Consider the following 54687-nt stretch of genomic DNA (forward strand, 5'->3'; position numbering starts at 1 on the left):
TTTCAACTTTAGCTGAATCCAATCTTTATAGATCATGGAAAGCTGATGTAATTGGTATGACTAATATGCCAGAAGCCAAATTAGCTAGAGAAGCAGAAATTAGGTATGCATCTGTTTCAATGGTAACCGATTATGATTGTTGGCATCCAGATCATGAAAATGTAGATGTGCAACAAGTAATAAAAGTTCTTTTAGGAAATGCGGCTAAAGCAAAAAATATGATTAAAAATTTGATAGAAAATTTTGAAAATCATATTGATCCTAAAGATCCAACAAACAATTGCTTGGATGTTGCTATTATTACTGCACCAGAAAAAAGAACAAAAAAAACTATAGATAAACTTAAAACAGTTGCGGGTAGAGTTCTAAATAAATGAGAATAGAAGGAAAAGATTATCGCACTATTTGGTTTGAGGATAATGTTGTAAAAATTATTGATCAAACAAAACTACCACATCAATTTATCATAAAGGATCTAAAGACAGTTAAAGATGCAATTAATGCTATAAAAATAATGGAAGTAAGAGGGGCACCCTTGATAGGTGCTACAGCAGCTTATGGATTAGTTTTGGCAATTATTGAAAATAATGATCAATCATTTTTGAAAAAATCTGCAGATGAATTAATAAGTTCAAGACCAACAGCAATAAATTTAAAATGGGCTGTTGATAGAATGATGAATAAATTATCGGGTTTAAATAGTGATAAAATTTTAGAAATAGCTCTTAATGAAGCAAAAGATATATGTGAAGAAGATATAAAATTTTGTGAAAACATAGGATTAAATGGTCTTAAAATAATAGAGGAAATATATAATAAAAAAAAAGATACAGTTAATATATTAACTCATTGTAATGCAGGTTGGCTTGCAACAATAAATTGGGGCACTGCAACATCTCCAATATATCATGCGCATAAAAAAGGTATCCCAGTTCATGTGTGGGCAGATGAAACTAGACCAAGAAATCAAGGAGCAAATCTTACTTCTTATGAATTAAATGAGGAAGGAATTAAGAATACAATCATTGCAGATAACACAGGTGGAATTTTGATGCAAAGAGGAGAGGTTGATATGTGTATTGTTGGAACAGACAGAACTCTTGCCAATGGAGATGTTTGTAATAAAGTTGGAACTTATCTAAAAGCATTAGCAGCTTACGATAACAAAATTCCTTTTTATGTTGCACTACCAAGCTCAACAATTGACTGGAACATAAAAGATCATAAAGATATTCCAATTGAAGAGAGAAATTCAGAGGAATTATCTCATGTGGAAGGTTTAGATGAAAAAGGAAATGTAAAGAAAATACAAATTTATCCAAAAAAAAGTAAAGCTATGAATTTGGCTTTTGATGTAACTCCAGCAAAATATGTTACAGGATTAATTACTGAAAAAGGCATATGTGAAGCATCAGAAAGAGGACTAAAAGAATTATTTAAATGAAGAATTTAGACCAAAGAAATCAAATTATTGAGCATTCTCTAAAATTGAACTCTACAAATCTTTCACCGCTACGATCAGGAAATATATCTTTAAGAGCAGAACAAGATAATATTCAAGGTTATTTAATTACTCCATCAGGAAAAAAATATGAAACATTAAAGCCAGAAGATATTGTCTTTATGGGTTTAAATGAAGAAGCAGAAAATAACGATTCATTAAACAAACCCTCCTCCGAATGGAGATTTCATAGAGATATTTATGTAAATAAAAAAGATGCCCAAGCAATTGTTCATGCACATTCTCCACACGCAACAGCTGTATCTTCACACGGAAAATCCATACCTCCATTTCATTACATGATTGCTCTTGCGGGAGGAGAAGATATTAAATGTGCTGAATACGCTACTTTTGGGACAAAAGAACTTTCACAAAATGTAATTAAAGCTTTGGAAAATAGAAGTGCCTGTTTGATGTCTAATCACGGACAGGTTGCTTTTGGAAAAAATCTAGACCAAGCATTTGAACTAGCACAAGAGATAGAAAATATTTGTCATCAATACACTATTGCACTAAAGTTAGGTGAGCCAAAGATTCTTTCATTAGAAGAAATGAAAAAAGTTTTGGAAAAAGCTAGAGATTATAAAAAAGGGTAATATGATAAAAGTAGGGGAGCACATTACTTTAGATATTATTGGTACGGATAAAGAATATGATCCATCAGTTTATGAAAGAGTTATCAATGAGATTGCTAAAGTGGCTAAAGTTACAATCTTAAATATATCAAAATACAAGTTTGAACCGCAGGGCTTTACAATTCTTGCATTATTAGCTGAAAGTCATATCAGTTTTCATACATTTCCTGAAAAAGGAATTATAAGTTTTGATTTCTTTACTTGTGGAAAAATCAGTCCCTCAGTAGCGATTGATATTGTTAAAAAAGAATTTAAGCACAAAAGAATTGTAAAAAAAGAATTTAACAGAGATACAAGATCTCTCTATCACGATATTTACAGCTCCCCAGGTTTACAAAAATCATATGTTGTAAATGAAGTTTTGGAAGATTTTAAATCAAAGGTAGGTCAACATATTGAGATTTTTGAGTTAGAGCAATTCGGAAAATCATTGTTTATTGATGGTGAAATTCAAGTAGCTGAGTCTGATGAACATTTGTACAGCTCAACATTTGTGGGTGCCGGGTTAAAATTAAATAAAAACAATGAAAGAGCTGCAATCATTGGTGGTGGTGATGGAGGAGTTGCTAGAGAATGCATATCTAAAAAATTTAATTTTATCGATTGGTATGAACTTGATCCTGAGGTAGTTGAAGTTTGTAATAAACATTTAGGGGACATTGGAAAAAAAGCTACAGAAAAAAATTCAGTTAAATGTGTTTGGGGAGATGCCTTTCATAGTATTAAATCAGTAAAAGACGATACATACGATCATATTTTTGTAGATTTAAATGATGATCAGTTTTGTATAGATTTGGCTGCAAAAAATATGGACTCTTTAGTAAGAATATTAAAACCAAAGGGTGTGATCACAGCACAAGTTGGCAGCCAAGATAAAAAACCTCTTCAAGTTGAAAATTGGATGAATGTTTTTCATCATCATTTTGGAAATACCAAATTATCTAGGGTTTATGTACCCAGTTTTGATTGTTCTTGGAATTTCTCGTCTTCAATAAATCATTAGTTTTTTCTTTTTAAAGTCTCTGATTTGTGAAATAATATTTTTTTATTAAAGGAGAGAATGATGAATATATTTAAAAAAACTATTTTTTCAGTTTTATTTTCATTATTGATTATTGGAAATGTTAATGCTGATAAAATTAAAATTGGAACAGAAGGTGCTTATCCTCCATGGAATTCTAAAGATGCATCAGGTAAATTAATTGGATTTGAAGTCGAATTAGCTTACACACTTTGCAGATATATTGGACAACAATGTGAGATAGTTGAACAAGATTGGGATGGAATGATACCAGCTTTAATTATGAGAAAATTTGATGCAATTATGGCAGGTATGTCTATTACTGCTGAAAGACAGAAAGCTATTAGCTTTTCTCAAGGTTATGCAGATGAGGTTGCATCGTTAGCAGTTATGAAAGGTTCTGACCTTGAAGGTATGGATACTCCAGAGGGGATCAATCTTACTTTAGGTGGTTCAAGTGTTAAAAAAACTTTAAAAACTCTAACGGGTGCACTTGCTGGTAAAACTGTTTGTACACAAACGGCAACTATTCACCAAAACTTTTTAGAATCTGGTGATGTTGGAAAAATAAATCTAAGAACTTACAAAACTCAAGATGAAGTCAACTTAGATTTAGCATCAGGAAGATGTGATGTTGCATTAGCAGCTGCAGTTGCTTTTACAGATTATGCTGAAAAATCTGGTAAGCCAGTTGTTCTTGTAGGTCCAACTTTTTCAGGTGGAGCATTTGGTAATGGTGTTGGAGTTGGAATTAGAAAAGACGACACTGAATTATTAAAAGCATTTAACAAAGCAATCGAGAAAGCTAGAAAAAACGGAGACATTAGTAGAATAGCTACAAAATGGTTCGGTTTTGATGCCTCTATGTAATTAATTTTAGATTTGGCGACTATAATGTATAGTCGCCAATCTATATGGAACTTCTAGCATTTGGAGATACTGGATGGGGTGACGAGTTATTTCGTGCCACTCTAATGACTATAGCTGTTTCAATTACAGCAATGATTATAGGTTTTCTTTTTGCGTTAATCTTTACTCCATTAAAATTATCTAAAAATAAGTTTTTAAATTTCATAGCTAATTCTTACACAACTATAATAAGAGGTGTTCCAGAATTATTAGTAATTTATCTTTTCTTTTTTGGTGGAACTGGTGCAGTTATGTTTGTTGCATCAATATTTGGTTATAATGAGTATATTGAAATAAATGCATTTATCACAGGTGCATTTGCAATTGGAATAATTTCTGGTGCTTATTCAACTGAAGTTTTTAGGGGAGCAATTCAATCAATTGATAAAGGCCAGTTCGAAGCTGCCAATGTATTAGGTTTAAATAAATTTGGAAAATTTTTTAAAATTATTTTACCTCAAACATTAAGATTAGCTATTCCAAATCTAAGTAATGTTTGGCAGATAACTCTAAAAGACACTTCTCTAATTTCAGTTACAGGTTTAGTTGAAATCATGAGACAATCTTATATTGCTGCTGGATCAACGAGAGATCCATTATTCTTTTATTCATTTGCAGCAGTTTTGTATTTATTACTTACTTTTGTGAGTATGAAATTAATTAACAGATTAGAAGTTAAATATAGCAGGGGGTACTAATGGATCTTGAATTAATGATTAGTAGTCTCCCAAAGTTATTAAATGCTGCTGTAATAACTTTAAAACTTCTTTCAGTTTCTTTAATAATTGGATTATTCATTGGCTTATTTTTTGCAATTCTAAGATTAAATAAAAATATATTTATCAATAGATTTGCTTATGGATATTCTTATGTTTTTAGAGGTACACCACTTTTAGTACAGATATTCATTATTTATTTTGGATTAGGTCAGATTGAATATTTAAGATCTACTGTTTTATGGGTAATTTTAAAAGAACCATATTGGTGCGCAATAATTGCTTTTGCTCTAAACACGGGTGCTTACACTTCAGAGATATTAAGATCAGCATTTCAAACAATTAAACTTGGAATAATAGAGGCAGGTAAAAGTTTGGGTATCTCAAATAAAGTAATCTTTTATAAAATTCAAATTCCTATCGCTATAAGACAATCTTTACCAGCTTATGGAAATGAAATCATCCTAATGATGAAAGGAACTTCTTTAGCAAGTACTGTCACTATAATGGATCTTACAGGTGTTGCAAAATATATAATTTCAACAACTTTTAAACCAATTGAGGTATTTATTGTTGCTGGTAGTATTTATTTATTTATGACCTTTATAATTCATAATGTGATTAAGTTTTTAGAAAAGAAGTACAGCTTTAATTAAAGCACAACTAAATCAATTTTTTGTTTACCGAGTCTTTCGTTACCTTGTTCAGTGACTAAATAAGTTTCACCTAAGTTCATTGCTAATTGATTTTCTGAGTCCATTAATATCATATGCATAAAAAAAACATTTCCAGTCTCAATCACGTATGGATTCCCTGTGTACAACATTGGCCAATCCATCCAATTAGGAGCGAAAGTAGTACCTAAAGAATATCCGCATGCATTCATTCTTGCTTTATTAAAACCAAGATCATCAAAAGTTTTTGCGTGAATATCAAAAACCTCTCCAATTTTATTTCCAGGTTTTAATTTATTTTCGCAATTCTTTAACGCTTCAACACACGCCTCATGCATTTTATGATGTTTAGGATCTGCTTTACCTATAGGAATTGTTCTAAACATTGCTGAATGGTAATGTCTATAAGTACCAGCCCATTCTATAGTTAATTGATCTTGATCATTTAAAGTTTGTTTTTCTGATTGATAACGGCAAAGAAGAGCATTTTTTCCTGAACCAATAATAAATTCATTTGCAGGATAATCTCCACCTCCTTCAAATATAACTTTATTCATTTCGGCTAAAATCTTAGATTCATTTACACCCGCTTTGGCATATTTCCAAATTTCATCCAAAGCTTGATCAGCTAGTTCTGCAGCTTTTTTTACATAAACAATTTCCTCTTTGGATTTAATTACTCTTAACTTTGTTATTAAGTCCGATTTATCTTCAACAGAACAATAATTTTCTAAAGACTTATTAAGCTTCAATGTATTTTTTCCGGTCAATCCATAAGCATCATACTCAACTCCTAATTTTTTTCCTTTGAGATTTAGCTCATCCAAAATAACTTTAAGATCATCGGTTGGGTTTGATCCATCTTTATCAACCCAAATTCTTATATCTTCAATATTGGATGTATTTTGTGCCTGTCTTAAATCTGGAGCTCTAGTCAGTAATATTGTGTTTCCTTTTTTATCTAAAATTAATGTTTGAAAGAAAACATATCCAAATGTGTCATAACCAGTTAGCCAATACATAGATTCTTGTCTAAACATTAATAAAGCATCTATGTTTTGATCTTTCATGGAATCTAAAACTTTGGATTTTCTAACTTTAAATTCTTCTTTTGAAAAATGAAGTCCCATTAATGATTTAATAACTAGTGTATTCTTTTATTTCTTTAATAGTTGATCCAGTGTGATTGTTAATCTCTAATTTAATTTTTGCCCGATCATCATTTAGAAAATGAACATCTCTTGAAAGCTTAATAAATTTTTCTCCAAAATTCTTATCTTTCTCACATTGTCTTTTATCATCCTCGATAACCCAAAGTTTTAAGTTAATTACTTTAAGAGATTGGTAAAGGTTATTCAGCTTTTCATCAGATTTGATATTTTCATCTAACTGATTTTTAAGAATAGAGTGTTCGTTATTAATGAATTTTAATTTTTCAGCATCTTTAATCTTTTCCTTTTTAATCTCTAAAATTGAAATTTTATCTAAAAGTTCTCCAACTGAAACTTCTACTATAATTTTATTCATAAAATTTAATACTATGTTATCTTGTTATAAATATGTCTAATATACTAATTATCAAACACGGATCTTTAGGAGATATATCTCAAGCTAGTGGTGCTATTCAAGACATATCTGAAAATCATAAAAATGATCAAATTCATCTTCTTACTACAAAACCATTTATTGATTTATTCAAAAAAAATCCATTAATTCATAATGTTATTTTAGACAAAAGACTATCTAGGTTAAATTTAATATATTTATATTTTTTAATGCGTGAAATAAAAAAACATAACTTTTCTAAAGTTTTTGACTTGCAAAATTCATCTAGAACTAATTTTTATAAGAATATTCTTTTTCCAAAAGCAGGTAAGGAAATATGGTCGAGCTCAACAACGACTTTACCAGTAGGAAAAAATAAAAGTGAATTTGACAAAAATTCTGTTCTCGAAAGATTTGAATTTCAACTGAAAGAATCAGGATTAAGCACATTGAATACACTAAGGCCAGATTTTAATTGGGCAGTTACAGACATAAGTGAAATTAAAAACTTTTATAAAATAACAAAATATATTTTATTATTTCCTTTCTGTTCACCTCATTTAACGATTAAAAGATGGCCTTATTACAACAAGCTTATTGATTTAATATCGAATAAGTATGGTGAAGAATATAAAGTTATTACAGCTCCTGGACCAACTGAAATCAGTGAAGCAAAAAATATTAATGCATTAGCTTTACTGGATAATGGAAGAGCGCTAGATATTTCTCAACTTACTGCCTTGATAAAAGATAGTTCATTTGTTGTTGCAAATGATACTGGCCCTGCGCACATAGCTGCTCATGTAGGAGCCAAAGGTCTTACATTATTTGGCAAACATACAACAGCGTACAAAGTAAGTATTGAAAGAGAAAATTTTAAACCAATTGAAGTTTCAGATCTAAAAAACTTAAGTGCTGAAAGAGTTTTTGAAAGATTATCTAATTCTTTAACCTAGTTTTTTCAATTATTCTTAAAATCACTGGCACAACAAAGAGTATAAATAACAATCTTATAATATGATGAAAAGCAACAAAATCTGGCTCAAGGTCAAAAGCAATCGCTATTACTGCCACCTCATAAATACCTCCAGGGCAAAAGGATAGGATCAGTGACAAAATATTATTATCCACAAAAAATGTTGCAACGTATGCTGCAATCAGACCTAATAAAACTAAAAGTATTGTTGCAACTAATCCATGAAAAGAGTTATTTGCCACTTCTTTAAATGTTTTATTTGCAAATCTACATCCAACAGAAGCTCCCAAAATTAATAAACAAAAATTTATTGATGCATCAGGTAATTTGTATGACGCGATGTCAGAAATTTGCAAAACTCCACTTGCAACTAGTGTTCCAGATAAGAGTGCAGCTGGAACTTTAAATTTATCAAAAAAAAATATGAACACTAACGAAACAATAATTAATATAATTAATTCCCAATGGTTTTGAGACATGTAATCAAATTTTTCTAATTCTAAAGCTTCAGCTGGGTAAAGACTAACTATTATAAAAGGGAATAAAGTTATTATAATTATTAATCGAATTAAATGAGCTGTAGCTACTTGAGATAAATCTGATTTTTCATACTCTGCTAAAATCATTAAAGGTCCTAATGCACCTGGAGCTGCAGAAAATATAGATGTTTTTTCTTTGTAATCAGAAAATTTTTGTAAATATTTAGAAACAATTAGAATACTAATTACAATATAAAGAAACATTATAATTGTGGTCCAAATCCAATTTACCATCTGATTAAGTAAATTTTGATCAATATAGTTTCCAATATGTAATCCTAAAATAATTAAGATTGAGCTTAGGGCCAATTTCGGCATTATTACTTGAAAGCCTTTTAGGGCAATCAAGGAGGTTGCTATCATCGGACCAATCATCCAGGCAAGTGGGACCTTAAAAAAGTCAGCGACAATCGCACTAGGAATAGAGATCACAATAACTAATAAAAATTTTTTTGATAATAATTGCCTAAAACTTTCTAGATTAAAGGGAATCACGTTCTGCATGTACTCTATCTTTGGTTGTTGACTAGATTACTAAAAGTATGTTTAATCTATGTAATTAACTATAACAATGAGAGGAAATAATGAAACTAATTAAATCTTTTTTTTCAGTTTTATTCTCTGCCGCTCTTTTATTATCAACAACAACAGTCAACTCAATTGCAATTGAAAAGTTACACTTTGTAATTGGTGGTGGTGCTGGTGGTGGTTGGGATGGAACTGCTAGAGGTACTGGAGAAGCTTTGACAAAAGCTGGATTTTTAAAAAGCGCATCATTTGAAAATATGTCAGGTGGTGGTGGTGGAAAAGCTCTTGCTTACATGATTAATACTAAGCCAGAAAATACAATCTTAGTTCAATCAACACCACTAGTTTTGAGATCAATTACAAGACACAAAGGTTATGTCAGTGGAAGTGGAACTTTATCTTATAAAGATGTTGTGCCAATTGCTGGAGTAATTGGTGATTATGGTGCAATTGCAGTTGCAAAAGACTCACCTTTCAAAAACTTTAAAGATGTTGTTGATGCATATAAAGCAAACCCTAGTTCAATAAAAATGGCTGGTGGTTCTGTTAGAGGAAGTATGGACCATTTAATTGGTGCTTTAGCATTTCAAGCTGCTGGTGCAGATCCAAATGCTGTAGCTTATATTCCTTATGATGCAGGTGGAAAAGCATTAGCTGGACTTTTATCTGGAGAAACTCAAATTATATCTACAGGTTTGGGTGAATTAATGGGAGCAAGAGATCAAGTAAGAATCATTGGTATAACTGCGCCTGATAGAGTTGGTGATGCACCTGATGCACCTACACTTAAAGAGCAAGGATATGATGTACAATTCGTAAATTGGAGAGGATTTTTTGGTCCTCCAGGCATGAGTAGCAAAGATAAAAAAGCTATTGCTAAAATGTTAGGCGATGTACAAAAAACACCTGAATGGGAAGCAGTAAGAGCAAGAAATGCTTGGGTAAATATTTATAACCCAGACAAAAAGTTTGTTAAGTTTTTAAAAACTCAAACAAAAGAAATGACAGCTCTTATGAAGAAACTAGGAGTTATTTAATCCTCTGGATTAATTAATTTAAAGAGCAGTGAATATAAATACGACAAAAATTATATCACTGCTCTTTTTTATTTTCTCAGCATTCTATTTATATACAGCTTATCAAATACAAGTTTTTGCGTTCGATGAAAATGCACCATTTAATGCAAGAACTTTTCCAATTTATTTAGGATATGCTGGTTTATTTTTTTCTGGTTTAAAATTAATCTTACCAGATCCAGATACCATAAAAGTTGAACATAGAACATTAGAGTACAAAAAAACGGCATTACTAATTGTTATTGCAATTATCTATGGGGCAACAATTTTAAAAGTGGGTTACTTTTTAACTACATCTTTATTTTTATTTGTTTCTTATTACTTTTTAGGTGAGAGAAGATGGGTTTTGATGTTTTTACTTTCTTTTCCATTTGTTGCTGGATTTATGTATTTGCTTCACGGAGTTCTTGAAATTTATTTAAGGGATCCCTTTTTAAAATATATTGGAGTGATGGGATGACAGAAGGAATATTAATTGGTTTAACTACAGCATTATCATTTCAAAACATTTTTATGGTGATGATTGGTTGTTTCTTTGGAACAATTATTGGAATGTTACCTGGTTTAGGTCCCATGACAGCAATTGCTTTAATGATACCAATTACTTATGGTTTTGATCCTGCAACGGGCCTGATTTTAATGGCTGGAGTTTATTATGGGGCAGTATTTGGTGGTTCTACTTCCTCCATTTTGTTAAATGCACCAGGAGTTCCAGGAACTGTCGCAACTTCATTTGATGGATATCCAATGGCACAACAAGGAAAAGCCGGTAAAGCATTAGCTATAGCCGCCTGGAGTTCATTTGCAGGTGGAACACTATCAGCAATTTATTTATTGTTTATGGCTCCAAGTTTATCAAAAGTAAGTTTATCATTTAGATCGCCAGATTATTTCGCATTAATGATTTTAGGGTTGACGGCAATAGCGGCTTTTTCATCTAAAGGACAATTCTTAAAAGCGATGATGATGGTTGTACTTGGCTTGATGCTAGCATCTGTTGGTCAAGACTCCTTGTCTGATATTACGAGATTTACTTTTGATAATATGAATTTAACAGATGGAATAAGCTTTGTTTTAGTAGTTATGTCAACTTTTGCTATGAGTGAAGCTTTAACAATTATATTAAAGCGAAATGATCCAACAGCAGCAGCAAAACAAGTTTCATTAACAGAACTTGGATCAATAAGAATTAATAAAGAAGAACGAGGTAAAATGTATCGAACTATTCCAAGATCCTCAGTTATTGGTTTCTTGATTGGAGTATTACCTGGTGCGGGTGCTACTATTGCATCATTCTTAGCTTATGGAATGGAAAGAAATTTAGTTAAAGATGAAGAAAAAGAAAAATTTGGAAAAGGAAGTGTGAATGGATTGTCTGCACCTGAAACAGCAAATAATGCTGCATGCTCTGGTTCTTTTGTACCAATGTTAACTTTAGGTATACCGGGTAGTGGAACTACAGCGGTCATGCTTGGTGCACTTTTGGGCTTTGGTATACAGCCAGGTCCAAGACTTTATATGACTAATCCTGAAATTTTTTGGTCAGTGATAATGTCGATGTATATTGGAATGGTAATATTATTAATATTAAATTTACCATTAATTCCCTATATCGCTAGAATTCTTGCGGTACCAAAAAATTATTTGATTCCATTAATCTTATTTTTTTCTATTACAGGAATTTATGTGATGTCATTTAATAATTTCGACATTTATTTAATGATTGGTATAGCTGTTGTTGCAACATTTTTACGACTTTATGATTTTCCCATGCCACCTTTAATACTAGCGTTCGTTCTTGGGGGCTTGATGGAGGAAAATCTAAGAAGATCATTACTTTTAAGTAATGGATCTTGGGAGTTTCTATGGGACAGAACTCTTACAGTCTGTATATTGGTTACAACGATTTTAATTGTTCTTTGGCATATTTATAAAACTTTTACGAAAAAGAAATCTTAAACTAAAACTTTTTTATACTCATCAATAGTATTGGACCAATCGAATTTAGATGATAAGTCTCTTGCATTTTTACCAAAATGTAAATATTTTTTATTTTCAATCATAGAATTTAGTGATGAATAAATTTCGTCTAGATTATTTCCATCACATATTAATCCAGTTTTATCATGCTGAATTGCATCTGCTGCACCACCATCAGCTCCACCTAAAGAGGGAACTCCGTATTGTGCAGCCTCTATATAAGCTATACCAAAACCTTCAACTGAGCTTTTATATTTTACTGATGGCATAACAAATATATTTGATTTTGCCACCAAAGCATTTTTAAGGTCATCAGTTATCTCTTTAAAAAACATAACTTGCCCACTTAAATCGAGTTCATTTACCAAATCTTTTAAATTTTGTTCTTCTTCTCCAAAGCCAATGCAAATGTAAACAATATTTGGATAAATTTGTTTTAAGTTTCTAAGAGCCATCAACACTTTTTCATGATTTTTTCTTTTATCAAATCTTGAAACTGTAATTAAACGTGGTGATTTTGTTTTAAGTAAGCTTTCAACTTTAGTTAACGATGTCTTATTTAATTCTTGGGCAGGGCTAATTCCTGGATTTATCACAACAACTTTTTCTTGTTCTACACCATTTTGAATGGCTAAATTTTTTGTATATTCAGAATTTGCTATTACTTTTTCAACACTATTTAAAACTTTGTTTGCTCTTTTATTTAAAGAGCTTCCTTTAGCGTGATTGATTTCTTTTCCGTGAATTAAACAATATTTTTTTTTATCAGTTACTATTAATTCTAAACTTTTCCAATGATCAGCTATAATACCTTGAACTTTACTTTCTTTTAAATATTCATTAATTAGCTGTGCTTTTCTTATTTTTCTTAGGAATTTAATTCCACCAACTCTTTCTATTGAAAAATTTACTTTTTTATCAAATTCTTTATGATTTTCGTAGTGATCAGCAAAAACTTTGATCATAAAGTTTTTGGACATTTCTTTTGCCAAACCCCACATTAAACTTTGCATCCCACCCACCTCAGGGGGAAAAGATCTCGTAACAATTAAATACATTAACTATTTTTCCACTTAATACTACAGCCAGCACTCGGAGTTTGATTTTCAGGTCCTTTACCCGTTTCAGCAATTTGTTTCATTGCATTAAATAAATCACTATCACCATCCCTTACAGGAACTAAATTTTTTAATTCTCTTAATCTGCCTCGATATTGAAGCTCTAAATTTTTGTTGTACCCAAAAAAATCTGGAGTACATACCGCATCATAAGTTCTTGCTATCTCTTGTGTTTCATCAACTAAATATGGAAAACTGAATTGATTTTTTTTTGCAAATTCAATCATATTTTCAAACGAGTCTTCTGGATAATTCTCAGCATCATTGGCACAGATTGCTACAGCGTTAATTCCTAAATCTTTCAATTTTTTGGTATCTTCAGCTATATCTTTTGTAACTGCTTTAACATAGGGACAATGGTTGCAAATAAACATGATTAAGGTTCCATTTTCACCTTTAATATCTTCTAAAGATAAAATTTTATTATCAGTTGATTTAAGCTTAAAGTCGTGAGCCTTTTGACCGAAATCACATATTGGAGTTTGTATTGGCATAATGTATTAATATATAAATTATGTTTTACGATTTAAAAGATAAAAAACCAAAAAACTCTGGCGAAAATTGGGTAGCACCTAATGCGGTTGTGATTGGGGATGTAACTTTAGAAAAAAATACAAGTGTTTGGTTTAATGCAACTTTAAGAGGAGATATTGAAAATATTCATATAGGGGAGGGATCAAATGTTCAAGATGGATGTGTTTTGCATACTGATCCAGGATATCCCATTAAAGTTGGTAAGGATGTAACTATAGGTCATATGGTTATGCTTCATGGATGTACGATAGGGGATAATAGTTTGATTGGAATTGGTGCAGTGATTCTTAATAACGCTAAGATTGGAAAAAATTGCATCATAGGTGCAAAAGCTTTAATTACTGAAAATAAAGAGATACCAGACAACTCTTTAGTAGTAGGTTCACCTGGTAAGGTTGTAAGAGAAGTTACTGAAGAAGAAAAGAAAGCAGTGTTTGAAAACACTAAGCACTATCAAGATAATTGGAAAAAATATTCTAAATCAATTTTTTAAGGAACCATCCAAGCTTTTTTATTAGTTTCCAAATCAAATTTTGCTCTTCGATGTCCTTTTGCTGCAAGATATAACCATTCAATAGACTTAATTTTACATTTTATAACTGTAAAGTTTTTGTAACCTTCTTCGCTTTGTTCCATTGTATAATCAAAATCTTCTAATTTAGATATCATACCCGATGTTGGATTTTCTGACATAGTTCCTGGAGGACTATCAGTTAGATAACATCTTCTACTGATATGTTGGGTTTTTTTCCAAGATTCTTCTGTTGTAGAATTTTGATTATTTATTTCACATTCTACTTTTACTCTTAATTGTATCTTTTCTTCTTTATCGTAGAAAACTAGAGAAGCTTTATTATTTTTCTTAAGAATATCTACTTTTGGTGATCTTAAATCAGTATGAAATTGTAATAGATTGTTTGCTCTATCTGATTTTCTTAGAACAACAATTCTTCCATCCACCTCATCTTGGTGGGTGCAAATAAAGACAGGTATTCTAAAAGGAGAACCTCTATTAGTCACAGCATCATCAAGCATAGACCAATACTTATTTTGAATTTCCTCGAAATTTTCATAGTATGCTGGTTGCATACATTACTTTCTAAATCTTTTAATTAAGCTTGAAGTGTCCCAACGATTACCTCCTAATCCTTGTACTTCTCCATAAAACTTATCTACAAGTTCTGTTACAGGTAATAATGAACCATTATTTTTTGCTTCATCCATTGCAATTTTTAAATCTTTTCTCATCCAGTCAACTGCAAAACCAAAATCAAACTTGTCATCAATCATTGTTTTGTATCTATTTTCCATTTGCCAAGATTGAGCTGCACCTTTTGAGATAACTTCGATTACATCCTCCATATTTAATCCAGCCTTCATTCCAAAATTAATTCCTTCAGATAATCCTTGAACTAATCCCGCTATACAAATTTGATTAACCATCTTAGCTAATTGTCCACAACCCGCTTTACCAAGCAATTTCATTTTTTTGCTATAACAATCAATTTTGTCTTTTGCTTTATCAAAGTCAGCTTGATCGCCACCGATCATAACTGTGAGTGCACCATTCTCTGCTCCAGCTTGTCCACCAGATACAGGAGCATCTAATGCACCAAATCCATTTTTCTTTGCGTAATCATATATCTCTCTAGCAATTGTTGCGGAGGCTGTAGTGTTATCAATATAGACTGCGCCCTTTTTAATTGTTTTGAAAGCTCCTTTGTCACCAAAAGTTACTTCTCTTAAATCATCATCATTCCCAACGCAGGTAAAAATATATTCAGCATCTTTAGCGGCATCTGCTGGAGTTTCAGCCATTTTACCTTTGTATTCTCCAATCCATTTTTCTGCTTTTGATTTTGTACGATTAAAAACAGTTACATTGTGACCACCTTTTGATATATATCCTGCCATTGGATAGCCCATTACACCAAGACCTATGAAAGCAACATTACAGCTCATAATTTTTTATGTTTAAAAGTTTAAGTTTAAAAGTAATTATATTTGGATTTATTTTTACATTTTTTTCTAGTTTTGGACAGAGTTTTTTTCTTGGTTTATTTAATTCAAGTATTCGAGAAACACTTTCAATAACTCATGGACAATTTGGCTCAATTTATGCTTCTGCAACATTATTGAGTAGCTTTCTTTTAATCTGGGTTGGTAAAAAAATTGATGACATAAATATTTTTAGATTTGCATTATATGTAACCCTTTTGTTAGCTTTTTCTTGTTTTTTCTTTTCAAAAATTTCATCAATAGTTTTTTTATTTATTGCTGTTTTTTTAATGCGGTTTTCCGGTCAAGGATTAATGTCTCATACAGCAACTACAACGATTTCAAGATTTTTTACTAAATCTAGAGGCAAAGCTTTAAGTATCGGATGGTTTGGATTATCAACTGCAGAATTTATTTTACCAGTTTTAATTGTCTATTTACTTACTTTAACTGCTTGGCAAAACATTTGGCTATCTATTTCTGTATTAATTCTAATTTTTTTACCATTTATTTCTTTTGCTTTAATCAAAAACCTGAACTTTGACTCAAGAGAAGATGTAAATGATCAAAATTTTGTTGAAAAAGAAATTAAAAATTGGACACGTGTTGAGGTTTTAAAAGATTATAGATTTTATATAGTTTGTTTAAATATGTTAGCAATGCCTTGGATTGCTACTGGTGTATTTGTTTATCAATCATATATAACAGAATCGAAAGAGTGGGGTGAATTTGTTATAGCACAATCATTTATGGCTTATTCTGTCTTATCAGTGATTACTTTGTTGGGCTCTGGTTTTTTAATCGATAAATTTACCAGTAGAAAATTATTGATCTTTATGAATATACCTTTGTTGATTTCAATGTTGGTTTTGTTTTATTTAGATATTTCTATTTCTGCTTTTATATTCCTTGGTTTAATTGGAATTTCAAATGGGCTTGCCAATGTATTGGGGTCCTCTACTTGGGCTGAGATTTATGGTGTAAAATACATTGGATCAATTAAAGCATTAACAACAGCATTGATGGTATTTTCTACTGCTTTTGGTACAGCTTTATTTGGCTTGTTAATTGACAAAGGCTTTACTATTGAGCAAATAGCGGTGATTTCATTTGTATATATTTTCTTATCTTTAATTGCTCTATTCGCGGTTAGAAATAGGTTAAATCCTGAATATATTTAAATAATCCTTGCTTTTTTTAATTACAGCTTATAGATAACCGGCATGGCAAGAGTTACAGTAGAAGATTGTATCGATAAAGTAGATAGCCCATATGAATTAGTTTTGGTTGCAAAAGAAAGAGCAACTCAACTCAATACTGGGATAGAACCAACTTTAGATCGTGATAATGATAAAAATACAGTTATTGCATTAAGAGAAATAGCTGAAGAAAATATCAAAGTAGATGATTTAACTGAAAGTGCCGTCTACAAATTAAGAAAACATGTAGAACAAGTTGATGATGGTGCCGAAGCTGATGAAGATGTTGGTGATGATTTTGAAAGTTTGTATAAAGGCGAAATTTCAAAAAGTGGAACACCTATTTTACCATCTAAAAGAGCAAGAAAAGCTCCAGAAAAAATTCAAGTATCTAAAGATGATTTAGCAGAATTGTCTGAAACTGCTAAGCCAGACGTACCAGAAGCCCCTGTATCCGAAGATGCTGAAGCAGAACAGGGAGACGTTTCTTTGGATCAAGTTTCTGAAAGTGAGGATCAAGCCGCAGACGATACTGACACTTCAAACTCTTAAAATTTATTAGTTACAAAATTCCTTTATAATTTTTTGTCGATGTTCATCTAAATCAGGTATGTCACCTCTTGTTTTTTCATCTTTATAAGATGACATTTTAATTGGGTTACCAGCCAGTTTAAAATCACCAACAACTTTGTGAAATGCTTTAACAATCATGTTTCTAGACTCTATTTGTGGGTTTTCAACAGCCTCTTTAATATTGAAAATTGGTCCACATGGAATTTTATCTTTTTCCATTTCACTAACCCAATCACTTGTTTTTTTACTCAATAATTTTTCCTCTAAAATTTTTTTAAGCTCATCCATATTTTTTGCTCTGGATGAATTATCTGAAAATTTTGGATCTTTACTTACCTCTGGGATTTGAAGAAGATTACAAAGTTTTTCAAAAAGTTTATCATTTCCAGCTGCAATGATTATGTAACTGTCTTTTGTCTTAAAGGCTTCAAAGGGTGCAATTGATGGGTGTCTTGATCCCATTGGTTTTGGAATTTCATTTTTAGATAGATAACGTGCTATAGCATTTTCTAATATGGCTATTTGACAATCAAGCATAGAAACATCAATGAACATTCCTTTTCCAGTTTTTTGTCTATCATATAAAGCTGCATTAATACCTATCGCAGTAAAAAGCCCAGCAGTAATATCTCCAATTGATGTTCCAACTCTAGTAGGTTCAGAGTTTGGTTGCCCAGTAACACTCATTAAACCGCCCATACCTTGAACTACCATATCGTAAGCAGGTAATTCTTTAAGTGGACCAGTTTGACCAAAGCCTGATGCTGAAGCATAAATTAGTTTTGGGTATTTCTTATTAACATCTTTCCAGCCAAACCCCCATTTTTCTAAAGTTCCAGGTTTGAAATTTTCAACTAAAATATCTGCTTTAGATAAAATTTTTTCAAAAATTTTTTTATCTTCATCATTCTTTAAATTAAGTGCAATACTTTCCTTTCCTCTATTAAGAGACATGAAATAAGCAGAGTAATCTTTTATAAATGGCCCAAATTTTCTTGAGTCATCTCCAATTTCAGGTGCTTCAACTTTAATTACCCTAGCTCCTAAATCAGATAATATCATAGTGCAGTAAGGACCAACTAATACTCTTGTTAAATCAACTACCAGTAGGTTTTTTAAAGGTCCATCCATATTATTTCATCTTACATGAGTTTTTGTCGACTTGACTCTTATTAATAAGTTCACTTTAATTGAATTATTAAAAATAACAATAGAGGGAAAAAATAATGTTTAAAAGAATATCTTTATGTTTAACTTCATTAGTTTTTGTTTTTACTACTATTGGTTCTGCTTATGCAGTTACGCTAAAAGCAAGTCACCAATGGCCTGGTACTCCAAGAGCTGATGGATCTTATGATCCACGTCATGAAATGGTTCAAATCATTGCTGACGAGGTGAAAAAAGCGAATGTTGGAATAGATATCAGAATTTATCCAGCTAAATCATTATATAAACCAAAAGAACAGTGGAAGCCTATGACAACTGGTCAGTTAGATATTTCTGCTTTTCCATTAGCATATGCATCTAAGTTTCATCCAGAATTTGATGCAACATTAATGCCAGGAACTGTAAAAAATCATGATCACGCATTAAGATTTAATAAAGGTCCAATGATGACTGAAATTAAAAAAATCATTAATGATGCTGGTGTTGTAGTTTTATCTGATGCTTGGTTAGGTGGTGGTTTTGCCTCAAAAACAAAATGTATTAAAAATCCTAGCGACGCAAAAGGACAAGTGATGAGAGCAGCTGGTAAAGCATTTAACCAAATGTTAGAAGCTGCGGGAGCAGGTATACAAAGTATGCCATCATCTGAAATTTATACTGGCTTACAAACAGGTGTACTAACAGGTGCAAATACTAGCTCAGGAAGTTTTGTCAGTTACAAAATTTATGAGCAAGTTTCATGCGCAACACCTCCAGGAAAATTTGGATTATGGTTTATGTATGAGCCAATTCTGATGTCTAAAAAGTCTTTTGATGCTTTAAATTCTAAGCAGCAAAAAGCTTTAATGAAAGCAGGAAAAGTTGCTGAAAAATACATGACAGCTCAAGTTGAAAACTTAGATAAAAAGTTTGAAGAAGCTTATAAAGCTGCAGGTGTTAAATTAGTATACATGAATGAAAAAGATCATGCTGCGTGGGTAGAGATTGCAAAAAAATCATCTCACAAGGCATTTGCTGATAAAGTTCCAGGTGGCGATAAGCTGATGGAAATGGCTTTAGCAGTTAAATAAAATAATATATAAAGAACCCCTATTTATTCTTATTAAATAGGGGTTTTTTTTATGAAAAAAAAATATCTTAAATTTTGTGATTTAATAGCAAAAGCTTGTGGTGCATTTGCAGTATTAGCTTTGCTCTTATCAATTTTAGTTATTGTAGAGCTAGTTTTTGAGAGATATTTTTTTCAAAGAGCAATTACTTGGCAAACAGAATTAGTTACCATGTTATTAGTCTCATCAACTTTCATTGGAAGTGTGTATGTACTTAGTGAAAAAGCTCACGTTAGTATGGAATGGATTTATGATTTCTTATCCAAAAAAAATATCATTCGCTTAAAAATTTTTACTTCATTATTAAGTTTATTATTTTTTCTAATTTTATTTTATTTTGGATTTTTAATGGTTGAGGAAGCATTTACAAAAAATTATTCAACAGGGACTGTTTGGGATCCACCTTTATGGATACCATATTCTTCAATGGCTTTAGGCGCTATACTAATGATTCTTCAATATATAGCTGAAATTATTAAACTCACTGACGATAAGGATTATAATTAATGGACCCATTAATAATAGCTTTAATCGTTGCAGTTTTTACTTTGCTAGTGCTTTTTTCTGGAATTCCAATTGCTTTTGGTTTGAGTTTTGTATCGATAGTTCTTTTAGTATCATTTGAAGGTTTTCAAATGCTTGATGTTTTTGCTGAAACATTCTTTGCTGGTTTAAATTCATTTGTTTTACTTTCAATACCAATGTTTATTTTAATGGGAATGGCTGTTGCCAATTCTCCCGCAGGTAAAGATTTATACACAGGATTAGATAGATGGCTTTGGAGAGTTCCAGGTGGACTGGTTATTTCTAATATAGGAGCGTGTTCAATTTTTGCTGCATTAAGTGGATCAAGTCCCGCAACATGTGCCGCTATTGGAACTATGGGAATACCCGAAATGAGAAAAAGAGGGTATTCAGATCAAATAGCTACTGGAACTATAGCAGCTGGTGGAACACTAGGAGTTTTAATTCCTCCAAGCATTGTTTTAATTGTTTATGGAATTGCAACCGGGACATCAATTGGAAGATTGTTTTTATGTGGATTGGTGCCAGGTTTCATGTTGGCAGGAATGTTTGCAATTTGGGCACTTATCCATAGTTATTTTATAGATAAAGATGCTGCAAAAGCTTTGAGAAACAGAGTAAAACCAACATTAAAAGAAAAACTTGAAGTATTACCAAGAATTCTTCCATTCCTAGCAATTATCGCCGGAGTTTTATATGTTTTATATGGTGGGGTTGCTACTCCATCGGAAGCATCTGGAGTTGGAGCGTTCTTAGTTTTTGTCTTGATAGCTGTTGTTTACAAAATTTATCAGCCAAAAAAGATTTGGAACATTGTTAAAGTATCAATGAAGGAAAGTGTAATGATAATGTTTATTATTGCGGCTTCTTATCTTTTTGCATTTACTCTTTCACAACTTTACGTAACTCAGTCATTAGCTCAAAGTATGGTTGAGCTAAGTTCAAATAAGTGGGTTGTATTTATATTAATTAATATATTTCTTTTAATCGCTGGTTTCTTTTTACCTCCGGTTGCTGTGATCGTTATGACCTCTGCAATTTTGTTACCTGTAATAACAACTTTAGGATTTGATCCTTATTGGTTTGCAATTGTATTCACAATCAATATGGAAATAGGATTGATTACTCCTCCTGTTGGACTAAATCTTTATATTATAAAGGGCATTACACCTGACGTGAGCTTGTCTGAAATTTTAAAAGGCTCTATTCCTTTTATGATAATTATGGCATTGGCAATTTTAATTCTATGTATTTTTCCTGAAATTGTTACATGGTTACCTGATAAAATTATGGGTAAAGCACTTGGATACTAAAAAAAAGATTAATAGAAAAGTCTCAGTCGCCCCAATGATGGATTGTACTGATAGGCACGATCGTTTTTTTCTAAGGTTAATAAGCAAAAATGTAATGCTCTATACTGAGATGGTCGCCACTAAATCTGCAATTCACGGAGATAGAAATAAAATTTTATCATTTAGCCCAGAGGAAAAACCTTTAGCTTTACAGGTTGGTGGATCTGACAAAAATGAATTAGCAGAGGTTGCAAAAATTGCAGAGGACATGGGATATGATGAAATAAATATTAATCTTGGATGTCCAAGTAAAAAGGTTCAAAAAAATAAGTTCGGGGCATGTCTAATGAAAGAACCAGATTTAGTAGCGGAATGTATTCATTCTATGGTCAAAGTATGTAAAATTCCTGTAACAGCTAAAACTCGCATAGGTTTTGATGATGTTGAAGATTTTGAATATCTTAATAATTTTATTCATAAATTAAGAGACGTAGGCACTAAAACATTCATTTTGCATGCAAGAAAAGCAATGCTTTCTGGATTGTCACCAAAGCAAAACTTAAATATTCCAAAATTAAATTACAACATGGTTTATGAGATTAAAAAAGCAAATCCAGATTTAGAAATAATTATAAATGGTGGAATAACTAAAGTGAGTGAAATAAATGATCACATGAAATTTTGTGATGGAGTAATGATTGGTAGGTCAATCTACCAAAATCCATATTCACTGGTTGAAATTGAAAAAGAGATATTCAAAACAAATGACAATCCTTCAAGAGAAGAAGTCGTTAAAAAGCTTTTAGAATATTTGGATGATGAAGTAAAGAAGGGAACTAAAGTAAATCATATAATGAGACACACAATTGGATTATATCATGGACAAGTAGGTTCCAAAGATTGGAAAAGATATTTAAGTGATAATATGATGGCGAGAGATTCTGATTTTCAAAAGGCAAAACATATTATGACTATTGTTCAAAATAATGAAAAAGCTAATCAAGTAAGTTCCTAATGGAAACAATTGCTACTGCTGAATTAATAAACTTGTTATTTGTTTTAGCAGTTGCGGCTGCGGGAGCAGGTTTCATGGCTGGATTGTTGGGAGTAGGGGGTGGTATTGTTATGGTTCCTGCGCTTTATTATGCTTTTACTGTTTTGGATTTTGATATCGTTACGAGAATGCATCTTTCGGTCGGAACATCACTTGCAATAATTATTCCTACTTCAATTATTTCAACAATGACCCACAAAGAGTATGATGCTGTTGATTTTAAAATGGTCAGATCATTTGGTGTTTTTATTTTAGCCGGTGTTATTAGTGGAACCTTCTTAGCTGTGAATTTAAAAACTCCTGCATTGGTTTTATTTTTTTCAATTTTTGCCCTTATGGTTGGATTGTTTTTTATTTTTTTAAGAGAAAAATTAGTAGATAACCCAAAACAAATTTCAGCTATTGTAAAAAATATTTCTGGTGTAATTATTGGATTTATATCTGTGCCTTTAGGTATTGGGGGAGGATCTTTAATGGTTCCCTTTATGAGAACTTTTGGATATGACATTAGAAAATCAATAGGCACAGCAGCAGCAGTTGGATTTTTGATTGCTGTAACAGGAACTATTACAATGATAACTGGTGGGAAAATAATTGATAATGTCAATACTCCCTATAGTGTTGGTTACATAAATCTATTAGGCTTTGCAGTATTTGTCCCTGTTACGATGGTTATGGCTCGAATAGGAGCCAAAGTTGTTCATAAAATTGATAAGAAGTTACTCAGTAAAATTTTTGGGATATTTTTAATAATAGTATCAATACGATCGTTTATCGAGTATTTAAGTATAAACTAAAAATACAAAAATTGACCGACACCTTTACAAATCTAAATTACTTTTATTTGATTATTTTGATGGTCATGGCTGCTGTACCAGTTGGTTTTTTTGCTGGACTTTTTGGGATAGGAGGTGGCTTAATATCAGTCCCATTTCTTTTTTTTATATTTGATTTTTTAAATCTCACGGAGGATTACACAATGCACTTAGCTGTTGGTACTGCATTTTTCATAACAATATTTACCTCTACAGCTTCAGTTCTTACGCATAGAAAACATAATGCAGTTGATTTAAGTATTTTAAAAATTTTTGGATTATTTGTTATTTTAGGAGTTTTTTTTGGATCCTTTTTAGCAGCTATTTTAAAAACAAAATATTTAGTTCTTTTTTTTTCAATTGTTGTTTTCATTTTTGGTGCTTACTTGCTTTTACAACAAGAAAATTCAAATAAAATCAAACCTAGTTTTGGTTTTTTTTCCAAAGCTATTTTAGGCTTTATATCTGGTTCAATTTCTGCACCTATGGGTATTACAGGTGCAATGATGAATGTTCCTATATTAAGATTTTTTGGATATCCAATTACAAAAGCTATTGGTAGTGCCGCTGCTATCGGTTGGGTTATTTCCATTTCTGGTACAATAGGATTTTTTTCAACTGGCCTTTATTTAGATGTTAGTCTGCCTTTAAGCATTGGTTTTGTAAATATTCCAGCTTTTTTAATATTTATTCCAATAACAACCATAATGGCAAGAGTAGGAGTAAATACAATACATAAAATGAGTAAAATTAAAGCTCAAAGAATGTTTGGAGTTTTTCTCTATGTTATTGGGACAATTTTTATATTTAGATATTTTAGTTTATAATTAATCTATAATTATGAGAGAAATTATTAAAGTTGTTAAAGAAAAACTTGTAGCTAAATATTTGAAAGATGGTTCTATTAAAAACTATTCAAAAACAACTAAGAAATTTAAGCCAAGAATAAAAGCAAGATTAAGAAAAAATAAACAAATTATAGGTAAAAATATTGGTAATTTTTTTGATTGGATTAAAGGCGCAGAGTTAGTTGAGTTGAAAGAATGTAATACTAAAGAAGATCCTGTAAGACCAGAACTTGATAATACTTTTAGAAGAAGTTATGGAAGAAAAATTTTTGGGGTTAAGTATAAAAGAGAAATCCATGCTGTCATGTGTTTTGCTTATACGAATGAAATACCAAAGTCTGTAGAAGAGCTAGATATTATGAGTCAAGATGCTCATTTGCAGAGCACTCTAAGAGGACAAAATGTAGGCAAAATTGCAATTGCTTATACTGTTTGGTCTAAAAAAAAAGGTGGTGGTAAATTAATTGTCAAAGAAGTATTTAACAAAATAAAAAAATCAAATCATCTCAACAGATTAGTTACTTTGTCTCCTTTAACAGATATGGCTTATAAATTTCATATTAAAAATGGCGCTAAACTAATTAGTGTAAATGAAACAACCCAAAATTTTGAATATAAAGTTATTAAGAATAAGAAGTACTAAAGAAAAAGGGTGGCTTCAGTCTCCCTCTACCACCCATATTTAAAAAATATTCGATTCTCTTTGCGAATCAAAATATTTTTTTTAAAAAAATTATCTTATTGTGCACGTAAAAATTGAAATAATCAAAAAACCTCAATTTAAACACATGGTTTATATTTAAAATAATTTAAATAGTGTTACCTTTTAATATGGCTCAAAAAAAAAGAGATAATAATAAATCTAATAGTCGAGATAGTAAAAAGGGTAAATTTGATATGAACCCGTTTAATTTCATTGAACAAGGTAAATATAAATTAGAGAACTTCTATAAAAAATTACAAAAAGATAGAGCAATAAGCAAAAAAAGGTCTGAAAAGCAGAGAATTATCAATGAAAAAAGAGAATTAGAAATTCAAAAAAAACAAGCTCAAAGAGAAAAAGAAGAGAGAATAAAAGAGGAAAAAAAACAAATTCTTAAGCAAAGAAGACTAATTATTGAAAATGAAAAGCAAATTAAAAAAAATGAGGAAAAAAGAAAAAAAATTGAAGCTAAGAGAATATTTATTGAACAACAAAAATTAAAAGATGAGGAAGCTAAAAAAATAAGAGAGGATACTAGAAAGATCAAAGAGGAAGAACTCAGATTAAGAATGCTAGAGAGACAAAGAGCTCGAGAAGAAAAAATAAAAGCAAAAGAACAAGCTTTAAAAGAAAAGGAGATTAAAGCAAAGCAACTAAGAGAGGAAAAAGAAAGAGAAAGACAAGAACAAATTAGACTTGATGAGATAGAGAGACAAAAAAGATTAGATGAAGAGCAAAGAACAAGAGAAGCTGCTAAAAGATTAAAATATGAGGAGGAAAAACTTAAAGAATCAGAGATAAGGTTAAAAGAAATTGAAAATGAGAGACAAAAAGAGATAGAAAGACAAATCTTAAAAGAGCAAGCAGAACAGAGAGTTAAAGAAGAAGAGTTAAGACTCAAAGAGGAAAAAATTAAAGTAGAAGAAGAGGAGAGATTTTTACGTCAAAAAGAAGAATATGAAAGAAAAGAGAAATTAAGAAAAGAAGAAGAGGAGCAAAAAAGAATTGAGGAGGAAAAAGAAAGAGAAATAAAACAGAAATTAGAGGAAGAACAGAGAATTCAAGAGGAAGAGAGAAGATTGAAAGAGTGGGAAGAAAAATTTGATTTAGAGCAAAAAAAGAAAGAAGAAGAATTAATTAAAAAATTTTATGGTGATAACTCATCAAATAAAACTGAACCTGAAGAAAAGAATGATTAATTAAATTTTTTGGTCGTATTCACCAATTTTGCCTGTTTTTTGAAGTAAAGAATCTATAAATCTAAATATTTTTAATTTCCTATCATCAGATGTAGGACTTTCCGTTACAATTACTAACGAGGGTTTATTAGAGGATGCTCTTATCAAACCCCATGAGCCATCTTTAAAAGAAAATCTAACTCCATTTACTGTCAAGATTTCCTCAATTTCCTGGTTATCTATTTTAACTTTTTCATTTTTCATTTTTTCAATATCTTTAACAATTTTATCTACCAATGCATATTTGTCCTCATCCTTACAATAAGGAGCCATTGTAGGCGTTTGAAATGTTTTTGGAATTTCTTTAATGATTTCATTCATTTTTTTATCTTGATTATCTAATAAATGACAAACTTGGATTGCTGAATTGATACCATCATCATACCCATAACCCAAAGGTTCATTGAAAAAAAAGTGTCCACTTTTTTCAAATCCAGCTAAAGCGTTTTCATTGTTAACTTTTCTTTTGATGTGTGAATGGCCAGTTTTCCAATAAATTGTTTTACATTTATTAGAATTTAATAATTTATCATTCGCATACAATCCTGTTGACTTTACATCCACTACAAAAACTGAATTTTTATATTTATTTGATAAACTTCTTGCAATTAATAATCCTATTTTATCTGAAAATATTTCATTTCCATCATTATCAATTACTCCTACTCTATCACCATCACCATCGAATCCAAATCCGATATCAGCATTATTTTTTTTTACAGCATCTGAAATTGCATGTAACATTTTTAAGTCTTCTGGATTAGGATTATATTTAGGGAAGGTCCAGTCTAAATTACAATCAAGTTCTATTACGTCACAACCAATTCCACGTAAAATATCAGGAGCAAAAATTCCCGCAGTTCCATTACCGCAAGCTACGACTGCTTTTATTTTTTTTTTAATTTTATTGTTATCTATTAAGCTTTGTTTATATATGTCTTGAAAATTTTCTATTTTTTTTTCCTGACCTTGTCCGTTTACAAAGTTTTCACTTAATGTTATTTCTTTTAATTCTCTCATTTCTTCAGGTGCATGTGTTAATCCTTTCCTAATACCCATTTTTACACCTGTCCAACCATTATCATTATGACTTGCAGTTACCATTGCAACAGCATCAGAATTAAAATGGAATTGTGCAAAATAAACCATCGGAGACAAAGACAAACCTACATCTTCAACATAACAACCCGTTGAAACCAAACCTTTTTTAAGCGCTGCTTTTATATCTTCGCTATATGAACGATAATCATGACCAACAATAACTTTTGGATTATTTTTATTTGTTTCTTTTGTAATTTGTGTGCCTAGTCCTTTGCCAAGATTCGTTATGCCAAGGAGATTTATGTCTCTTTCATACAACCATCGAGCGTCATACTCTCTAAATCCATAGGGGTCGATTTTTAAATTTATTGACATTATTGTTAATTACTTACATTTTTTTTAATTTTTTTATTGATTTTTTTTCCTTGTGTTCTATAAATGTTCTATTGATTTGTTGTTTATATAGTGTATTAACGCTAAACGTACACAACATATAGTTGTTTTCGTACTAATAACAAAATATAATACAAAAATATGAATAAAATTCTATCGCAGGCCCTAAAGAAAGCTGTCTCTGAATATAACCCACAAGTTAAAGAGTTAGAAAAGAATAATAGACCGGACCTTTTTTCACTTAATAATGAAACTGAACTTTTTCAGAATGATAAAGGTATTATAATTAAAATAGATCGTTCACGAGACGCAAATTTAACCGATTTTGGTAAGGCAACTTTAAAAGACAGATATCTTGGTCACAATGAATCTTATCAAGATTTATTTGCAAGGGTAGCAAGCACATATGCTGACGATAATCTACATGCACAAAGAATTTATAACTACATAAGCAATCTTTGGTTCATGCCAGCAACCCCAGTTTTGTCGAATGGTGGAACGAAAAGAGGATTGCCCATTTCCTGTTTTTTGAACGAAGCTTCAGATAGTCTAGGTGGTATTTTAGATCTTTGGAGTGAAAATGTTTGGCTAGCTGCTAAGGGTGGAGGTATAGGAAGTTACTGGGGTAATTTAAGATCAATTGGTGAAAAGATTGGTAAGGTTGGAAAAACTTCTGGGATAATTCCATTTATTAAAGTTATGGACTCTTTAACTATGGCAATCAGTCAAGGATCTTTAAGAAGAGGTTCGGCTGCTTGTTATCTTCCTATTGATCATCCTGAAATAGAAGAGTTTATTGAAATGCGAAGACCCACTGGAGGTGATCCAAACAGAAAAGCTTTAAATTTACATCATGGAGTTTTAGTTTCAGACGCATTTATGCGCGCTGTTGAAACTGACGATCAGTGGGCACTTAAAAGTCCAGCTGACGGATCTATTCAACAAACTATATCTGCAAGAAATTTATGGATTAGATTGTTAACAGCTAGAATTGAAACTGGTGAGCCATACATTATCTATATTGATACAGTTAACAGACAAATCCCGCAACACCATAAACTTGCAAACTTAACTGTAAAAACTTCTAATCTATGTAGCGAAATAACTCTCCCTACAGGTATTGATAAAGATGGAAGAGACAGAACAGCTGTTTGTTGTTTATCATCCTTAAATCTAGAAAAATATGATGAATGGAAAGATGATCCAAACATGATTAGTGATGTAATGAGATTTTTAGATAATGTCTTATCAGACTTTATCAATAAGGCTCCAGACCAATTTAAAGATGCGAAATATTCTGCGGAAAGAGAAAGAAGTGTTGGTCTTGGAGTAATGGGTTTTCATTCGTTTTTACAAAAACATAGAATTCCACTTGAGTCTGTTATGGCTAAATCTTGGAATAAAAAGATATTCAAACAAATAGATGAACAAGTTAATAAAGCATCAAAAGAATTAGCTGAAGAGAGAGGCGCATGTCCTGATGCAGAGGAATATGGATTTAATGAGAGATTTTCCAATAAGACAGCAATTGCGCCAACAGCCTCTATTTCTATTATTTGTGGAGGAGCTTCTCCTGGTGTTGAACCAATTGCAGCCAATAGTTATACACACAAAACTTTATCTGGATCCTTTAATGTTAGAAACAGATACTTAGAAGAGATCTTAGAAAGTCATGGTAGAAACGATGACGAAACTTGGTCAACAATAACAACTAATCAAGGATCAGTATCTCACTTAGATTTTTTAACTGATTTAGAAAAAGATGTTTTTAAAACTGCTTTTGAGTTAAATCAAAAGTGGATTGTTGAACTGAGTGGAGACAGAACTCAATATATCTCCCAAGCACAATCAGTAAATTTATTTTTACCGGCTGATGTTCATAAAAAAGAATTACATAGAATTCATTTTGATGCATGGAAAAAAGGTCTTAAAAGCCTTTACTATTGTAGATCAAAATCAATTCAAAGAGCTGAAAATATCAACAACGCAAAATCGACTGATGTTACAGCCAATGTATATAAATCAAAAAACCAACAAACTAACGATCAACCAGAATATGAGGAGTGTTTATCATGTCAGTAGCAGATAAAATTAAGACAGAAAATAAAGAAATAATTCAACCTAAAAAGATGGGTTTATTAGTTGAGAACCCTGTATATAAGCCATTTAGATATCCGTGGTGTTATGATGCTTGGTTAACTCAACAAAGAATACATTGGTTACCTGAAGAAGTCCCTCTTGGAGATGATGTAAGAGATTGGCAAAAAAACTTGTCTCAACCAGAAAAAAATCTCTTAACGCAAATTTTTAGATTTTTTACTCAAGCGGATGTTGAAGTAAACAATTGCTATTTAAGACATTACACAACAGTGTTTAAGCCAACAGAGGTTCTAATGATGATGACTGCTTTTGCATCTATGGAAACAGTTCACGTAGCAGCTTATTCTCATTTGCTTGATACAATTGGAATGCCTGAATCAGAATATTCAGCTTTCATGAAATATAAAGAGATGAAAGATAAATATGATTACATGCAAGGATTTAATGTTAACTCAAAAGAAGATATTGCCAAAACTGTTGCTGTATTTAGTGCTTTCACAGAAGGACTTCAGTTATTTGCAAGTTTTGCAATTTTGTTAAATTTTCCAAGACACAATAAAATGAAAGGCATGGGCCAGATAGTAACATGGTCGGTTAGAGACGAAACTCTTCATTGTAATTCTATGATAAGAATTTTTAAAGAGTTTATAAAAGAAAATCCTGAAATCTGGACGCCAAAATTAAAAAAAGAACTTTATGAAGCTTGTAGAACGATAGTTGAGCATGAAGATTCTTTTATTGATTTAGCTTTTGAAATGGGTCCAATGGAAGGTTTAACTGCACAAGAGGTTAAAGATTACATTAGGTTTATTGGAAATAGAAGATTAGTTCAACTAGGTCTTGAACCAATTTATGATGTGGAAAAAAATCCTCTAGGATGGCTTGATACAATGTTGAATGCTGTTGAGCACATGAACTTTTTTGAAGGTCGTGCAACAGAGTATTCTAAAGCATCAACCCAAGGTACTTGGGTAGAAGCATTTAGCTAATTCATTTGAAATATAAAAAATATTTTAGAAAAACTAGTCTTAAGCAGAATGGTGTAGGTAATTTTTTTCTAAAAGAAGTAAAAAGAAAAAGCCCAAAAACTTTTTTAGAAGTTGGAGTTTTTCATGGAGTAACAGCAAGAAATGTTTGTGAACTACTGCATTTAATTCATAAAAGTGACTTTAAATATATTGGCTTAGATTTATTCGACGAAAATGATGAAAATAAGTCAGAAGTAATACCAAGTACTTATTTTTCTAATCCATTTAAAAAACTATACTTTAAATATATCAAAAAGCAAAATCCATATAGCAAAGCTGCAGTGGAAGATCTTTTAAAAAAGTTCAAAGATAATATTACGTTAATTAAAGGTAATTCTAATTTAATTTTAAAAAAAATTGATATGTCAAAAATTGACTATGTTTTTTTAGATGGTGGACACACCTATGAGACAGTTAAAAATGACTTAGAGTGTTGTCTAGAGGTTGTTCAATCTAATGGAACAATAATGTGTGATGATTATAATTTTGGTCATCTACCAGATGTAAAAAAGGCAATAGATGAATTTGTTAAAAACAATAAATTAAAATGTGAAATCTTATTTGATGGTAGATTTGCAAAAATAGAAAGGTAACTATCTTTGGTTTAGCTGAACAACTTTTCTGTGTTGATTTCCTTTATAACTTGCTAATGGCCTAATTAATTTATTAGCAGCATGTTGTTCCATTATATGAGCTGACCATCCTGTAATTCTCGAAATAACAAATATTGGAGTAAAAAAATCAGTATCAAAACCCATTAAATGGTAAGTGGGACCAGTAGGATAATCAACGTTTGGATGAATGTTTTTTCTATCTATCATCACTTTTTCAACAATATCATAAATTTTTTCAAATTTTTTATCTTTTTTTATTTTTGCAACTTTGGCAAAATATTTTCTCATAGTTGGAACCCTTGAGTCTCCTGATTTATACACTCTGTGCCCAAAACCCATTACTACCTCTTTTTTATCCAATGCATTATTTATCCACTTGAGAGCGTTATTAGGAGATTTAATTTTATTCATCATGTGCATTACTTCTTCATTAGCACCACCATGGAGAGGACCCTTTAGACTAGCTATTGCTCCAGTTATTGCTCCATGGATATCTGACAAACTACTAGTAATAGTCCTTGCAGTAAATGTTGATACGTTAAAACTGTGTTCTGCGTATAAAATCAAAGAAACATCAAAAGCTTTTACAATTTCTTTTTGTGGGACCTTACCAAAACACATATAAAAAAAGTTTTCTGCTATATTTAAATTTTTTTTTGGTTTAATAATCTTTTTTCCTTTTCTTATTCTGTAAAAAGCAGCTAGTGCAGTTGGAGTTTTTGCTAAAATTCTTATAGCTTTTCTCATATTTGCCTCTTGAGAAGAGTCAGGTGTCTCTTTGTCTTCAAGCCCCATTATACTTACAGCAGTCCTAGCAACATCCATCGGATGAGATTTTTTGGGCATTTTTTTAATTATTGAATAAAGATCTTTTGATAAATCCCTATTATTCTTTTCCTCTTTTTCAAACTGTCTTAGTTGTATTGTGTTAGGTAAATCTTTATTTAAAATTAAATAGGCCACTTCTTCAAATCTGCAATATTCGCATAGATCTTGTGCTGCATACCCTCTATATGTTAAGGAATTTATTTCGGGCATAACTTTAGAAACTTCTGTCTCGTCAACTACTATTCCAAGCAACCCTTTTTTTATATCATCACTCATTATTCATGTCCCTCTGTACTAAAGTTGTAAATTTTTTCGTCCAAATCATTATATTTTTCATAGTCAACAAGTTCATATAATCTTTTTCTTGATTGCATTTTATCGATGATATTGTTTTGGTGTCCATTTGCATAAATGTCTCGCAATCCGTCTTCAACATTTTTCATCGCTAGTCGCTGTGTAGTGACTGGATAGATTACGATATTATAACCAAAATTTTCTAATTCTTTGTAATTGAATAATTTAGACTTTCCAAACTCTGTCATATTAGCTAGTAAATAACAGGAAAGTTCTTTTCTAACTTTCTCAAATTCTTTTTCATCTTGTAATGCTTCAGGAAAAACTATTTCTGCTCCAGCATCAATGTATGCTTTACATCTTTCTATCATTTTATCTATTCCTTCTACGCTCTTTGCATCAGATCTAGCTATAATCTTGAAGTTTTCATCTTTTTTTGCTGATACACATTCCTTAATTTTTTTTACCATAGCATCAGTTGATATCAGTTCTTTATTATCAAGATGCCCACATCTTTTTCTCTCAATTTGATCTTCCAAGTGGACAGCAGAAATTCCAAATTCTTCAAAAGTTTGAATTGTTTCTTTACAGGATTTAAATCCTGTATCAATATCAACAATTGTTGGTAGATTTGTCACTCTTGAGATAAGAAAAGATCGTGTACTTACATCCTGCAAAGTAGTTAAACCAATATCTGGAAAGCCAAGATCATTTGCCATAACTGCACCAGATACATAAACTGCATCATACCCAATTTCCTCAATTAGTTTTGCAGTCAAAGGATTATATGCTCCAGGAACTCTTAAAATTTTGTTTGATTTTAATTTATTAACAAAATCCCTTCTTTTTTGGCTCGGTTTTTTTTCTATAAAATGCATTAGAAAATCCCCTTTTTAAAATTTCTTTTTAGTTTACTTTTTTTTACTTCAATATTTAATCTATGAAGTTGACCTGATTTTAATTTTTTTAAATTTTGTACTATTCTTAAAAATCTGCCGATTTCTTTTTTATCTAAAATATTCTCCGTTAGAGTTATGAATTTATTTATGTAGTTTTGTCTTTTAAAAGGACGTGAGCCATAAGGATGAGCATCTGCAACACCTTGTTCCTCAGTAATTTTTTTGCCATTGTTGAGAGTTATTACCACTCTTGCACCAAATGCTTTTTTTCTAGGGTTTGGATCATGATAATTTTTGGTCCATTTTTTATCCTCATGAGTTTTTATAGATCTCCAAATTTTGATTGTACTTTTTCTCATTGCTCTTGCTTTTGTGTATGATTTTACGTGATGCCAAGTACCATCCTCAAGTGCAACAGCAAATATATACATTATTGAATGGTCTAAAGTTTCTCTACTAGCGTTAGGATCCATTTTTTGTGGATCATTTGCTCCTGTCCCAATCACGTAATGAGTATGGTGACTAGTATGGATATCTATTTTTTTTATTTGATTTAGATTTGGAACTTTATTTTTAAGTTTTTTGGCTAAGTCAATTAAAGCTTGAGATTGATATTCAGCAGAATATTCTTTTGTGTAAGTTTCAAGTATTGCTTTTTTAGCTTCACCTTTTTTTGGTAAGGGAACTTTATAAAAAGCTTTTTTTCCATCTAGTATTCTTGCTATGACACTATCTTCTCCCTCATAAATTGGACTTGGAGCTCCTTCACCACGCATAACTCTATCTACAGCCTCTATGGCAAGTTTTCCTGCATGCGCTGGAGCATATGCTTTCCAACTTGAAATCTCACCTTTTCTAGATTGTCTCGTCGAAATTGTTGTATGTAATGCTTGCTGAATGGCTTGATAAATAGTTTCAGTTTTTAACCTTAACATTGAACCAATTCCGGCTGCAACACTTGGACCTAAGTGAGCTATATGATCTACCTTATGTTTATGCAAACATATACCTTTCACTAAATTTACTTGAACTTCATAGGCAGTTATAATTCCCCTTAAAAGATCTAATCCATTTTTTTTATTTTGTTGAGCAACACTTATTAGAGGAGGAATATTATCTCCTGGATGACTATAATCAGCAGCTAAAAAAGTATCATGAAAATCTAATTCTCTCACAGCAGTTCCGTTCGACCAAGCTGCCCACTCACAATCAAATTTTAATTTACTATCAACACCAAATAACGTTGCGCCATTTTTTCTTAAATGTTTAAGAGCCATTTCCCTAGACGAAACTACAGGTCTTCTATTAAGAGATGCTATTGCAACAGATGCATTGTCAATTATTCTATTTATAGCCATTTCAATTGCATCTTTATTTAATTTTGAATTATCGCTTGCAATTTCCGCAATTTTCCAAGCAAGCTGATTTTTTTTTGGTAGATGAATTTTAGATGGGTAAACTTTTACTTTATGAATTATCAAATTAACTCCTAATTAACAAATTTGTTTTAATAGCTAAAAAAAAATAATCAATATTAAAGATATTTTGATACTATTTTTTCAATACCAATAAAGTCTTTTACTAAGTGATTATGGTAAATTTCAGTTGTATTTTTTTCAGTATACCCATCCTCCATTAAAATGACTGGTATGCCAGCGCTCTTAGCTGCATTAGCATCGGTTTCACTATCTCCAATCATTAATGATTTTTTTATGTCACCATCTAATATTTCTATAACAGAAGTTAGATGCCTTGGATCAGGTTTACAGTAATCAAAAGTATTGTGGCCAGCTACATATTCAAAAAAATCATAAATGCCAATTTTTTTTAAAAGATCGACAGCCAGGTAATCTGTCTTATTTGTGCAAACAGCCATAGAAATTTTATTCTTCTTTGACCATATTAAAAAATCCATCACACCATTAATTAAAGTGCTTTCATTAACAATATTTTTTCCGTAAAAGTCTGTAAAATCTTTTATCATTTCTTTTTTAACATTTTCATCTCGAACTTTCCCAAACTCCTTTTTAGCTTGTCCCCAAATTGATCTTCCAAGCATTGCTCCAGCACCTTGACCAACAAGATTTCTTATTTCTTCAGTTGACTTAGTAGGATAACCAAATTTTTTCATCACATGATTATGAGCATTCATCAAATCAGGAGCTGTATCAACTAAAGTTCCATCTAAATCGAAAAGAATTGTAAATTTTTGCCTCATAATTAAAAGTTTTTTTAAGAAATATTTTGTGAATTAAGAAACATATACACTTAATATAAAGAATTTAATAGATGAAACAATTAAATTTACAGCAGCTTCAAAGTAATCTTAGAAAAAAATTTTTAAAAGAAGGTGTGATAATGGTTGGTCCTGAAACAGTATTTTTTTCAAAAGATACCAAGATAGGAAAGAATGTTACTATAGAGCCTTACGTTGTAATTGGTTCAAAAGTTAAAATTGGAAACAATGTTACTATAAAATCCTTTTCACATTTGGAAAATTGTAAAATAGAAAATAAAGTCGATATTGGTCCCTATGCTAGAATAAGACCTGGTACTGTCTTAAAAAATGGTGCAAGAGTTGGAAATTTTGTTGAAATTAAAAAAAGTACTTTAGGTATAAATTCAAAAGTAAACCATTTAACATATATTGGTGATAGCCAAATTGGCAAATCAGTAAATGTTGGAGCAGGAACAATTACTTGTAACTATGACGGAGTAAAAAAAAATAAAACCAAAATTAAAGATAAAGTATTTATTGGTTCAAATTCGTCATTGGTTGCGCCATTAACAATCGAAGAGGGAAGTGTAATTGGTGCTGGATCTGTAATCACAAAAAATGTAAAAAGAAAATCTTTAGCTCTAACAAGAAGTTTACAGACTGAAATCAAAAATTATAAAAGAAAGTCTAAATAGTTATGTGTGGAATAATTGGAATTAATAGCAATAAACCCGTATCAGCAACTATAATTAATTCTTTAAAAAAATTAGAATATAGAGGTTATGATTCTGCTGGTATGGCAACTCTCTATAATGGATTGATAAACGAAGTTAAATCTGAGGGCAGAGTAGAAAATTTGGAAAAAAATTCCTTAATTCAAAACATGGAGGGAACTATTGGTATTGGTCATGTGAGATGGGCAACTCACGGGCTCCCTAATAGTGTTAATGCTCATCCACATTCTTCCCAAAATGTTTCTGTTGTTCATAATGGAATTATTGAAAACTCAACAATTTTGAAAAAATTTTTAATTGGTAAAGGTCACAAATTTAAATCTCAGACTGATACAGAGGTGATAGTCCATTTAATCACTGAAAATCTTAAAACAGAAAATATTGTTAATTCAATTCAAAAAACTTTGAAGTCGTTACACGGAAGCTTTGCACTTGGTATAATTTTTAAAGATCAACCAGATTTAATTGTTGGTGCAAGAAGAGGTTCACCATTAGCTGTTGGTTATGGCCCAAATGAGAACTATCTGGGTTCAGACTCTTATGCGCTTAAATCGATGACGAATAAGATTACGTATTTAAATGATGGTGAATTCTGCATTATTAAAAAAGATCATGTAGAATTTTTTAGTGAGGAAGGAATTAAAATTAATAAAAAAGTTTTAGAGTTGTCCTCTGCAGAAGAAAAATATGACAAAGGTGATTATAAACATTTTATGGCTAAAGAAATTGAGGAACAACCAAACACAATTAGAAATGGTATTAATGAGTATATAGATATGTCCAATAAAGATATTAGTATTTATAATTTTCCTTGGAAAAGTAATGAGATATCATCAATAACCTTGATTGGATGTGGAACAGCGTATCATTCATGTTTAATGGCAAAATATTGGTTTGAGGAAATAACATCATTAGATGTTAATATAGATATAGCATCAGAATTTAGATACAGAAAAAATAGACTCAAAAAAGAGACACTTTATGTATTTGTATCACAATCTGGAGAAACAGCGGATACTTATGCAGCTTTAGATCTTTGTAAAAAAAGTGGTGTTAAAACGTGTGCAGTTGTAAATGTAGTAGAAAGTTCAATTGCAAGAGACGCTGAATTTGTATTACCAATACATTGTGGAACTGAAATAGGTGTTGCTTCAACCAAAGCATTTCTAGGACAAATACTAATTCTATATATTTTAGCCTTGAAACTTGCTTTATTGAGAAAGGATATTGAAAAAGCTCAATTTGACAAAAAAATTGACGATCTTAAAAATTTACCAAAACTTGTTAAGCAAACATTATTGATTGATAACAAAATACAAACAATTTCAAATACCTTTAATGAGGCAAAGGGCTCTATGTTTTTGGGACGAGGTTTTTCTTATCCAATTGCTCTTGAGGGTGCATTAAAACTAAAAGAATTATCATACATTCACGCCGAAGGTTATCCTGCTGGTGAGATGAAACATGGACCTCTTGCATTAATAGAGGAGGGCATGCCAGTTGTAGTTTTGGCTCCAAGAGATAATTATTATAAAAAAACGATTTCAAATATGCAGGAGGTAATTGCAAGAGGAGCTAAAGTTTTGTTAATCACAAATAAAAGTAAAGATGAGGTAATTTCAGAAAATATTTGGGAGAAAATCGAAGTTGAAAGCACTAATGAAGATCTACTACCTTTTCTTTTGACCATTCCTTTGCAAAAATTAGCTTATTATTCAGCTCTAAAAAAGGGTTATGACATTGATAAACCTAGAAATTTAGCAAAGTCAGTAACCGTTGAATAATAGAAAAATTCTGATACAACAATCTTGAGTTGAAAATGAAAAATTGGAAAGTTAATAGTTGGAGAAAATATCCTGTAAAACATATTCCGGAATATCCGGATAAAAAAGAATTGGATCAAGTTTTGAATAAAATCAAAACTTTTCCTCCTTTGGTTTTTGCTGGTGAAACAAGACATTTGAAACAACAACTTGCTGAAGTTGTGGATGGAAAAGCCTTTTTATTGCAAGGCGGAGATTGTGCAGAAAGTTTTGCAGAATTTCATCCAGATAATATTCGAGATACATTTAAAGTTATTCTTCAAATGTCATTAGTTTTAACTTATTCAGCATCTTTACCTGTTGTTAAACTTGGAAGAATAGCTGGTCAGTTTTCAAAACCAAGAAGTGCTCCAACTGAAATACAGGGTGGCAAAGAATTACCAAGTTATTTAGGTGACAACATAAATGCAATTGATTTTACAGAAAAAGCAAGAAGACCAGATCCAAAAAGAATGTTTAAAGCTTATTCGCAATCAGCTTCAACCTTAAATATTTTGAGAGCTTTTTCGAAAGGTGGTTTTGCTGATTTAAACAAAGTTCATTTGTGGAACTTAGATTATATTAAGAAAAGTCCTCAAGCAAAAAAATTTAAAGAGTTAGAGGATAAAATTGCTGATGCACTAGCATTCATGGAAGCTTGTGGAATAACTTCTGATTTTAATAATAGATTGTATACAGTAAATTTCTGGACTTCACATGAGGCTTTGCATTTACCTTTTGAGGAAAGCATGACCAGAGTTGACTCTACTACTGGAGAATACCATGATACTTCAGCTCATTTTGTTTGGATTGGTGACAGAACAAGACAGATTGATGGTGGTCATGTAGAATTTTGTAAAGGTATTGAAAACCCTATAGGAATAAAATGTGGACCAACTTCTAAGCCAGATGAAATTGTAAAAATTTGTGAATTAATAAATCCAAATAATGATAAGGGTAAGATCACTCTAATATCTAGGTTTGGTCACAAGAATGTAGAAAAATTTTTACCGAAATTGATTAGAGGAATAAAAAAAGAAGGTTTAAATGTTGTTTGGTCATGCGATCCAATGCATGGAAATACTATTAAATCAACAACTGGTTTTAAAACAAGACCTTTTAACGATGTTGTTAGTGAGGTTAAAAATGTATTCGCTGTTCATCAGTCTGAAGGTTCTTATGCTGGTGGTTTACATGTTGAAATGACTGGACAAGATGTGACAGAGTGTACAGGGGGCGCAAGAAAAATATCTGATGCAGATTTATCTAGCAGATATCACACTCATTGTGATCCTCGTTTAAACTCAGATCAAGCAATTGAATTAGCTTTTTTAATTTCTGATGAGATTAAAAAGAATAGCAGCTATTCAAAAAATGCTATTCAAGCGGCATCTTAGACTGTTGTTTTCAAATCAATATAAATTAAATAATAAGATATGAATCCTGGAGAAAAAGTAAAATATATATCAAATTGGATTAAGAGTTATGTTGATCAAATGCCAAACAAAGCTCAATCTTTAGTTATTGGTATTTCGGGAGGCATTGACTCCTCTGTGTCAAGTACTTTGAGTGCTATGACAGGTTTAAAAACTATTGTTTTAACTATGCCAATTAAACAAAAGGAAAATCAGCATGATTTAAGTTTAAAACATCAGGAATGGTTAATAAAGAAATTTAAAAATGTTGAAGCTCATACTATAAGTCTAGACAAATTATTTGACACATTTTCATCAACGTTAAATAAATTTGATAATGAACATGGTTATGCGAATTCTAGAGCAAGGTTAAGAATGACAACTCTTTACCAGGTTGCTGCAGCTAATAAAGGTATTGTTGTTGGAACTGGAAATAAAGTTGAAGATTTTGGTGTTGGTTTTTACACAAAATATGGTGATGGTGGTGTTGATATTTCTCCAATAGCAGATTGTAACAAAACAGAAGTGTGGGAATTAGGTAAAGAACTTGGAATATTAAAAGAGATAATTGATGCTCCCCCAACAGATGGCTTGTGGGATGACGGCAGAACAGATGAAGGTCAGTTAGGATTCAATTATAGTGAATTGGAGGATGCAATGAGCAACCCAAACTCACCACATAGAATCCAATACGAAAAAATTAGAAATCAAAACTTGCATAAAATGGAGCCTATTCCAGTTTGTAAGATTCCCAATTAATCAATTAGATTAACAAATCCCCAAATAAGGTATATTTCTTAATCATCAACGATGGATATTTATTTAACAAATAATTTAACAAATCAAAAAGAGCAGTTCATTCCAAAAAATAAAGAGGAAATAGGAATGTATGTTTGTGGACCAACTGTTTATGATGATCCACACATTGGTAATGCAAGACCATTAGTTGTATTTGATATCTTATTTAAATTACTTAAAAATAATTTTGCAAAAGTAACTTACGTTAGAAATATTACTGATATTGATGACAAGATTATCAAATCGTCTCAAGAACAAAAAATTTCCACAAAAGAACTTACTGAAAAAGTAACTTCAAGTTTTCAAAAAGATTGTGAATTTTTGAATTGTGAAAGTCCAACTCATCAACCTAAAGCTACAGAACATATAGACCTAATGATAGAAATGATTACTGAACTTATTGAAAAAGGTTTTGCTTACGAAAATCAAAAACATGTTTATTTTGAAGTAAAAAAATTTGCTGATTATGGAAAATTATCAAATAAAAATTTAGATGAGTTGATTGCTGGATCAAGAGTAGAAATTAGTGAAAATAAAAAAAATTCTGAGGATTTTGTTTTATGGAAACCATCGACTAATAATGAACCGAATTGGGAATCTCCTTGGGGAAAAGGCAGACCAGGCTGGCATTTGGAATGTTCTGCAATGTCCAAAAAATTTTTGGGTAATGAATTTGATATTCACGGCGGTGGTATAGATTTAATTTTTCCACATCACGAAAATGAAATAGCACAATCTAGATGTGCAAATGAAACAAAAATTTTTGCGAAATATTGGATCCATAACGCTTTTATCACAATGTCTAATGAGAAAATGGCTAAGTCCCAAGGCAACATCTTAAAGATTAAAGATTTTAGAAATAAGATTAGTGGTCAAATAATCAGATTAGCTCTAATGAGCACACATTACAAACAACCACTTGATTGGAATGATAAGTTATTAAGTGATTGTGAAAATATTTTAGATAAATGGTACAGAGTCTATTCATCTGATTTTAAATCTATAAAAGTTTCAGATGAAATTTTAAAGCCATTATACGAAGATTTGAATACACCTGGTTATATTGCAAATCTTCATAATTTATTTGAAAAAGCCTCTAAAGGAGAGAACATTAATTTGTTCATATCGGCATGCAAGTTTATTGGCTTGATGAATGAAAGTAGAGAACAATGGAATAACTTTAAAAAGAATAAAGTTTCTATTAGTGAGTCTGAAATTAAAAGCATGCTTAGTTTGAGAGATAAAGCTAGAGAAAATAAGAATTATAAAGAAGCAGATAGAATTAGAGATGAACTTAATGACAAAGGTGTTTTAATAGAGGACAAAGATGGTAAAACACTCTGGAAATTTAAATGAGCAAAGAGAAATTATACATATTTGACACAACTCTTAGGGATGGAGCTCAAACTCAGGGCGTTGACTTTTCTTTAGAGGATAAAGAAAAAATTGCCTCAGCTTTAGACAATTTAGGCGTTGATTATATTGAAGCTGGATGGCCTGGTGCTAATCCAACAGATACAGAATTTTTTCAAAAAAAACATAATTTTAAAAATTCAAAGTTGACATCATTTGGTATGACCAAAAGATCAGGAAGAAGTGCAGAAAATGATACTGGTTTATCAGCACTCATGAATTCAAACACTTCTGCTGTTTGTTTAGTAGGAAAGTCTTGGGATTTTCATGTTGATGTAGCTTTAGGAATATCAAATGACGAAAATTTAGATAATATTTCTGAAAGTGCTAAACATTTTGTAAAAGCAAAAAAAGAATTCATGTTTGATGCTGAGCATTTTTTTGATGGTTATAAAGCAAATCCAAAATATGCATTGTCTTGTATCAAAGCTGCATATGATCAAGGTGCACGATGGATTATTTTATGTGACACGAATGGGGGAACACTTCCTCATGAAGTTACACAGATAGTTTCTGAAGTTTCTAAAGTTATTCCAGGTAAGAACTTAGGAATACATGCACATAATGATACTGGCAATGCAGTTGCAAATTCTTTAGCTGCAGTATTATCTGGTGTAAGACAAATTCAAGGAACAATTAATGGTTTAGGTGAAAGATGCGGTAATGCAAATTTAATGTCATTAATCCCAACATTTTTTTTGAAAAAAGATTTTTCATCTCAATTTGAAATCAGTATTAAATCAGAAAACATTAAAAATTTGACTGAATGTTCAAGATTATTAGATGAGATTTTAAACAGAAAACCTAATCAGCATTTACCTTATGTTGGCGCAGCAGCATTTTCTCATAAAGGAGGATTACATGTATCCGCTGTGCAAAAGGATCCAAAAACTTATGAGCATATAAATCCAGAGAAAGTTGGTAATACTAGAAATATTGTTGTTTCAGATCAATCTGGAAAATCAAATATTATATCTAGATTAAAGAGTATCAAAATTAATATTGAGGAAAGTGATCCAAAAATAAAAAAATTGTTAGACGAAGTTAAAGATAGGGAATTTATTGGTTATAGTTATGATGGAGCCGATGCGTCGTTTGAATTATTGGCTAGAAGAATTATTGGGGAAATACCAAGATATATTTCAATTAATGAATATGATGTTTCAGTAAAAAAAAATAAATCTGGTGAAATAGTTTCTTCTGCAAAAGCACAATTGGAAGTTGATGGAGAGAAAATAATGTGCGAAGGAGAAGGTAATGGACCAGTAAATGCACTAGATAATGCTATCAGACAAAACGTTGATAGACTCGCAAAATATTCAAAATATCTAAAAGATTTAAAACTTGTTGATTATAAAGTAAGAATTTTAAATACAGGGACAGAGGCAGTTACTAGAGTGTCTATTGAAAGCACAGACTCTAAAGGAAAGAATTGGTTTACTATTGGTGTTTCTACAAACATTATCGATGCATCGTTTAAAGCATTAATTGATAGCTTAGATTACAAACTATTTAAGGATAATGCTCCTGCTAGTAAATAAATGAGTAAAAATAACATCTCATTTATTTTACACAAACCTCAATTATCAGAAAATATTGGTGCATGTGCTAGAGCAATAAAAAACTTTAATTTTAAAAAATTGGTCTTAATCAATCCAAAACCTATTTTCCCAAATGATAAAATCTTAGCTACTTCTGTTGGCGCAAAAGACATCATTAATCAAAGTGAAAAATACGATAATTTAGATAAAGCTTTAGGAAAGATTGAGATTTTAATTGCTACTTCAGCAAGATTTAGAAATAAGAATATAAAACATATTAATTTAGAAGATTTGAAAAAAATTAATTTTAAGAAAAGAGTTGGATTTTTATTTGGGTCAGAAGCATCTGGTTTATCAAATGATGAGGTAAGTTATGCAAATTACACTTTACAAATACCAACTAATCCTGATTTTAAGTCTTTAAATTTATCTCATAGTTTAATTATAATTGCACAATATGTAGCCAGTCTTCTTAAATCAAAAAATATTCCATTTAAAAAATCAAAAAAGGTTAAATCAGCAAGTAAAAAAGAAATTCAATCAATGTTAAGTCTATGCATTAAAAATTTAGATGAAATAAATTTTTTTAGACCTAAAGAGAAGAGACCAAAAATGCTAGAAAACCTAAGAAACATTTTTTATAAAATGGACTTATCTGATAAAGAAACACGTATATTATCTGGTGTATTTGCAAGTTTGGGTAAAAAACGTTGATTGACAAAATAATGAGTAAGTTTATAAAGCCCTCTATTAAATGACAAAAAGATTAAACTCTAAACATAAAGTTGACAGAAGATTAAAAGTAAATCTTTGGGGAAGACCAAAAAGTCCGTTTAATACTAGAGCCTATGGACCAGGACAACATGGTCAAACGAAAACTTCAAAACCTTCTGATTACGGAATTCAGTTACAAGCTAAACAAAAATTAAAAGCTTATTACGGGAATATTAATGAGAGACAATTCAGAAATATTTATAAAAAAGCTAGTATGCTTAAAGGTGATACAAGTGAGAACTTAATTGGATTATTGGAAAGAAGGTTAGATTCAGTAATATATAGAGCAAAGTTTGCAACTACAATTTTTTCTGCAAGACAATTAATCAACCATGGACACGTAAAAGTTAATGGAAAAAAAGTAAATATTTCCAGTTATTCTGTTAGAGAAGAAGACACTATAGAAATTAGAGATAAGTCAAAACAACTCGCGATAATCGATATTGCTTTAGCCAGCAAAGAAAGAGAAGCTCCAGAATATATTCAAATGGATGAAAAAAATAAAAAATTTAAGTTTGTTAGAATTCCAAAATTTGAAGAAGTACCATACCCAGTTGTTATGGAGCCAAATTTAGTAATTGAATATTACTCTAGATAATAATTATTTTTTATAGTTAATACCTTTGTCATCAAACATTTTTTTTAATTCTCCACTTTCATACATTTCTTTGATGATATCACATCCGCCTATGAATTCTTTTTTGATGTAAAGTTGAGGGATTGTTGGCCAATCGCTGAATACTTTAATTCCATCTCTTAAAGATTGATCTTCCAGTACGTTCACACCCTTAAAATTTATCTCTAACATTTTAAGTATATTTGAAACAGTCATTGAAAAACCACATTGTGGTTGATCTGGTGTACCTTTCATAAAAAGGCACACATCATTAGTATCAATGTGATTTTGAATTAAACTTTTTGTTTGATCATCCATTATTGTTCCTTTGTTTTAATTGCTAAAGCGTGTAGTTCATTTCCCATCTTACCTTTTAATGAATTATAAACCATTTTATGTTGTTCAATTTTACTTTTACCGGCAAATTGAGAAGAGGTTATAGTCGCTGAGTAATGATTACCATCTCCAGCTAGATCTTGAATATCTATTACAGCATCTGGCATTGCTTCTTTGATATATTTTTCGATTTCTTTTAAATCCATTGCCATATTTTAACTCATATACTTAGATAGCCAATTTGTATAATAAGACTTCAATTCGTCAATTGTAACTTTTGTCTTTTCATTAATAATCATATCGTTTTGTGTGATAATACCCAATTCCTCATAATGTACTGAGTTTTTGTTTAAAATTTTTGTAACTTCTTTTAAATTTTCTTTATTCACCTCTATTAAATATCTACCCTGATCTTCTGCAAAAAAATACTCAATTTCATTCATTAAATTTTTTGACTTATTAATTCTAATTCCCTTATTACCTTTAATGCACATTTTACTTATCGCAACCAATAGACCTCCTAAAGATATGTCGTGAGCACTTTTCACGTATCCTTTATCAATTAAATTTAAAATTGACTCTCCATTATTTTTTTCATTAAACAGATTTACCTCTGGTGGAGGTCCATTTTTTTCATCTAAAATTGTTCTGGCAAATAAACTTTGGTCAATATGCCCTTCAGTTTTACCAATGATTAAAACTAAATTATCAACTTCTTTTAAATCCATCGAAATCATTTTTGTATAATCTTTGATGAGACCAACACCACCAATTGATGGTGTTGGTTTGATTCCAACTTCTTTGGTTTGGTTGTAAAAAGATACATTACCAGATACCACTGGAAAATTTAAATATTTACTTGCTTCTCCAATTCCCTGAACACATTCAACAAACTCACTCATGTTCTCCTCTTTTTCAGGGCTTCCAAAGTTTAAACAATTTGTAATAGCAACTGGAGTCGCTCCAACTGAAATTAAATTTCTCCAACTTTCAGCTACGACTTGTTTACCTCCTGTTAATGGGTGAGCCCAACAATAAACTGCCGAAGAATCAACTGATGCTGCCACAGCTTTATTTGTTCCATGTACTCTTACAACACCAGAGTCCCCACCTGGTTTTTGAATAGTGTCACCCATAACCGTATGATCATATTGTTGCCAAATCCATTCCTTACTACATATATTCTGATTAGATAAAACTTTTTTAAGAACATCTTTTATTTTGAATTTATTTAGTACTTCATTCTTAAATTTATTTTTTTTTGGCAACTTTGATTTTTTCCATTTACGATCATACATTGGAGAATTTTCAACAAGAATATTAACAGGTATTTTTGCTACTTGTTCCTGGTTAAAAAATAATTCAATGTTTTTTGAGTTTGTTGTTTTTCCAATTACTGCAAAATCTAAATTCCATTTATCAAATATTTTTTTTGCAATTTCCTCTTTGCCATTTTCTAAAACTATTAACATTCGTTCTTGGCTTTCAGACAACATAATTTCGTAAGGAGTCATTTTAGTCTCTCTGCATGGGACTTTACTTAAATCAATTTCAATGCCTAAATTTCCTTTTGATGCCATTTCAATACTCGACGAAGTAAGACCAGCAGCTCCCATATCTTGAATGGCAATAATTGAATCACCAGCCATTAATTCTAAACAAGCTTCTAGTAAAAGCTTTTCAGTAAAAGGGTCACCAACTTGTACAGTTGGTTTTTTCTCTTCAATCTTCTCATCAAAACTAGCTGAAGCCATACTTGCTCCGTGAATTCCATCTCTACCAGTCTTAGAACCCACATAAATCACAGGTTTGTTTAAACCAGCGGCTTTTGAATAAAAAATTTTATTTTTTTTAACTAAACCAAGTGTCATTGCGTTGACCAAAATATTTCCATTGTAAGAACTATCAAAAGAAGTTTGTCCAGCTATCGTTGGCACACCCATACAATTTCCATAGCCGCCAATACCATGTACAACTCCTCGTAAGAGATTTTTTGTTTTTTTATGTTGCGGAGATCCAAAATGTATTGAATTTAAATTTGCTATCGGTCTTGCTCCCATTGTAAATACATCTCTCATAATTCCACCAACACCCGTTGCAGCGCCTTGATATGGTTCAATAAATGAAGGATGATTGTGACTTTCAATTTTAAAAACAATTGCATCACCATCTTCAATATCAATGACACCTGCATTTTCTCCTGGACCTTGAATTACTTTTTTCCCTTTAGTTGGTAGTTTTTTTAAGTGAAGTCTTGATGACTTATATGAGCAATGTTCATTCCACATCGCTGAAAAAATTCCAAGTTCAGTAATATTTGGAGTTCTTTTGAGTAACTTACAAATTTTTTTGTACTCGTCAGACTTTAGACCATGTTCTATAGCAATTTGTTCGTTAACTTCCATTATTTAATATTATTAATAAGGTTTTTGAAAAAAATTGAACCATCTTCCCCCGATAAACTTTGGTCTATCATTCTCTCTGGATGAGGCATCATCCCTAAAACATTTTTTTCTTTATTAAAAATTCCTGCAATATTTTTTATTGAACCATTTGGGTTATATTGATCTTCTATCTTACCCTCACTATTACAATAATAAATTGCTATTTGATTATTATCCTTAATTTCTTTCAATTGATCTTTGGTACAAAAATAATTTCCTTCATTATGAGCAATATGAAATTCTAAAACGTCTTTATTAAGATTTTTAAAATATGCATTCTCTTTGTTGTCCAATTTCACGAAGACATTTTTACATATAAACTCCAAGTATTTATTTCTTAACAAAACTCCTGGCACTAAACCTGTTTCAACCAGTATTTGAAATCCATTACAAATTCCCATGACCAATCCTCCAGATTTTGCAAAATTTATTACTGATTGCATTATCCTAGACTTTGAAGCCATACTTCCACATCGTAAGTAATCTCCATAGGAAAAACCACCTGGAAGTACAACTAAATCACTTTTAGGGAGCTCATTATCATCATGCCAAACCATCTTGTTGTTAAAACCAAATTTCTTGAGCGCAACATCCATGTCCCTATCACAATTTGAGCCAGGAAAAGTTATTACAGATGACTTCATTAATTACTGTGTTTCAATAATTCTAAAGTTTTCGATTACAAGATTAGCTAAAAGTTTTTTACACATGTCCTCTACAACAGCTTTTGCTTTGCTAGGATCATTTTCATTAACATCTATTTCAAAATATTTACCTTGTCTTACTTCACTTATATTTTCAAAACCCATTCCATTCAATGCTTGATGGATGACTTTACCCTGTGGATCTAAAACATCCTTTTTTAATGTTATTATTGCAGAAACCTTCATTTACTCTTTTTTTTTATTGAAGAAAGTTTTGTTACGTTAACAGCGGATACATTTGATTGTTCATGAAGAATACCAAGTCGTTTTGCAACCTCAGTATAAGCTGGTATCAAATCTCCTAAATCTTTTCTAAATCTGTCCTTATCAAGTTTTTTATCAGTAATTGAGTCCCACAATCTACAAGTATCAGGGCTGATTTCATCTGCTAAAATAATATTATTTTTTCCACTTTCATGAGTGAAGCCAAACTCGACTTTAAAATCAACTAGTTTGATTCCAACTCCTCTAAATAAACCTAACAAAAAATCATTCAAACGTTTTAAATTTTCATCAATCAAATCAAGCTGAATAGCGTTAAGCCAATTAAACGCCAGAATGTGTTCTCTACTAATGTTTGGATCACCTAATTTATCATTTTTGAGACAATACTCTATTAATGGATATTCAAGTACAGTACCATCCTCAATACCCAATCGTTTTGTAAGAGAACCAGTTGCAATATTTCTTACAATGAACTCAATAGGAATAATATCTACAAGTTTCACAAGTTGTTCTCTCATATTTAGTCTTTTTACTAAATGATTTTTAATTCCAATTTGATTTAGGTTTGAGAGTATATGTTCTGAAATTCTGTTATTAAGAACACCTTTTCCCTCAATAGTACTTTTTTTTTGATTATTAAATGCCGTTGCATCATCTTTAAAATATTGAATAACAAGATTTTTGTCAGAAGTTGCATAAATAATTTTAGCTTTTCCTTCGTATAGTTTTTTCCCTTTTTTCATTATTTTATGACTCTTCTAAAAATAAAATTGACATTTTTCATATGTTTTGAATAACTAAATATTGATTTTAATTTCCTTATTGAGATTTTACTCATTATATATCTGTCAGATTGTACTACATCAAATAAATTCAAATTTTCAGCAAAACACTTTTTTGAAAAATTTTGAACCATTCTATAAGATTTTTCTCTAGTTAATCCAGTTTTTGTAAGTTCAAGCATTAACTCTTGTGAAAAAATTAAACCTTTCGTTATATTTAAGTTTTCTAACATTTTTTTTGGATAAACAATCATATTATCTAAAATATTGGTTAATCTTACTAAAGCAAAATCAATAGTTATATTAGCATCTGGGCCGATGTTTCTCTCTACGCTTGAATGTGAAATATCTCTTTCGTGCCATAGGGCTATATTTTCAAGTGCAGGAATTACAGTACTTCTAACCATTCTTGAAAGGCCCGTTAGATTTTCACTCAAGATAGGATTTTTTTTATGTGGCATAGCAGATGAACCTTTTTGTTTTTTTGAAAAAAATTCTTGTAGTTCGTAAACTTCAGTTCTTTGTAAATGTCTGATTTCTGTAGCTACTCTTTCAACAGAACCCGCAATAATTCCAAGAACTGAGAAATAAAAAGCATGTCTATCTCTTGGAATAACTTGAGTTGAAATGGGTTCAACTTTTAAACCAAGTTTTTTAGCAACATGCTTTTCTACATTTGGATTTATATTAGCAAATGTTCCAACTGCACCTGAAATAGCACATGTCGAAACTTCATCTATTGCATCGACTAATCTTTTTCTATTTCTTTTAAATTCTGCGTAAAAAGAAGCAAGTTTTAAACCAAAGGTAATGGGCTCAGCATGTATGCCATGACTTCTTCCCATGCATGGCGTAAATTTATATTTGTTTGCTTGTTTTTTTAATACTTTTAAAATTTGGTCAATGTCTTTGAGAATTATTTTTCCTGATTGAACTAATTGAATATTGAAACTCGTGTCCAAGACATCCGATGATGTCATTCCTTGATGAAGGTACCTTGCTTTAATTCCAGCTTTCTCCGTGACAGAAGTTAAAAAAGCAATGACATCGTGTTTAACTTGAGACTCAATTTGGTGAATTCTTTTAACATTAATTTTTGCTTTTTTTCTTACAATTAAGGAGACACCTTTGGGAATTTGATTTAATTTCTCCATAGCTTGTGCTGCAGCTATCTCAACATCTAACCAAATTTTGTATTTATTTTCTTCCGACCAAATATCAGTAAGTTCTTTTCTCGAATATCTTTTTATCATTAATTATAAATATGGAGGCTTTAAATAACCTTTAACAGATTCTGTAAAAATTTCATAACCATTTTCTGTTATTCCAACTGTATGTTCAAATTGTGCAGACAAAGATTTATCTTTTGTAACTGCTGTCCAACCATCATTTAGCAGTTTAGTTGCAAATTTACCTGCATTAATCATAGGTTCAATTGTAAATGTCATTCCTGGTTTTAATTCCATTCCTGTATTTTTAGTTCCATAATGTAAAATATTTGGTGACTCGTGAAAAGTCGTACCTATACCATGTCCACAAAAATCTCTGACAACTGAAAAACCTTTTTCTTCTACATATGTTTGAATTTCATGACCAATATCTCCAAGTTTTTTTCCAGGTTTTAAAATTTTTATGGCCCTCATCATCGACTCATGAGTTGCATCTATAAGATTATTTAATTTGACAGAAGTTTTACCTATACAAAACATTCTACTTGTATCTCCGTAGTGGTTATCAATAATTGCTGTGACATCTACATTGACTGCATCCCCTTCTTCTAAAATTCTTTCTTCAGAGGGAATTCCATGACAAACAACATGGTTTAATGATGTACATAATGATTTAGTAAAACCTCTGTAATAAAGTGGGGCAGAGTAACCTCCGTTATCTCTAATAAATTCGTAACCAAGTTTATCAATTTGTGCAGTTGAAATACCTTCTTTTATATTTTCAGTAAGCATATCTAAGGTTTGAGCTGCAAGTTTCCCTGCGATTCTCATTTTTTCAAATTTTTCTGAATAATTATTCATTAATAATGTTTAATTTTTTTTCTATTCTAATTTCTTTTGAATTCAATTTACATCTATAAGCAAGAAAATTAACACCAGCTTTTTTCGCAATAAGAAAGTTTTTATAATATTCTTCATCGATATCTTTCGCAATTTTAAAATTTTCCATATTTTGTATCTGAACTAAAAAGATCAGATATGATTTATAACCTTTTTTTATGGCATCAATAAGTGTAAGAAGATGTTTTGAACCTCTTGTAGTAATTGCGTCAGGAAATTCAGCAGTTTTTTTCTCTCTAAAAAGAGTTACATTTTTAACTTCGATAAAGCTTTTTTGTTTTTTTTTCTCGATTAAAAAATCAAACCTAGTTTCTTTGTTGTAAAAAACTTCTGACTTAATGCTATCATTGTTTTTTAATTCATTTATTAAATTAGCATTTAGACCATGTTCAACAATTTTGTTTGCCATGTGAGTATTTACTCCAACTAAATTATTATTGGCTTTAATCAATTCTAAACCATATTTAAGTTTTCTTTTTGGATTATCATTTTTGAGTAAGAAGACCTCATTTCCCTCATCAAGCAGACCTTTCATTGAGCCTGTATTTGGACAATGGGCGGTCACAACTTCTTTATTTATTTTTACATCTACAAAAAAACGTTTATATCTTTTGATTAATTTGCCTTTTATCAAAGACTTGGTAAATTCCATATTCAAATTATAGATAATATGAAAAAAAATACAAAAGTTAATGCTGCTATATTAATAATTGGAAATGAAATCCTTTCAGGCCGAACTCAAGATACTAATACTAGCACTTTAGCTGTTTGGCTAAATTCACTTGGAGTTCAAGTTAATGAAGTAAGAGTAATACCAGATACAAAAAAAACTATAATTGAAAATTTAAATATCTTAAGAAAGAATAATGATTATGTTTTTACAACTGGTGGTATTGGTCCAACTCATGATGATATTACTGCTGAGTCTGTTTCAGAAGCTTTTGGATTAAAATATGAAATTCATCCGGAAGCTTTTAAAATTTTAGAAAGTTATTATAAGCCAGGAGATTTTAATGAGGGTAGACAGAAAATGGTCTGGATGCCACATAATGCAAAATTAATTTTGAATCCAACGAGTGGGGCACCAGGATTTAGTGTTGAGAATGTGTTTTGTTTACCAGGTGTTCCATCGATATTAAAATCAATGTTAGGTAGTTTGAAACAAAAAATTGTAGGCGGTGATCCAATATTAAGTCATACAATAAGCTTAAAAACTGTAGAAAGTGAAATCGCAAATTCTTTATCAAAGGTCCAAGATCAAAATAAAGATGTTGAAATTGGAAGTTATCCCTTTTTTCACGCAGGAAAACTTGGAGTCTCGATAGTTCTTAGATCTGAGCAGCAATCAAAAATTGATATTTGTAGTGCTCAGATTTTAAATTTTATTAAAGAAAAAAAAATAGAAATAGTAGATCGATAAATGCTTTATTTTGCTTATGGTAGTAATCTACATCATTTTCAAATGAAAAGAAGATGTAAAGATAGTGTTTTTTTAAAAAAAATAAATCTCAAAAATTTTAAATTAACATTTAGAAGCAAATATCGAGCGGCAGATATTGAGTCAAAAAAAAATTCTATAGTACCAGGTGGGTTATTTGAGATATCAAAAAGTGATGAAAAAAAACTTGATATTTATGAAGACTTTCCAATTTTATATAAAAAGTATTATTTTTTATATTATGGAAAAAAAGTAATGACTTATACGATGACTAAAAAAACACCATTCAGATTTCCAACTGAAAGATATCTTAATATTGTTAAACGTGGATATAAAGATTGTAAACTTGATAAAAAATATTTAGAAAGAGCATTATTGCTTTAACATTTTCAAATCAACTTTTTTTTTCAACTCATTATAAACTTGGTCTTCGACATTACTCCAGTCATTAAATTTTTCTTGTTGAAAAATTCTAAGAGTTTTATATGGATTAATTTTATTGAATTCACCCCATCTCCAATCAGGATGCAGGCTTAACATACCCCATGTTTCTATATTTAATGATGCTGATAAATGTAATATTGATGTGTCACTAGTTATGACTAAATCTAAATTTTTAACTATAGACGCAATTTCATCGAGTTTATATTGACCATAATCAACTAAGTTTGATGAACGAAAATCATCCAAATCACGATCCCAAATTTCATTTTGTAAACAATAAAATTTTGCATTTATTGAGAATATTTTTTTTAAAGATTTAAGTGGTACAGATCTAAAAGGTTCATTAGCACCATTAAAACTTCCTGACCAAACTAAACCTATGTTGAGTTTATCTTTAATTATTTTTTCACTCCATTTTAAATCATTTTCTCTAATAGTTTGTATAAGATTTTTGTTGTTTACAAATTTTTCTTCAAAAAAAAATTTTATTAATGATCCTAACGCAATTTTGAAATCAAATGGTTTATGCCTACAATTTTCAATAGTTTCAATTGATAAGTTGTCAATTTCTATTTTAAAAAGATTTTTTATATTTTTTTGAACTATGAAAGTTACATTTTTTGATATTTTTGTTAGTGGTATAATATATTTAGAAAATTGAATTGAATCTCCTATTCCTTGCTCATTAAAGACTACAATACTTTTTTCATTGATCTTTTCACCATTCCATTCTTTAATATCCTTATAAAAATCAGTAATTTTTGAATTTCTATATTCATAATATTCCCAACCTTTATTAAAGTTACCTTCATATAGTAATTTTAATCCATAATAATTTAAAAACTCAGGTTCTTTTTTTATATTATCTTTAGATTGATTAAGTAGTTTTTCACATTCTTCTTTTTTATTAATATTTGAATATAATATCAAAAGAGTGATAAAAAATTTTGGAATATTTTTGTTTTCATCCAAAATATTAATTGCTTCTTGTACTTGATTTTTAAGGATTAAAAATCTTGCCTTATTATATTTGAATTCTATAAAATTTTTGTCAAAATTTTCTGCTTTGTTCAAAAAAATTTCAGAATTTTTTAAATCTCTTAATAAAATGTAACTATTAAGAAGATTATTTACTATTATTTGGTCTTCTCCAAAATTAATTCCTTTAAGAAAAAATTCATTTGCGATTTTTGGCTTATTCTTTTTTAGGTACATACAGCCAATGTTATTTAAGGCTTGTTTTTTATTTTTACCATTAAGGTCTAAATATTTAGTATAATATTTTAATGCATCACCTAAATTATTATTTAACTCATGAGCATAAGCTAATTGATAATTGTATTCATCATTTAATTCATTAATTTCAACTAATTGCTTTGCATAAACTAACATCTTATTAAAAATTTTTTTTTTCAAGTAAACCAAATAAAGATTTTTTATAGGATCTTCATATCTGGGTTGAAT

General features: G+C 30.6%; 57 protein-coding genes and 1 pseudogene. 35 read left to right on the top strand and 23 right to left on the bottom strand.

From position 1 onward, the window contains the following. From ACTT83_RS01310 to ACTT83_RS01340, 7 genes are all read left to right on the top strand, one after another. On the top strand, window positions 1-377 hold a 377-nt coding region (locus tag ACTT83_RS01310), incomplete at its 5' end, for a phosphorylase family protein (RefSeq protein WP_440918425.1). Continuing rightward, window positions 374-1444: an S-methyl-5-thioribose-1-phosphate isomerase gene (gene mtnA, locus ACTT83_RS01315; RefSeq protein ID WP_440918426.1), complete on the top strand. Its 1071-nt coding sequence runs from the start codon at window positions 374-376 to the stop codon at window positions 1442-1444. The genes ACTT83_RS01310 and mtnA, both read left to right, overlap by 4 nt. After that, window positions 1441-2097, top strand: a complete 657-nt coding sequence (locus ACTT83_RS01320) for a class II aldolase/adducin family protein (RefSeq protein ID WP_440918427.1) — start codon at window positions 1441-1443, stop codon at window positions 2095-2097. The genes mtnA and ACTT83_RS01320 overlap by 4 nt, the downstream gene beginning before the upstream one ends. A gap of 1 nt (window position 2098) precedes the next feature. Then, window positions 2099-3139, top strand: a complete 1041-nt coding sequence (gene speD, locus ACTT83_RS01325; protein WP_440918428.1) for an adenosylmethionine decarboxylase — start codon at window positions 2099-2101, stop codon at window positions 3137-3139. Between the two features lie 60 nt (window positions 3140-3199). Further along, entirely contained in the window at window positions 3200-4027 is an 828-nt protein-coding gene (locus tag ACTT83_RS01330) for a transporter substrate-binding domain-containing protein (RefSeq protein WP_440918429.1), read from the top strand. A 44-nt stretch (window positions 4028-4071) separates the two neighbouring features. Further along, the gene (locus tag ACTT83_RS01335; protein ID WP_440917599.1) at window positions 4072-4764 is read left to right on the top strand and encodes an ABC transporter permease; all 693 of its coding nucleotides are present in this window, start codon (window positions 4072-4074) and stop codon (window positions 4762-4764) included. Further along, on the top strand, window positions 4764-5438 hold the full coding sequence (locus tag ACTT83_RS01340; protein WP_440918430.1) for an ABC transporter permease: 675 nt from the start codon (window positions 4764-4766) through the stop codon (window positions 5436-5438). Before ACTT83_RS01335 ends, ACTT83_RS01340 begins: the two co-directional genes overlap by 1 nt. Here the strand turns inward: ACTT83_RS01340 and ACTT83_RS01345 are convergent. Together ACTT83_RS01345 and ACTT83_RS01350 are read right to left on the bottom strand one after the other, a co-directional pair. Further along, the gene (locus tag ACTT83_RS01345) at window positions 5435-6586 is read right to left on the bottom strand and encodes a M24 family metallopeptidase (RefSeq protein ID WP_440918431.1); all 1152 of its coding nucleotides are present in this window, start codon (window positions 6584-6586) and stop codon (window positions 5435-5437) included. The genes ACTT83_RS01340 and ACTT83_RS01345 overlap by 4 nt on opposite strands. Window positions 6587-6593: 7 nt before the next feature. Beyond that, complete coding sequence (locus ACTT83_RS01350) at window positions 6594-6983, bottom strand: DUF6165 family protein (RefSeq protein WP_440918432.1); 390 nt, start codon at window positions 6981-6983, stop codon at window positions 6594-6596. A gap of 32 nt (window positions 6984-7015) precedes the next feature. Between ACTT83_RS01350 and ACTT83_RS01355 the strand changes: the two genes are divergently transcribed. Continuing rightward, window positions 7016-7957, top strand: coding sequence for a glycosyltransferase family 9 protein (locus tag ACTT83_RS01355; RefSeq protein ID WP_440918433.1), 942 nt, complete (start codon window positions 7016-7018; stop codon window positions 7955-7957). Here the strand turns inward: ACTT83_RS01355 and ACTT83_RS01360 are convergent. Further along, window positions 7941-9020, bottom strand: a complete 1080-nt coding sequence (locus ACTT83_RS01360) for an AbrB family transcriptional regulator (RefSeq protein ID WP_440918434.1) — start codon at window positions 9018-9020, stop codon at window positions 7941-7943. The genes ACTT83_RS01355 and ACTT83_RS01360 overlap by 17 nt on opposite strands. Before the next feature lie 80 nt (window positions 9021-9100). Here ACTT83_RS01360 and ACTT83_RS01365 point away from each other — a divergent pair, with 80 nt between their 5' ends. Genes ACTT83_RS01365 through ACTT83_RS01375 form a run of 3 tightly spaced genes read left to right on the top strand, consistent with a single transcriptional unit; the run spans window position 9101 to window position 12079 of the window. Further along, window positions 9101-10081 carry a tripartite tricarboxylate transporter substrate binding protein gene (locus tag ACTT83_RS01365; RefSeq protein ID WP_440918435.1) on the top strand — a complete coding sequence of 327 codons (981 nt, stop codon included), beginning with the start codon at window positions 9101-9103 and terminating at the stop codon, window positions 10079-10081. 28 nt (window positions 10082-10109) lie between these two features. Next, window positions 10110-10580 carry a tripartite tricarboxylate transporter TctB family protein gene (locus ACTT83_RS01370; RefSeq protein WP_440918436.1) on the top strand — a complete coding sequence of 157 codons (471 nt, stop codon included), beginning with the start codon at window positions 10110-10112 and terminating at the stop codon, window positions 10578-10580. Beyond that, window positions 10577-12079 (top strand): tripartite tricarboxylate transporter permease, encoded by a 1503-nt coding sequence (locus ACTT83_RS01375; RefSeq protein ID WP_440917592.1) that lies wholly within the window; start codon window positions 10577-10579, stop codon window positions 12077-12079. Before ACTT83_RS01370 ends, ACTT83_RS01375 begins: the two co-directional genes overlap by 4 nt. Here ACTT83_RS01375 and ACTT83_RS01380 read toward each other — a convergent pair. Beyond that, entirely contained in the window at window positions 12076-13158 is a 1083-nt protein-coding gene (locus ACTT83_RS01380; RefSeq protein WP_440918437.1) for a glycosyltransferase family 4 protein, read from the bottom strand. The two genes, ACTT83_RS01375 and ACTT83_RS01380, sit on opposite strands and share 4 nt — an antisense overlap. Further along, complete coding sequence (locus ACTT83_RS01385) at window positions 13158-13712, bottom strand: thioredoxin family protein (RefSeq protein WP_440918438.1); 555 nt, start codon at window positions 13710-13712, stop codon at window positions 13158-13160. Before ACTT83_RS01385 ends, ACTT83_RS01380 begins: the two co-directional genes overlap by 1 nt. 20 nt (window positions 13713-13732) lie before the next feature. On the opposite strand from ACTT83_RS01385, the gene ACTT83_RS01390 reads away from it, so the two are divergent. Continuing rightward, entirely contained in the window at window positions 13733-14245 is a 513-nt protein-coding gene (locus ACTT83_RS01390; RefSeq protein WP_440918439.1) for a gamma carbonic anhydrase family protein, read from the top strand. Here ACTT83_RS01390 and ACTT83_RS01395 read toward each other — a convergent pair. Next, window positions 14242-14841 carry a flavin-binding protein gene (locus ACTT83_RS01395; RefSeq protein ID WP_440918440.1) on the bottom strand — a complete coding sequence of 200 codons (600 nt, stop codon included), beginning with the start codon at window positions 14839-14841 and terminating at the stop codon, window positions 14242-14244. The genes ACTT83_RS01390 and ACTT83_RS01395 overlap by 4 nt on opposite strands. A gap of 3 nt (window positions 14842-14844) precedes the next feature. Further along, window positions 14845-15714 carry an NAD(P)-dependent oxidoreductase gene (locus tag ACTT83_RS01400; RefSeq protein ID WP_440918441.1) on the bottom strand — a complete coding sequence of 290 codons (870 nt, stop codon included), beginning with the start codon at window positions 15712-15714 and terminating at the stop codon, window positions 14845-14847. Window positions 15715-15722: 8 nt separating this feature from the next. Here ACTT83_RS01400 and ACTT83_RS01405 point away from each other — a divergent pair, with 8 nt between their 5' ends. Beyond that, a complete protein-coding gene (locus ACTT83_RS01405) occupies window positions 15723-16931 on the top strand; it encodes an MFS transporter (protein WP_440918442.1) in 1209 nt (402 codons plus the stop codon). 42 nt (window positions 16932-16973) lie between these two features. Continuing rightward, window positions 16974-17354, top strand: a pseudogene (gene rpoZ, locus ACTT83_RS01410) (DNA-directed RNA polymerase subunit omega); the annotation flags it as partial. 153 nt (window positions 17355-17507) lie between these two features. On the opposite strand, the gene ACTT83_RS01415 reads toward rpoZ, so the two are convergent. Then, entirely contained in the window at window positions 17508-18653 is a 1146-nt protein-coding gene (locus ACTT83_RS01415) for a CaiB/BaiF CoA transferase family protein (RefSeq protein ID WP_440918443.1), read from the bottom strand. Window positions 18654-18748: 95 nt separating this feature from the next. Between ACTT83_RS01415 and dctP the strand changes: the two genes are divergently transcribed. The 8 genes from dctP to ACTT83_RS01455 all read left to right on the top strand — a co-directional run bounded on the left by dctP (window position 18749) and on the right by ACTT83_RS01455 (window position 26234). Beyond that, window positions 18749-19759: a TRAP transporter substrate-binding protein DctP gene (gene dctP, locus ACTT83_RS01420; RefSeq protein WP_440918444.1), complete on the top strand. Its 1011-nt coding sequence runs from the start codon at window positions 18749-18751 to the stop codon at window positions 19757-19759. A 51-nt stretch (window positions 19760-19810) separates the two neighbouring features. Beyond that, a complete protein-coding gene (locus tag ACTT83_RS01425; protein ID WP_440918445.1) occupies window positions 19811-20305 on the top strand; it encodes a TRAP transporter small permease subunit in 495 nt (164 codons plus the stop codon). Continuing rightward, complete coding sequence (locus ACTT83_RS01430; protein WP_440916271.1) at window positions 20305-21636, top strand: TRAP transporter large permease; 1332 nt, start codon at window positions 20305-20307, stop codon at window positions 21634-21636. Before ACTT83_RS01425 ends, ACTT83_RS01430 begins: the two co-directional genes overlap by 1 nt. After that, complete coding sequence (dusA, locus tag ACTT83_RS01435; protein ID WP_440918446.1) at window positions 21626-22630, top strand: tRNA dihydrouridine(20/20a) synthase DusA; 1005 nt, start codon at window positions 21626-21628, stop codon at window positions 22628-22630. Before ACTT83_RS01430 ends, dusA begins: the two co-directional genes overlap by 11 nt. Beyond that, entirely contained in the window at window positions 22630-23466 is an 837-nt protein-coding gene (locus ACTT83_RS01440; protein WP_440918447.1) for a sulfite exporter TauE/SafE family protein, read from the top strand. The genes dusA and ACTT83_RS01440 overlap by 1 nt, the downstream gene beginning before the upstream one ends. 59 nt (window positions 23467-23525) lie before the next feature. Next, the gene (locus tag ACTT83_RS01445; RefSeq protein WP_440918448.1) at window positions 23526-24311 is read left to right on the top strand and encodes a sulfite exporter TauE/SafE family protein; all 786 of its coding nucleotides are present in this window, start codon (window positions 23526-23528) and stop codon (window positions 24309-24311) included. 13 nt (window positions 24312-24324) lie between these two features. Further along, the gene (locus ACTT83_RS01450; protein ID WP_440918449.1) at window positions 24325-24975 is read left to right on the top strand and encodes a hypothetical protein; all 651 of its coding nucleotides are present in this window, start codon (window positions 24325-24327) and stop codon (window positions 24973-24975) included. A 188-nt stretch (window positions 24976-25163) separates the two neighbouring features. Next, entirely contained in the window at window positions 25164-26234 is a 1071-nt protein-coding gene (locus tag ACTT83_RS01455; protein ID WP_440918450.1) for a hypothetical protein, read from the top strand. Here the strand turns inward: ACTT83_RS01455 and ACTT83_RS01460 are convergent, their stop codons facing one another. Continuing rightward, window positions 26235-27689, bottom strand: a complete 1455-nt coding sequence (locus ACTT83_RS01460) for a phosphomannomutase/phosphoglucomutase (protein WP_440918451.1) — start codon at window positions 27687-27689, stop codon at window positions 26235-26237. It abuts the gene before it with no gap. A 159-nt stretch (window positions 27690-27848) separates the two neighbouring features. Here ACTT83_RS01460 and ACTT83_RS01465 point away from each other — a divergent pair, with 159 nt between their 5' ends. The 3 genes from ACTT83_RS01465 to ACTT83_RS01475 are packed head-to-tail and all read left to right on the top strand — an operon-like array spanning window position 27849 to window position 31428. Next, the gene (locus ACTT83_RS01465; protein WP_440918452.1) at window positions 27849-29789 is read left to right on the top strand and encodes a ribonucleoside-diphosphate reductase subunit alpha; all 1941 of its coding nucleotides are present in this window, start codon (window positions 27849-27851) and stop codon (window positions 29787-29789) included. Further along, complete coding sequence (locus ACTT83_RS01470) at window positions 29780-30796, top strand: ribonucleotide-diphosphate reductase subunit beta (RefSeq protein ID WP_440917573.1); 1017 nt, start codon at window positions 29780-29782, stop codon at window positions 30794-30796. The genes ACTT83_RS01465 and ACTT83_RS01470 overlap by 10 nt, the downstream gene beginning before the upstream one ends. A 5-nt stretch (window positions 30797-30801) precedes the next feature. Next, window positions 30802-31428: a class I SAM-dependent methyltransferase gene (locus tag ACTT83_RS01475; protein WP_440918453.1), complete on the top strand. Its 627-nt coding sequence runs from the start codon at window positions 30802-30804 to the stop codon at window positions 31426-31428. On the opposite strand, the gene ACTT83_RS01480 is transcribed toward ACTT83_RS01475, so the two are convergent. Genes ACTT83_RS01480 through ACTT83_RS01495 form a run of 4 tightly spaced genes read right to left on the bottom strand, consistent with a single transcriptional unit; the run spans window position 31429 to window position 35688 of the window. Continuing rightward, window positions 31429-32553, bottom strand: coding sequence for a bifunctional 2-methylcitrate synthase/citrate synthase (locus ACTT83_RS01480; protein ID WP_440918454.1), 1125 nt, complete (start codon window positions 32551-32553; stop codon window positions 31429-31431). Next, entirely contained in the window at window positions 32553-33449 is an 897-nt protein-coding gene (gene prpB, locus ACTT83_RS01485) for a methylisocitrate lyase (RefSeq protein WP_440918455.1), read from the bottom strand. The genes ACTT83_RS01480 and prpB overlap by 1 nt, the downstream gene beginning before the upstream one ends. After that, on the bottom strand, window positions 33449-34951 hold the full coding sequence (locus ACTT83_RS01490; RefSeq protein WP_440918456.1) for an MmgE/PrpD family protein: 1503 nt from the start codon (window positions 34949-34951) through the stop codon (window positions 33449-33451). Before ACTT83_RS01490 ends, prpB begins: the two co-directional genes overlap by 1 nt. A 53-nt stretch (window positions 34952-35004) precedes the next feature. After that, a complete protein-coding gene (locus ACTT83_RS01495; RefSeq protein WP_440918457.1) occupies window positions 35005-35688 on the bottom strand; it encodes an HAD-IA family hydrolase in 684 nt (227 codons plus the stop codon). A gap of 71 nt (window positions 35689-35759) precedes the next feature. On the opposite strand from ACTT83_RS01495, the gene ACTT83_RS01500 reads away from it, so the two are divergent. Genes ACTT83_RS01500 through rpsD form a run of 8 tightly spaced genes read left to right on the top strand, consistent with a single transcriptional unit; the run spans window position 35760 to window position 44763 of the window. Next, on the top strand, window positions 35760-36383 hold the full coding sequence (locus tag ACTT83_RS01500) for a DapH/DapD/GlmU-related protein (RefSeq protein ID WP_440918458.1): 624 nt from the start codon (window positions 35760-35762) through the stop codon (window positions 36381-36383). A gap of 2 nt (window positions 36384-36385) precedes the next feature. Next, window positions 36386-38206, top strand: coding sequence for a glutamine--fructose-6-phosphate transaminase (isomerizing) (glmS, locus tag ACTT83_RS01505; protein WP_440918459.1), 1821 nt, complete (start codon window positions 36386-36388; stop codon window positions 38204-38206). A 35-nt stretch (window positions 38207-38241) separates the two neighbouring features. Continuing rightward, the gene (locus ACTT83_RS01510; protein ID WP_440918460.1) at window positions 38242-39621 is read left to right on the top strand and encodes a class II 3-deoxy-7-phosphoheptulonate synthase; all 1380 of its coding nucleotides are present in this window, start codon (window positions 38242-38244) and stop codon (window positions 39619-39621) included. Between the two features lie 39 nt (window positions 39622-39660). Then, window positions 39661-40398 carry an NAD(+) synthase gene (nadE, locus tag ACTT83_RS01515; RefSeq protein WP_440918461.1) on the top strand — a complete coding sequence of 246 codons (738 nt, stop codon included), beginning with the start codon at window positions 39661-39663 and terminating at the stop codon, window positions 40396-40398. A 51-nt stretch (window positions 40399-40449) separates the two neighbouring features. Beyond that, window positions 40450-41793, top strand: coding sequence for a cysteine--tRNA ligase (gene cysS / locus ACTT83_RS01520; RefSeq protein ID WP_440918462.1), 1344 nt, complete (start codon window positions 40450-40452; stop codon window positions 41791-41793). After that, on the top strand, window positions 41790-43391 hold the full coding sequence (cimA, locus tag ACTT83_RS01525) for a citramalate synthase (RefSeq protein ID WP_440918463.1): 1602 nt from the start codon (window positions 41790-41792) through the stop codon (window positions 43389-43391). Before cysS ends, cimA begins: the two co-directional genes overlap by 4 nt. Then, window positions 43392-44105: an RNA methyltransferase gene (locus ACTT83_RS01530; protein ID WP_440918464.1), complete on the top strand. Its 714-nt coding sequence runs from the start codon at window positions 43392-43394 to the stop codon at window positions 44103-44105. A gap of 40 nt (window positions 44106-44145) precedes the next feature. Next, window positions 44146-44763, top strand: coding sequence for a 30S ribosomal protein S4 (gene rpsD, locus ACTT83_RS01535; RefSeq protein WP_440916292.1), 618 nt, complete (start codon window positions 44146-44148; stop codon window positions 44761-44763). A 3-nt stretch (window positions 44764-44766) separates the two neighbouring features. Here the strand turns inward: rpsD and grxD are convergent, their stop codons facing one another. The 9 genes from grxD to sfsA are packed head-to-tail and all read right to left on the bottom strand — an operon-like array spanning window position 44767 to window position 51993. Further along, complete coding sequence (gene grxD / locus ACTT83_RS01540) at window positions 44767-45099, bottom strand: Grx4 family monothiol glutaredoxin (protein WP_440916293.1); 333 nt, start codon at window positions 45097-45099, stop codon at window positions 44767-44769. Next, window positions 45099-45329 carry a BolA/IbaG family iron-sulfur metabolism protein gene (locus ACTT83_RS01545; RefSeq protein ID WP_440916294.1) on the bottom strand — a complete coding sequence of 77 codons (231 nt, stop codon included), beginning with the start codon at window positions 45327-45329 and terminating at the stop codon, window positions 45099-45101. The genes grxD and ACTT83_RS01545 overlap by 1 nt, the downstream gene beginning before the upstream one ends. 3 nt (window positions 45330-45332) lie before the next feature. Further along, complete coding sequence (gene purL / locus ACTT83_RS01550) at window positions 45333-47522, bottom strand: phosphoribosylformylglycinamidine synthase subunit PurL (RefSeq protein WP_440918465.1); 2190 nt, start codon at window positions 47520-47522, stop codon at window positions 45333-45335. After that, window positions 47522-48205, bottom strand: coding sequence for a phosphoribosylformylglycinamidine synthase I (purQ, locus tag ACTT83_RS01555; RefSeq protein ID WP_440918466.1), 684 nt, complete (start codon window positions 48203-48205; stop codon window positions 47522-47524). Before purQ ends, purL begins: the two co-directional genes overlap by 1 nt. 3 nt (window positions 48206-48208) lie before the next feature. Continuing rightward, the gene (gene purS / locus ACTT83_RS01560; RefSeq protein WP_440918467.1) at window positions 48209-48451 is read right to left on the bottom strand and encodes a phosphoribosylformylglycinamidine synthase subunit PurS; all 243 of its coding nucleotides are present in this window, start codon (window positions 48449-48451) and stop codon (window positions 48209-48211) included. After that, window positions 48448-49233, bottom strand: a complete 786-nt coding sequence (purC, locus tag ACTT83_RS01565) for a phosphoribosylaminoimidazolesuccinocarboxamide synthase (RefSeq protein WP_440918468.1) — start codon at window positions 49231-49233, stop codon at window positions 48448-48450. Before purC ends, purS begins: the two co-directional genes overlap by 4 nt. Continuing rightward, window positions 49233-50525, bottom strand: a complete 1293-nt coding sequence (gene purB / locus ACTT83_RS01570) for an adenylosuccinate lyase (protein WP_440918469.1) — start codon at window positions 50523-50525, stop codon at window positions 49233-49235. Before purB ends, purC begins: the two co-directional genes overlap by 1 nt. Before the next feature lie 3 nt (window positions 50526-50528). Continuing rightward, a complete protein-coding gene (gene map / locus ACTT83_RS01575; RefSeq protein ID WP_440918470.1) occupies window positions 50529-51302 on the bottom strand; it encodes a type I methionyl aminopeptidase in 774 nt (257 codons plus the stop codon). After that, complete coding sequence (gene sfsA / locus ACTT83_RS01580) at window positions 51295-51993, bottom strand: DNA/RNA nuclease SfsA (protein WP_440918471.1); 699 nt, start codon at window positions 51991-51993, stop codon at window positions 51295-51297. The genes map and sfsA overlap by 8 nt, the downstream gene beginning before the upstream one ends. 18 nt (window positions 51994-52011) lie before the next feature. Between sfsA and ACTT83_RS01585 the strand changes: the two genes are divergently transcribed. Then, window positions 52012-52761 (top strand): competence/damage-inducible protein A, encoded by a 750-nt coding sequence (locus ACTT83_RS01585; protein WP_440918472.1) that lies wholly within the window; start codon window positions 52012-52014, stop codon window positions 52759-52761. Beyond that, entirely contained in the window at window positions 52762-53163 is a 402-nt protein-coding gene (locus ACTT83_RS01590; protein ID WP_440918473.1) for a gamma-glutamylcyclotransferase family protein, read from the top strand. Here ACTT83_RS01590 and ACTT83_RS01595 read toward each other — a convergent pair. Beyond that, window positions 53152-54687: hypothetical protein (locus ACTT83_RS01595; protein WP_440918474.1), on the bottom strand; the 1536-nt coding region annotated here is incomplete at its 5' end. The two genes, ACTT83_RS01590 and ACTT83_RS01595, sit on opposite strands and share 12 nt — an antisense overlap.

Origin of the sequence: Candidatus Pelagibacter sp., assembly GCF_052049775.1 — a bacterium.
In the GTDB taxonomy this organism is placed as follows: domain Bacteria; phylum Pseudomonadota; class Alphaproteobacteria; order Pelagibacterales; family Pelagibacteraceae; genus Pelagibacter.

Excerpts from the sequence above, each read along its gene's own strand:
- ACTT83_RS01500 (WP_440918458.1), top strand. The coding sequence starts at position 35,760 with ATGAAACAATTAAATTTACAGCAGCTTCAAAGTAATCTTAGAAAAAAA.
- ACTT83_RS01440 (WP_440918447.1), top strand. The coding sequence starts at position 22,630 with ATGGAAACAATTGCTACTGCTGAATTAATAAACTTGTTATTTGTTTTA.
- ACTT83_RS01390 (WP_440918439.1), top strand. The coding sequence starts at position 13,733 with ATGTTTTACGATTTAAAAGATAAAAAACCAAAAAACTCTGGCGAAAAT.
- ACTT83_RS01445 (WP_440918448.1), top strand. The coding sequence starts at position 23,526 with ATGGTCATGGCTGCTGTACCAGTTGGTTTTTTTGCTGGACTTTTTGGG.
- ACTT83_RS01385 (WP_440918438.1), bottom strand. The coding sequence starts at position 13,712 with ATGCCAATACAAACTCCAATATGTGATTTCGGTCAAAAGGCTCACGAC.
- ACTT83_RS01530 (WP_440918464.1), top strand. The coding sequence starts at position 43,392 with ATGAGTAAAAATAACATCTCATTTATTTTACACAAACCTCAATTATCA.
- ACTT83_RS01425 (WP_440918445.1), top strand. The coding sequence starts at position 19,811 with ATGAAAAAAAAATATCTTAAATTTTGTGATTTAATAGCAAAAGCTTGT.
- ACTT83_RS01375 (WP_440917592.1), top strand. The coding sequence starts at position 10,577 with ATGACAGAAGGAATATTAATTGGTTTAACTACAGCATTATCATTTCAA.
- ACTT83_RS01355 (WP_440918433.1), top strand. The coding sequence starts at position 7,016 with ATGTCTAATATACTAATTATCAAACACGGATCTTTAGGAGATATATCT.
- rpsD (WP_440916292.1), top strand. The coding sequence starts at position 44,146 with ATGACAAAAAGATTAAACTCTAAACATAAAGTTGACAGAAGATTAAAA.
- map (WP_440918470.1), bottom strand. The coding sequence starts at position 51,302 with ATGAATAATTATTCAGAAAAATTTGAAAAAATGAGAATCGCAGGGAAA.
- glmS (WP_440918459.1), top strand. The coding sequence starts at position 36,386 with ATGTGTGGAATAATTGGAATTAATAGCAATAAACCCGTATCAGCAACT.
- ACTT83_RS01320 (WP_440918427.1), top strand. The coding sequence starts at position 1,441 with ATGAAGAATTTAGACCAAAGAAATCAAATTATTGAGCATTCTCTAAAA.
- ACTT83_RS01470 (WP_440917573.1), top strand. The coding sequence starts at position 29,780 with ATGTCAGTAGCAGATAAAATTAAGACAGAAAATAAAGAAATAATTCAA.
- ACTT83_RS01590 (WP_440918473.1), top strand. The coding sequence starts at position 52,762 with ATGCTTTATTTTGCTTATGGTAGTAATCTACATCATTTTCAAATGAAA.
- cimA (WP_440918463.1), top strand. The coding sequence starts at position 41,790 with ATGAGCAAAGAGAAATTATACATATTTGACACAACTCTTAGGGATGGA.
- ACTT83_RS01365 (WP_440918435.1), top strand. The coding sequence starts at position 9,101 with ATGAAACTAATTAAATCTTTTTTTTCAGTTTTATTCTCTGCCGCTCTT.
- ACTT83_RS01455 (WP_440918450.1), top strand. The coding sequence starts at position 25,164 with ATGGCTCAAAAAAAAAGAGATAATAATAAATCTAATAGTCGAGATAGT.
- ACTT83_RS01380 (WP_440918437.1), bottom strand. The coding sequence starts at position 13,158 with ATGTATTTAATTGTTACGAGATCTTTTCCCCCTGAGGTGGGTGGGATG.
- ACTT83_RS01430 (WP_440916271.1), top strand. The coding sequence starts at position 20,305 with ATGGACCCATTAATAATAGCTTTAATCGTTGCAGTTTTTACTTTGCTA.
- ACTT83_RS01585 (WP_440918472.1), top strand. The coding sequence starts at position 52,012 with ATGAAAAAAAATACAAAAGTTAATGCTGCTATATTAATAATTGGAAAT.
- ACTT83_RS01345 (WP_440918431.1), bottom strand. The coding sequence starts at position 6,586 with ATGGGACTTCATTTTTCAAAAGAAGAATTTAAAGTTAGAAAATCCAAA.
- ACTT83_RS01545 (WP_440916294.1), bottom strand. The coding sequence starts at position 45,329 with ATGGCAATGGATTTAAAAGAAATCGAAAAATATATCAAAGAAGCAATG.
- ACTT83_RS01330 (WP_440918429.1), top strand. The coding sequence starts at position 3,200 with ATGAATATATTTAAAAAAACTATTTTTTCAGTTTTATTTTCATTATTG.
- purL (WP_440918465.1), bottom strand. The coding sequence starts at position 47,522 with ATGGAAGTTAACGAACAAATTGCTATAGAACATGGTCTAAAGTCTGAC.
- ACTT83_RS01405 (WP_440918442.1), top strand. The coding sequence starts at position 15,723 with ATGTTTAAAAGTTTAAGTTTAAAAGTAATTATATTTGGATTTATTTTT.
- ACTT83_RS01510 (WP_440918460.1), top strand. The coding sequence starts at position 38,242 with ATGAAAAATTGGAAAGTTAATAGTTGGAGAAAATATCCTGTAAAACAT.
- sfsA (WP_440918471.1), bottom strand. The coding sequence starts at position 51,993 with ATGGAATTTACCAAGTCTTTGATAAAAGGCAAATTAATCAAAAGATAT.
- speD (WP_440918428.1), top strand. The coding sequence starts at position 2,099 with ATGATAAAAGTAGGGGAGCACATTACTTTAGATATTATTGGTACGGAT.
- ACTT83_RS01335 (WP_440917599.1), top strand. The coding sequence starts at position 4,072 with ATGGAACTTCTAGCATTTGGAGATACTGGATGGGGTGACGAGTTATTT.
- purQ (WP_440918466.1), bottom strand. The coding sequence starts at position 48,205 with ATGAAGTCATCTGTAATAACTTTTCCTGGCTCAAATTGTGATAGGGAC.
- ACTT83_RS01465 (WP_440918452.1), top strand. The coding sequence starts at position 27,849 with ATGAATAAAATTCTATCGCAGGCCCTAAAGAAAGCTGTCTCTGAATAT.
- purS (WP_440918467.1), bottom strand. The coding sequence starts at position 48,451 with ATGAAGGTTTCTGCAATAATAACATTAAAAAAGGATGTTTTAGATCCA.
- ACTT83_RS01340 (WP_440918430.1), top strand. The coding sequence starts at position 4,764 with ATGGATCTTGAATTAATGATTAGTAGTCTCCCAAAGTTATTAAATGCT.
- ACTT83_RS01450 (WP_440918449.1), top strand. The coding sequence starts at position 24,325 with ATGAGAGAAATTATTAAAGTTGTTAAAGAAAAACTTGTAGCTAAATAT.
- prpB (WP_440918455.1), bottom strand. The coding sequence starts at position 33,449 with ATGCATTTTATAGAAAAAAAACCGAGCCAAAAAAGAAGGGATTTTGTT.
- ACTT83_RS01360 (WP_440918434.1), bottom strand. The coding sequence starts at position 9,020 with ATGCAGAACGTGATTCCCTTTAATCTAGAAAGTTTTAGGCAATTATTA.
- mtnA (WP_440918426.1), top strand. The coding sequence starts at position 374 with ATGAGAATAGAAGGAAAAGATTATCGCACTATTTGGTTTGAGGATAAT.
- ACTT83_RS01350 (WP_440918432.1), bottom strand. The coding sequence starts at position 6,983 with ATGAATAAAATTATAGTAGAAGTTTCAGTTGGAGAACTTTTAGATAAA.
- ACTT83_RS01395 (WP_440918440.1), bottom strand. The coding sequence starts at position 14,841 with ATGCAACCAGCATACTATGAAAATTTCGAGGAAATTCAAAATAAGTAT.
- grxD (WP_440916293.1), bottom strand. The coding sequence starts at position 45,099 with ATGGATGATCAAACAAAAAGTTTAATTCAAAATCACATTGATACTAAT.
- ACTT83_RS01400 (WP_440918441.1), bottom strand. The coding sequence starts at position 15,714 with ATGAGCTGTAATGTTGCTTTCATAGGTCTTGGTGTAATGGGCTATCCA.
- cysS (WP_440918462.1), top strand. The coding sequence starts at position 40,450 with ATGGATATTTATTTAACAAATAATTTAACAAATCAAAAAGAGCAGTTC.
- purC (WP_440918468.1), bottom strand. The coding sequence starts at position 49,233 with ATGAAAAAAGGGAAAAAACTATACGAAGGAAAAGCTAAAATTATTTAT.
- ACTT83_RS01495 (WP_440918457.1), bottom strand. The coding sequence starts at position 35,688 with ATGAGGCAAAAATTTACAATTCTTTTCGATTTAGATGGAACTTTAGTT.
- purB (WP_440918469.1), bottom strand. The coding sequence starts at position 50,525 with ATGATAAAAAGATATTCGAGAAAAGAACTTACTGATATTTGGTCGGAA.
- ACTT83_RS01415 (WP_440918443.1), bottom strand. The coding sequence starts at position 18,653 with ATGGATGGACCTTTAAAAAACCTACTGGTAGTTGATTTAACAAGAGTA.
- dctP (WP_440918444.1), top strand. The coding sequence starts at position 18,749 with ATGTTTAAAAGAATATCTTTATGTTTAACTTCATTAGTTTTTGTTTTT.
- ACTT83_RS01460 (WP_440918451.1), bottom strand. The coding sequence starts at position 27,689 with ATGTCAATAAATTTAAAAATCGACCCCTATGGATTTAGAGAGTATGAC.
- nadE (WP_440918461.1), top strand. The coding sequence starts at position 39,661 with ATGAATCCTGGAGAAAAAGTAAAATATATATCAAATTGGATTAAGAGT.
- ACTT83_RS01480 (WP_440918454.1), bottom strand. The coding sequence starts at position 32,553 with ATGAGTGATGATATAAAAAAAGGGTTGCTTGGAATAGTAGTTGACGAG.